The sequence below is a fragment of the Hymenobacter cavernae genome, from assembly GCF_014641455.1.
Classification (GTDB): Bacteria; Bacteroidota; Bacteroidia; order Cytophagales; family Hymenobacteraceae; genus Hymenobacter; species Hymenobacter cavernae.
The window spans coordinates 1-40,567 of record NZ_BMHT01000013.1; the positions used below are offsets into that span (position 1 = coordinate 1).

Consider the following 40,567-nt stretch of genomic DNA (forward strand, 5'->3'; position numbering starts at 1 on the left):
CTTCCGAAAACACGGCACTGGCGCCGCCCACCTGGTACTCGTTTGGGTGGTCCTTCGGCACGCGCAGGGCTCCGTCGAGTTGAAAGTTGGTGGCGCGCATGTGCGGGTAAGGCCAGAAAAAGGAGGAGGAAATCACCGACACCACTTTGAAGGTAGGATCCTGCTTGCAGGTTAGCTCCGCCGTGAAGGAACAGTGCACGTCCCCCGACACGAAGACCACCTTGCGTACGGCCTGTTGCTTGATGAAGTCCAGCAGTTGCGTGCGCTCGCGCAGGAAGCCGCCCCACTTGTCGCTTTGTTCCTCGCTGGCCTGCAAGTCGGGGAACACGGGCACGGAGGTCACAATCAGCTTGATGCGACCTGCCGCCGCGTCCTGAACCAGCCACTGTTGCAGGGCCTCCATCTGCACGCGCGTAATCAGGCTCCGCTTACTAGGATCCTCGTGCCAGACGCGCTCGGTCCGCACGTCCATGACAAAGCAATCGACGCAGCCGTCGCGGAAGGAGTACCAGAACCGATCCGGGGTCCCGGTAATATAGCCCTGCGCATCCAGGGCGAATACCGGGCTGTGGCTGACTTGGTAGATCTGGTAGGCGTGAATAGCTTTGGAGTAGAGCAGAATACGATCCCGCTGCGTGGCTTTCTGGGGCCAGTTGTCTTCGATCTCGTGATCGTCGAGAATCATGTAGGTGGGCACTTGCTGCATGAGCTGCCGCAGGTAGGGCTGGCCAAAGGCCTCCTGGTAACGACCTAAGAACTGCGCCATGGTCTTATCGGGCTGAAAGAAGCTCAGGTCATCGGCGTAGATCTGATCCCCCATCATCAGCAAGGCATCCACGCCCTCTTTCTGCGCCAGAATGCTGCGGAAGACTTTATCGCCGCGTTCATCGAAGACGTCTAGATCGTGGCCCAGCAACCGCAGCTTGAGCAAGTAGCGACAGGAGCCAACCACCAACGTGCGCTCCTGACCAGCGTCCGGCACGCCGGTGCGAAAAGTCATTTCCGCTACGGCGCCCCAGTCCAGTGCCGCGGGGTCGGTGGGGAGCTGGTTCAATTCCGCGTCGGCATCCGCTTCCACCCAGCCGGTGCGGTAGTGATAAATGGTGTTTGCTTCTAACCCGGTAAAGGCCAGCACGCCGGTCATGTCAAAGTGCGGCTCTAGTTTTTGGTACTGCTGCGTGCCCCACCCCGTCACGGGATGTTGGAGTTGAGCCACTGCGAAATAGCGCTTTTCAGCGGAGAGCCGCTCCCCGCGTACCCAAATTCGAACTTGCTCAGGCGTGGTGTAGCCTAGGATGGGGCCGAGGGTAGGAGCTTGAATAGACAGCATGGCGCAGGACGAAGCAGGAGAGAGGCCACCACCAACGTACCAGTGAATGACCGTACCGGCAGAAAGGGCGAAATAGCAGAAACGGATTGCACCTGAAAGAAGCAGGCTGCAGGGCCGTGACGCATCCGTGCTGCCACTGATTTTAGCCTCTTGTCGTTGCCAAGTCGCCGACCCCAAGGACGAGAAGAGCCACCGGCTTCTAAGGAGGCTGTTTACCCCAGACTCAGCCTAGGGGGGCCACGCTGCTGCCGCTAGTGCGACTAAGCCTTTGTGACGCTGCAGAAGCACACTAGCCGTTACTGATCTGGCTTGTGGGCCTGTGTATTATTACTTGACCGGGCGTTTAAGAAATGATACAAACTCGACCGTAACTTAACCTAGCCTTCTGAATAGGCTGGGGTACTTTATCATGAGCCGCCGTTTACGTAATGATACATGGGTATTTCCGCTACTGCCGATTCGATCACTTAGGTAGAAGCACTACATTACGGCGTGGTTGTACCGAGCCGGCCACATCGCTTTATTTATTCTTATGACGCGTATTTTCTCTCCCTTATTGCTGAGCCTCGCGTTACTCACCACCGCCTGCTCAAAAGACCACCACCCGGAGCCCGAACCTACCCTGGAAGGTCAATGGGAACTACAAAGCACTTATCTCCGCATCTATGGGGCCGATGGCAAGCTCCTCTCACCGGGGAGCAATGTGATCCAGTCCGCCCCAAAGGAGACCCTGCGCTTTACCAATTCGGATGTTACGTTCTCGACAAGTCTACTTGCCCGCGAACTGCCCATCCCTACGCAGCACTCTACCCACCCGTACACGCGCCAAGACAGTACCCTTGGCGTTACCCTGCCCGGCTTCAGCAGCTATCTCATTTCCCCGCTGACCATCGTAGAACTGACCAGTACCACCCTCGAAGTCCAGCAGCGCCTAACGCAACCACAACCAGGCAGCCCGGAAGGTGCCGTGCTCGGCGGGCGGTACACGCGGCTATGACAACGCTGCTACACCTGCTTCTCCAGTAGGTATAGCCGCCGTTTCGCTACTACTATGCTATACATCAGCTTGATTTGTTGAGCGGCTATGCCTAGAACAACGTGCCGGCTCAACAGCTGCCACACGACCGATAAGCGCCAGCTTGGTACGGCCTACGTGGGGTAATCAGATAATGGGGCAGTAAGGAAGAAAGGTATCAAAAATGAACACAAAAAACCGCATCTTTAGCCTATATCCATCGCCTATGAAAGTGTCAAAAACCGTTGAGTAGATATAGATCCAGCTCACGGTTAATGAAGCTTATTACTGTACATACATTGAGAGATGACTCAAGTGCTCTACATTCTTTGAATGTATCAGCCTCGGCTGTCATTTACTGATCTAGATAGTTATTTTGAAACGGATCAGTTGTGTCGAATGAGTGACCGAATAATGCAAAATTAAAAAGGAAGCCTCATCAACTAGGTATTCGCTCATATATCATGCATTTAGGAAGAGCTCAGGATGCTGGATGGGGCTCGCTGATGCAAACTGACACAATAATCTTGGTGCATTGCTCAATGCATATAGAACAAAGAGCACTAATAGCTTAACGAAGCAAAAACTTAAGAAAGCTACTGTCTTAGAATAAGTTATGACAGATAGTATTGTGGAGCTATACCAATAGCCACTATAGTGTGAAAGGACGTACGCAACGAGCACATCTCTTTTCTCTACTTTCGCATACATACCATACCTGAAGTATATCGCTCCTTTGAGACTGTAGAAGCTTCATATAAGACAGATCGTATCACAACTGCAAAGTAAAAATGAATTACAAAAGCATTAGTGAAGAAAACTTCGCCGAATATGTTGATTTAATGTCAATAGTTCTAGTGACTGTTACTCAGATAGAAAAGGAGTGCCTTCATGAACGATTAACTCCCTTACATGGCTTGGAGAATATTTTGGTTGTGCAAAAGCAGTTCTATACCTACTACTTAGGTATGTTAGGGAAGTATGCTGTCTGCCACGTTGAGTCGAGAATGGGAAGTAGTGGAGCAGGTGCTTCTACAATGACAGTACAGCAAGCAATTGAATTTGTGAAGCCAACTTTCATTATGATGGTTGGTATTGCTTTCGGCGTAAATAATAAAGAACAGCGAATTGGAGATGTGTTAGTTTCCGAATTAATTATTCAATACGAAAATATAAAAGTTAAGCGTGGGAAGATTCAATGCCGAGGTTACAAGCAAATGTCAAGCGTTTTATTGTTAAATAGATTCGTAAATCCTATAGGATGGGAGTTTGCTCTGACGCCTACGCGACGTTCAAGGGTGTTATCTGGAAATATGCTATCAGGAGAGAAATTGATAGATGACGTAAAGTATCGAAACCAACTTGTGCGCCTATTTGAGCCAGTTGTTGGTGGCGAGATGGAGGGTACTGGACTTGCATCTGTTGCTCATGCATACAGCAAGAATTGGCTTGTTATTAAAGGTATATGTGATTTTGCTGATGGCAACAAGGGGATTAATAAAGTCAAAAAGCAGTATTTGGCAGCAAGGGCAGCTGTAGATTTATGCTGTAATGTTTTTAATGACAACTTTACATTTAAAGACTTGGGTGTTTTTCCTCTTGAAACTCTAAAAGAAGAAGACAATGTGTTTTGCAAGATAGATCAAACTGTATTTAGAGATGCTACTTTTAACGCTTATTCAGTTACTAAAGAAGCGTACTATTTAAATAGAGAAATTGATGTTATGTACTCAAATTATATTGCCGCTAAAGCGAATATATGGTCGTTCGGAAAGAGTGGTATGGGTAAAACATGTATGACCTTTAGGAATCTAATTCAGGCTGGTAAGAGAATATTCGTAATTGACTTCTCAAGCATTGAGGCTAGCAACATGTTATCTTTTTTTGAATATATGCAAGCGAGATTACTTGATTTTGTTGATCATAAAGATACCACATGGCTTAGTCCAGTCAGTATAATGCAGGCCATGGATAATATTTGTGAAATTGCTAATAGATATTTAAATGATTCATACATAGTTATGGAAGAAATGCCTGTTGATGATGATAACGATAACGTATTTAAGCATGTATTCTCATTGATAGTCAAAAATTCTATTCAATATCCTGACTCGGCCGTTAATTTTGCTTTTACTTCTATAGGAGATCCTAAGAAAAGAGTTCTTTCAATGGCGGAAAAAATTGGTGAAAAAATTAATTTTTTAGAAGCAATAGAATGGACAACCAAAGAAATGAGCCTTCTTTTGCAATTGATGCTTGATATGTTAAATTGTAATATTGGACCGCATTATTCCAGTATATTAGTTGAAAAATCCTATAACAATCCAAGAAAGTTAAAGACAAACCTTCGAGATTTAATATTGTTTTCGCAATTTAAGGATCAACCATTTGAAACTTCATTGCAACAATACTTTGAAACTGACATGCGTCATGAATAATAAACTATTGAAATCATACACGATCATTCCAGATCATCTTTACGTTCGTAGAGAAGCTGACCGACTAGTTGAATTTATTATTAATGATACTGGTAGACCTGGCTATGTTTTAGTAGCTAGGCAAATGGGCAAGACTAATTTACTATTAAATGCTAAAGCGCAATTAATAGGTCCCGATGATGCTTGCGTCTATCTTGATTTTTCTAATTCATTTAGAAATGCAAGAGAATGTTTTAGATATATTATTGACTTAGCAATTGATACTAACCCTGAAAAGCTACACTTTCTGTCAGGTACAATCAAGAAAATGCGCAATGAGAATGATGAAGTAGATCATGTTGAGCATTTGTTAGAGTTAAGAACGTTATTACAAGTGATAAAGGGAAGGTTAATTGTTCTTATTGATGAAGTAGATGCAATGACCACAGTGCCCTTTTCTGATGTAGTTTTTAAGCAGATTAGGAGTGTGTATTTCTCGAGAACAAATTATCCAGTACTGCATAAATTAAATTATATTCTTTCTGGTGTTGGTGAGCCATCAAAGTTGATTAAAGACCCTAAGATATCACCTTTTAATATTGGGCAAGAAATATTTCTTGGCGACTTTAGCTATAGTGAATATTTAGAATTTCTAAAAAAATCAAAGTTAAATATAAGTAATGATGCTGCTGAAAGAATATATTATTGGGCGAATGGTAATCCTCGTATGACGTATGAGATATGCTCTTCTGTTGAAGACATCTTGATGATAGAGTCAGCAATAGAGGTTGAGGTTATAGATAGATTAATTCATATGATGTATCTAACAACTTTCGACAGAGTACCTCTAGATAATATACGCAGTATGATTCAAGGAGATCAAGAGATGGCAAGAGCTGTTATTAGTCTAAAGAAAAGGGATTTACAATCAATTACAATAGCACAAAGGCGACAGTTATACTTATTAGGGGTGGTTGGTGCAAATTTTGAGAATGAAAAAATTGTTATTAAGAACAGAATTATAGAACATGCTTTATCTGATGAATGGTTGGCTGAGATAGTTGATGACGAAACTAATTTAAATGACCAAGTAACCGCTGCTCTTATAAAGAAAGATTACGATACAGTAATAAGCCTTTTGGAGAAGAATATAGATAAATATGATGGGGTTAATTTTATTGTGTTACAGCAGGCCATAATAAATGCTTTTTTTAATAAAGGTAAGTATTTAAGCATAGTTGAGCATTTTGAGAATAAAGATATTGAAGTCAATATCGGTAATTTAGATAGTGCTTTATCAATAAGATTAGAATCCTTGTTTTTATATGCTTCCGCACTTGATACGTTAAAAATGTATAGCAAAGCATTTGATGTGCTTTTTAAGATACACTCTTATGGTTTTAAAAATGTTTATTATTATAAGTCTTTACTGGCAATAGCCCAGTTGAGTAGCCAAACTAATGTATTATCTGAAATAGATATAAGTAATTATACTTCGGTTGAATTAGATCAATTGGGTATATATAAAATGGTTATCGATGAAGTAGCCACCTCTGAATACGACATTTCGCGAGAGGATATTAATAGTGTCTTATTTGGCGCACATTTGAATTTAGGAATGTATTTTAAAGAGCGTAACGAGCACCAACTTGCTCTAAATAACTTCACTGAAGCATTCAGCAGATCTTCAACCTATATTCAGCCATTTGTTCTTTTTCAAATGGCGGCTACTACGGAGTCTCAAAACGATAGAAACAATTTGTATATAGAGACTATTGATGCTATTACTAATAATAAAATTGTATTTCGTGATTGTTTAGATGGTGATATATTTCGTTTTAGCTATTTAGATGTATTGAATTTAGTGAATTACTGTTTGGTATTTAGCAAGGAATATGCTTTTATATTGATAAAATATTTTTATAATGAAGAAATTAAAATGTTGAGGTCGAGAAATGCAATATTATTTAAGGATGAGCATTTAGATCAATTAAAAGCAAGAGAAGAGTTATTTGTTATTTCATTTAATGAATTCGCTGGATCTTTAAATAAAGAGCAGTTAAAATTAGGTTATAATATTTTTAAAGAGTCTAAGTTAATAAATATTATTCATGGGAGATCATTTATTGAAGCGGCTTTAAAATATGATTTTTTGCCAGAACTAGATACTCTTGATTTCTCTTACTTTTCGCAGTTAGCCTTAGCTATGGCGCAAGAAAAGGGTGATCTGGCTCTTTCTCAAGATATCATCAAATATCTCAGAAATAATTATTTCAATTTACCAGGCAAGCCTGTCGCTGAGATCGCTCTTATAGATTTCTATGAAATGGAAATAATGAAGCGAGGGGATAATATTTATGAAAGATTCGAAAAGTCAAAAGCTATATTATCTACCCTTAAAGGGTACCAAGCAAACGAAGACAGTTCTGTATTAATTGACAATAAAACCCTAGATATTATCCGTGATATAGCATTTAAAACTTACACTGAACTTTTGAAGAATTTTAATAGTGATATTGATACCAATCTTGGCGGCAGAAATAAAAAAGTTACAGTTCAGTATAAAAATGGAGCTATAATGAATGATAAATTAAAAAGATTTGAAAAGGATATTGCCAAGGGGTTATGTAAAATAATTCAAATATAATAGCACGGTTTGCAAAATACATATTCTATTACTTGTTACATACTAGCAGCGAACATTACTAGTATGTGATAAACATTTGAATACCTTATAGAAGGGCTTAGGAATTAACTATTATATAGTACAGCAGTATATGAATTTGTTTCACCTATAGAGTAGCTATATAGCTTATGCACGACATACCCGAAAGAGCAGCTCATAAAAGCAGACTTCGGGTAAGTTGAAGCTACGAAGTTACGTACTAAGAACGCTCGTTCTTCCGCTGCAACAGCGATGCTACCTAGACAAAGGCGTAGAACCTACGGTACTCTTGACCAGTAGCTATCCGGGTCTATATAAAAAGAAAAAGTCCCGTCCATAAACGGGACTTTTGGTGAGTAGTTTAAGGGGTTGGGCTTAGCGCACGACGAAGCCTTTGGCCAACTGAGGTGGTCTAGGAATAATGGACAGAAGAAGGACGTATCTTTCTTCTGCTATGACCGCAAAAAAGAACGGGGCGCTGCCCGACAAACGGCGTAAGTACGATGCCGCTTTCAAGGCCGAGGCCCTGCGCCTAGCCACTGAGAGCCGCTCGACCCAAGCAGCCGCTCGCGAGTTGGGTATCAATCCCAAGTTGCTTTATCGCTGGCAGCAAGAGCAACTCGTAGCCGAGGTGGGCAGTGTAGAAGTGGCCCGTGACCCGGAGGTGCGAGCCCTGCGGGCAGCCAATAAACGGCTGGCGCAAGAACTGGACATTTTAAAAAAAGCCTTGGTCATCTTTGGCCAGCCGACCCCGTGAGCGTCTACCAGTACATTGCCCAACACCAGGCGCACGTGTCCGTACGGCAACTCTGTTCCGTGTTGCGGGTAACCACCAGTGCCTACTACGCTTGGCGCGCCAAGACACACCGATTGACTCCTGTGCCAGCGTGGCAAGTAGCCGTGCGGCAGCTCTTTGCCCGGCATGCACGACGTTATGGTACCCGCCGGCTACGGGCCGAGTTGGCGGCCCAGGGGTACCCGGGAATCGGTCGCCGACGTATCCAGCGGGTCCTCGCGGCTCACGGCTTGCGGGCCCAGCAACCCCGCTCGTTTGTGCCCCGTACCACCCACTCGGACTCAGCTGTGCGGGCCGCGCCCAACCGCCTGTTGGAGCAGCCATCGCCCACAGCCCCCAACCAGATGTGGGTGGGTGATATCACGTATCTGCCTAAACAGGGTGACGGCTGGCTTTACTTAGCCACCTGGCTGGACCGCTATTCCCGCAAGGTAGTGGGCTGGGATGTGCGCGACACTATGCCGGAAGGCTTAGTCAGCGAGGCGCTACGGCGCGCACTGGCCGTGCGTCAGCCTGCCGCCGGCTTGGTCGTGCACTCGGACCAAGGTAGCCAGTACGCGGCCACCCGCTTCAAGCACTTGCTGACCTGTCACGGAGCCGTGCAGAGCATGAGTCGGCGGGGCAACTGCTACGACAATGCGCACGCCGAATCCTTTTGGAGTCGGCTGAAAACCGAACTGCTCGATGGCGGTAGCTTCAGTTGCCTGGCAGAAGCGCGGCTAGAAATTAACCATTACATCGCCTACTACAATGCCGAGCGGCGGCATTCCGCTCTTGGCTACTTAGCACCTAACTACTTCGAAACCCAACTAAAAACAACGTCTCAACTCTGTCTGGCTTAGCTGGACCACCTCAATCTTGACTCTCGCTGGTAAACGATGCTTTTCAAGTTGAGCAACACACTAGCCAAACAGCCCGGACATTTTCTAAATGGTCCCAGTAAAGTGTCCAACGAACTCACCTTCTTTATGCACCTCTAGCGTTGTAAGACAAACAGAGTAAACCAGCCAAGCCGAAGACCTTGTTTATTTAACGACATCTCTTTGCCACTTCTACTGCGCTTATAGTGGGTGTATAAATCGAAAAGACTAACTTTGTGATCCGCAAATCGCGGATTGCGGATCATGGAAAGCTATGCGGAAGTTCAACGGATTGCGGCCACAGGACATTGTCCTGCTCTTAAAGCTAGCTGCGCATGGGACGCGACACCATTGGCAAGGCAAGGAATTGGCCAACTCGTTGGACTTAAGCACGTCGGAGATATCTGACTCGCTCGCCCGCTGTCGCTATAGTCGCTTATTGACGGTTGACCCGCAACGCTTAGCGGTGCATCGTCAAGCCCTGCGCGAACTACTCGTGCACGGTCTACCTTACATCTTCGCTGTGCATCCTGGCTCCCTGGCTCGTGGGCTAGTCACGGGGGCAAGCGCTCCGCCTCTGAGCGATACCTTCGGCAGCGAACCGGCCTACGTGTGGCCTGATGCCACAGGCGAAACCTGGGGAATCAGCATCGAACCCTTGTATGCTGGCGTGCCCGCTGCTGCCCGGCGCGATGAGCGGCTACACGAACTGTTAGCCCTCGTAGATGCTCTACGGCTAGGCCGTCCGCGTGAGCGAGCCATCGCGAGCAAGTTACTCAACGAGTATCTCCCGACTGCCGCTTCTCACCATGCAGAATAAGTCGCGTAATCTACCTCGTTTGATGGCGGTGGCGCACGCGCTGGGGCCCCTGCGTGACCGGGTGGTTTTTGTGGGTGGGGCGACCGTGAATCTATATAGCATGGCTGCCACTGCCACCCCGGAGCCGCGCACAACGGACGATGTGGATTGCATTGTCGAAGTTGCGCCGCGAAGCGCTTTCTATCAATTAGAGGAAGAACTGCGTGAGCTAGGATTTAGCCATGCTATGGAGGCGAACTACATCGGCCGTTGGAAATCGCCAACGGGCCTCACAGTAGATATGATCCCAACTAGCCCCGAGATTTTGGGCTTCAGCAATCCCTGGTATCCCGCTGGCTTTGCCCTCGCTGAGCCGTACGTGCTGCCAGATGCCACGAGTATTCGCATCTTGAGTCCACCCTACTTTTTAGCCACGAAGCTGGTCGCTCTGCGCGATCGTGGCTGGCCGGATTTGTGGACCAGCCAGGACTTGGAAGATATCGTCCATGTGCTGGATAACCGTCCGGCTCTCCCAATAGAAGTGAGCGCCGCAGACCCCGAGTTGCGCACGTATGTGAGCCAGCAGGTAGTGGCGTTGCTAAGCCGCCCCGAACTATTAGACGTATTAGAAGGGGTATTACCACCTGGCTCGGGGTATGAACGCAAATATGAAATAGAGCGTCGCTTGCGACAACTGCTTGCCAGCTAATCTGACAGCAGGCTCGTAAACCGTGTACAGGCTGACAAGCGTGTTGGGGTTCTTCTTCCAAACGGATACTGTTGGCGAAAACATGCTGTTCCACATTTTTTGATGCTCTCCAGTGATAGATGCTCATGCGTTCTTTTCATGGTTCTTAATTGATAGAACACAGAGCAACAATTACTGCCTTTTCTGCTGACTAGAACGATTCAACGCTTGTGGTTGTGTTTTGCTCACCTGACCTCCCGAAATGCTTTCTCCTGAACAAGGAGAAGACTCCTCATAGCATTTGCCAGCTCCCATACCTACTAGTTGTTGGTAAGAGCCACAGTTACCATCTGCTATTAGCCGGTAGGTGAAGCACATCCATTCGTCGGCAGGATTTGCATTATCGCTCTGATTCCACTCACAAAGGATAGTGCCAGCGGGTAAACAGGATTTGCACGCATCGGGCGCATTGTTAGCGTAGGTCTGTGCGTTTGCTGTAATATCCGCTTGAGCTTGCGCATTCGCATCCTCAAGCGACGTACCGGAAGTATATTTCCCGGCCGGAACTACATACGTTACGAGCTGTGGCTGGCTACCCCCAGGGCAATTATCGGGAGCTAGGGTTTTACGCATTTCCTGGTTGAGGTACGCCGCACGTCGACCATAATTGTACTGGTATTGCTTGACCAGCTTCATGGGCGTGGAAGTGTCGCCGGGACGGTCGAGTGCTTCCTTGTAGACCGTGGTTACCTTCCCAGCAGCATCGTACTCATAGTGCGTGTACAGGTTATCATTGTCCAACACGAAGGTTGGCTGCCGGGTAGCCAGATCGTACACGTACGTGGTCATCGGGCCGTCCACTGGTTGGAACCTAAAGTCATCAAAGTACACTTCCCCGGCGCCGGCATTACGGCAGCCGACGGTGAGTTGCTTGCCCGTGGCCGAAGTGGGCACGTCAAAGTAGACGTTCAATAAATACCACGCGCCCGCCTTCTTGGTTGAAGTCGCCTTAATAGAGGTTTCCGCCACTTGGATGCCATCCAAGGAAGCATATAACCGCCCATTGCCGACGCCTACGTCATTGCCATAGACCCAGGCACTCAGACGATACTTACGATTAGTGCCGACTTCCTGCGCATTGCCGACCACTGCTTTGTAAGTGAAGCCCAGTTGATGCGCCGTGAGCTTGCTGCTGTACTCCCCTGTGTGAGCCTGCGTATGATCCTGGCGACCACCATCCCGTACTTCACCCCCAAAGTGTAGCAGGCTGCCACTGCGTAAAGGAAACTGGTCTTCCGCTCCCGAATACGCGATCTCAGTATAGCGGGCATTAGCGGCCGAAGCGAGTACCTGTGTTTGCTGGTAGCCCAGCTTCTGAGTTGTAAACAGCCCGTTTACATCCTTCGTCTCCAGTGGCTTGGAGTAGTGATCATAGCGCGTGACTTCGCCTACCTGCAGCCAACCCGAATTCTGACTGGTGAGGGGTCGTGTCCAATCAATATCTACGAAGCCAGCGTAGGTGCCGTCGGCGTTCAGCTGCGGCGTATTCCACACGTAGCTGGCGTGCTGGCGCCAGACGGCGGGCGTAACCTCGGTCTCCTGCTCGTAGCGGTCTGTGGTTTCATTGTAGCGACGATAAGTATCCCAAGCACCTTTCCAAGTCTGAATACCGGCCGAAACAACCGAGAGTTGCCCGCTGGGGGCTCGTTTATAGACGTAGGAGGCGGCCGTTTGGGTCAGCATGTTGGGATACGCTGCATTATCACCGCGTGCCCCCATGCTGGCGTACGGTGCGAGCGTATACGCGGGAATGGTCTTGGTTTGGTAGGTATCGCCTAACGAGTTGGTATTGGTCGTTTCCAGCACCTGTCCCGTGTAGAAGTCATAGCGCTCATTGCTATTGACAGACTGCACCCCATTCGCTACAGTTGTCGTGGATCGTAGTACAGTGGGCAAATACTCTTTCGTAGAACGATTAAGCCGATATAAATAGCTTATATAAGGCTCTCCACTGACTAACTCCGCTGTTAGCGTCCCTTCCGTAAACTTGCCTTGTCCAGCAAGGCCATCGGTGTTCGTGAGAGTAGAGGCATAATTGAAGGTCGTAGCGAACTCCAATTCGCCACGTCGATTGTACTTGCGTACGGCTTGCGGTTGGCCGATTTTCCCTAGGTCAACCTTGGTGTGATTGCCAATATGCGTGATGCGGCGCAGGGTCATAAACAGGGGAGTATTCATATCACCGAAGTCTCCACCTTTGCTGTCGGTGCTTTCCAACACCATCCGCGATTCGGGGGTGTAGAAGTTGTATTCCTCGCGTTGATCATAATCCAGATCCTGTCCGTTGCGGAACGTGCCCCGCAGCACCGTAACCTTGCCGTACAAGACTGGCGTGCTGGGATAATCATACCACTGGTAAAATGGATGATCCACTTGCTTGACGTAGTCCGGCTCCTTGGAAATGACGCCCGTACTGACCGCTGAATTCAACAGGCGGTTGTAGCGGTAGCGAACCTGATACCGATGATCCTGCTCATCCACAGTCGTGATAGCCGCGACGCGAATGTCGCCCCCGTTCTTGTTTTTCGGGATTCGGATGGTGGTGACAAAGCCGCCGTAGCCGAGGTAGTTGCCTTGGTAGGTATGCTGCGAGGTATTGGCCGGGATGCAATGAGAGATGTCGGGATTCGGCGCTGGCGGTAGCTCCGTTAAGGTGAGCGAATTGGGTGTAACCTCTTTTAAAACATCATTGTGCTCATAGATTAAGTCACAGTTGCCCTCCGTTGTGGAACTCATATTCGTCGTGTTGTCCCAGTCTTGCAGCTCGTATCTACTAAAGACTGAGCCTTGCGTATGCACCACGTCACTGGGCTTGAACAGGGTGGTCAGGTCTACGGAACCATCTCCATCCAGCACACCAGTGGGACGTTCCTGTCCTTCGGCGAGCCCCCGATCATGCAGAACATAGCTTGTATAGGTGCCATTGTCGTACTCCGACACTGCACTATACTGATCCCGCTCGTAGGTAATCTGCGTGCGACCACCTAAAGGATTCAGGATCTCCGTTAGTGACCAGGCTGCTCCGTCTTCACTGGCAGTGGCATAATCCGCAGGTATACTATGGCCGGTATCGGTCCCAGTGCGGTTGTACATGCCGAAGCCATCCCACTTATCGCGACCATAGGTAGGGTTCGAGCCATAGGTGAACTGAAAGTCCGGCATGAGCTTCGTGTTCTGTGGCCCGTAAATAGCCACGCCTTCCAGCGTCAGCTTGCCCGTTCGATTACTAGGCGCGCCGTAATCCGGCATGTCGGGCAGCGTGGTGAGACTAGCGAAAGCGTTGGGGGTACCCGGACACAAGCGGTAACTATAGTTGAAGATGACGCGCTTCAGGGCATGTTGGGCAAGATAGTCCCGAACTTGTGTATTCGTCATTAGATCATGCTGGTCCAGTACACTTGCGTACGAGTCCTTATTGCGCAGTTCATTGGCATCAAACGTAGTGGCATTCTGCTGGGGGTTGAGCAGGAAACCAACAGGTTCATTCTCCGCTCCCGTCGCGCCGAGTGCCGTCTTCAACGCATTTAAATCTTCGTTGGTGAGCAGTGCGATCTCATCCAGACGCAAGGAAGAAGAAGGAGCCTGCTCATCAATACCCAGGTGAGTTTCGCCGCCTGCAGCCGTGAAATGGCCGCGCCCATCCTGGCGGGCGCTTTTCACGAACAAAGCGGTGTGCGTACGCGTGTGGATGGAGTTCAGGTAGTACGTTTCCTTGTAGCCCTCGGAGTAACTCCCGTTGGTTCCATCCGGGGTTAGGCTCTCGCCCAAATATGGTTGGCGCCACTTGTACTGGGAGGCGAACTTGCCGTAGTTGAATGCTACCCAGCCGCCCCAGTCACTATCGTCTACTACCCCGTTGTGGTTGCGGTCAATGTAATCGGCCGAGGTGATGGCCGTCAGCAACCAGGCCGTGGCATAAGCAAAGCCGCTGGTGGGGCCGCCCATCGTTTGGGTCGATTGGGCCGCATCATTGCGGTTGACCTTCTTTTGAATGGAGTGACCATACTGCGTGTAGTGATAGACAGGCAGCGAGTAGTGGTACGTGGTCCCATCTTCGGCCGTGACGACGAAGGCGCCGATGCCTTTTTTAGGGAGTGTTTTTCGAAACGGGTTATTGGAGGTAACCGTTTTATAGATGGGTTGCTGGTAGCAGTCCGTCCGGTAGGGAGTAGGGCACACGAGCCGGTAGCCAGTGATTTCCTGGGTTGTGCTCGCTTTGGGGTGCGCAAACTCCAGCAGCGTACCATTGCCCTCAGTGGAGTTCTCATACATTTTGAGAATCTCCTCGTTGGAGTACCACTGGATATGTTTACCCTGCACGAGCCGTCGATCTCGCCGCCGTGGGTCCTGCATCGGGTTCGTAGCTGGGTTTGTATCGGGACGGTTGTAGAGTCCTTTGCGGGCGGCACCTGTGCGCGGCGCGGTGTTGTTGTCCAACTCCATCAGGCGCGGGTCGCGGATGATCAAGGCCCCTTTCAGCGAGTTGTCACCCGTCGCATTGGCATCATGGTCAATGCCATCCCAATTAGCAGTCGAGACCGGGGGGATGTAGTCGTGATAATCGTAGCCATTGGAGAGGCTGTTTTCGTAACGAAACGGGACTTTGTAGTCGTCCAGGAACGAAACTAAGTTGTATTTCTCGTGGGTGTCGGTCATCTTCTTGGGAAAAGAGATGGTCCCCACTTCCAGACGCTGCGGGCGGATCGAGCCCGAAACGCCTTCGCCCATCACCGAGAAGTCGTCGTGGGCAATGCTGGTCGGGCGACTACCGGTAACGATGTAGCTGTTCTCCCCTTGGGCGGCATACTGGTACACGTCGGCCCCGACTTCCTGCTCGTAGGAGCCTCCGTCGTACGAGCGCTGGTAGAGGAACGGGCGGGCTTTGTACTGCGAACCGTAGAGCACGTCCCGGTAAATGGGGGGACCAATCTTGTAGCCATTATTATCATCATTGAGGTTCTGCTCTTTGCTCATTTCCTGAAAGTTGAGCGAGCCGTACATGCGTTCTTGCTTGTTGTCGTTGTAGAACACCCAATAGTTGGTGCTCAGAAAGTGTCGCCGCGTACGAACAGCCGGCCGGTTGTAGCCGCCGCTGATGCCACCTTTCTTGCCGAGCATCATGGCCCCGCCAACGGCTAAGCCGACGCCAGCAGTTGTCGCGGCCTGAATGCCGACCTGCGTGCCAATAGACTGCGTCGCCTGACCCGCAATACCCACCGTGGCGCCCGCGCCAACAGTGGCAATGGTCATAGCTGCATTAAACATGCGGACCGGATCTACGCTCACTCCTTGGCCACGTGCGTATTTGACTCCTACTAAATCCCCGGAGCTCACCTGGCCCCCGGCCCAGCCCACGCTGGCTAGCCCCAGCAAATCGGCCGTGCCGCTGTGGCCCGTCTCCGAGTCCCACCCGAGGTCGAGCAAGCCGGGTACGCCTCCCGACCAGCCTTTGGCAACATCCTTCGTAAAGGTTGACGAATAGGGATCGTTGGCGGCGTCATCGGGGTAGCCGTTCAGACCGCGGGCGATGGCGCCCGCGTTGAGTGACCAGCCTAGCCCTACCCAGGAGGCTTCCTGCTCGGGGCGGATGCCGGCGCGGTAAGTCAGCGGCAGCGAGAAGCTGCGCTCCGGGCCAGGGATGTCCAAGGCGGGAATGTTGTAGGTTAGATCACCCGTTGTCAGGCTGACCATGTCCGTGGAGCCCGGGGATTCGTAGCTGGTAATTTCCGGTTGGCCCGGACCCATCATCGCTACGCTCAGGCTAGGCGTAATGATAGAAGTAATCGTTTCGACCAGGCACAAGCAAGCCATAGCCCGTACCAACGGACGATTGCGAAATAGCATAAAACGAAGGGTAACAGTAGCGCGATAGAAGCGAGGAAAGAACTAGAAGCGGAGCGTAGGCAGATCGGCTAGGTCGGAAGCGGTAAAGGGAAAACGCAACGTACCCACGTTAAACTGGTCACCGCGAAAGGTGATGTGAAAGCCATGAGACAAGTCAAGTTGATGGGTATCGAAGATGAGTAGCACGGTGGAGTGCCCCGTAGTGCCGTACTGGCGCGGGTAGATGCTGGCCAGCGCCGGAATCGAATCAAGAGTAGGGGTAACGAGGAATACATCGGCGGCAATACCGGTGTTTAGGTAGGCTAAGGCGTTGGTATAAGCCGTTGAATTGGTGATAAATTGGTTCTCGATTTCGGCTCCATCCTGAGCTAGCGAGAGAGAACAATAGGTTTTCCCTTGGTAGTGGCGACGCAGAGAGTCTACTAATTCAGCCGCAGGAACAGCCCGAGAGATTGCCAAGTCTTGTGCTACGAGCAGGTCCGTGGGGCGGTAGGCACAGGTAATAACCGCACCGTTAGCTTCCACTTCGTGCGTTAAGCCATGCGCCGCATCTTGTAGGTACGCGTGGTACGCGACAGATTCCAACGGAGCGGAACAGCTAAGCAATCCTAGCGCAAGCAAGCAACTCCTTACGAAGTAGCTCGCTTTTGACAAATCAAAAGAACAGGCCATGATTAAGGATGGGTAGGATGTTGCCGGTCGTACTGCTGGTTCAAGCCTGTTAATACTTCCTCGGTGATATCCTTGCCTTCCGCCGCATACACGATGTTGCCCTGCTCGGTAGCCCCTAGGATGAAGTCATAGCCTTTTTCCTTGCCGTACTGCTTGAGGTAGGCATTAATCTCATCCAACGTCTCTTTATCCAAACGTTGCTGCTCGGCCACTGCTTTTTGCTGAATGGCCTCTCGGTACTGTTGTAGCTGCTGCTCTTTGGCTCGCTTGGTGAGTTCAGCCGTTATGGCTTTTGTTTCGGCTGCTAACGAATCCAAATTTTGCTGCCAAATCCTTAGTTGGTTAATATAAGTTTGCTGTTTGGCTATAGCACCATGATAGCCTTCTAATAGCTTTGTTGGATTAACATATCCAGTTAAATGATTAGAACAAGACAAAAATAAAAAGCCAAAGGAAAACAAGAGAATACGAAGAGAAAAAGCGCCTTTTGCCACAATACTTTTTTTAATAATTTGTGTAATATGCTTATTCTTTATGCTTAGTAAAAGAAAATATATTTCTACATTTAAGAATGTATTAACTAATATAATAAATCAACTTGTTTATATACATATAAATTTAATGTATCTCATAAGAACTTATCACTAGCCTCTATTAAACAAAATAGATTAGGATTATTATCCTCAAAAATAATTTTCTCTTCATCAGTTAAGTTGATGAGAATATAATCCTCGTGTGTAATAGTTGCTACAAGCTCGATGTCATCTTTAATGAAAGAAACGTCCTCTAATGGAAATCCTTTCCATTCTGCCCATTTTTTATCTAATATAAATCTCTTAGTATCTTCGTTCAAAGCTAATCTGATAACTTTGCCCGAGTTATAAATTTTGGGCGCAATGTTATAAATACCCAAAATACTTTCACGTAAATAATTAATAATGTCAGTAAATTCTTTGCCTTCGAATAAAATATTAAATAAAATTTCATTCGAATTATCTAAAGCGTACATCAATATACGGCTCCATTTATACTGCTTAAGATGCAAATCATCATTTGACATATCTTCAAGGTACAAAGACTTATTTACCATATCTGAAAGGCAATTTAGGGTTATTTGAAAGATATTTCCATTTTTTGGGATTGTGAATGATATGCAATTTATTAAAATTAGTATGAGAAGCTCTTATTGCGCCAGAAGCACCACGACCTTTGATTGCACTTATTGCATGAGTATGTGATTGTACTCTAAGCGCTGGTTTTTCTGTCATAAATCCTCCTTCAATTATTCTAAAACCTGTAGCATTCTTAGCAAAACGGCCTGCTAAATTACCTCCTTTACTCAGAAATATACTCTCCCCAAGCTTCTCAGTTCCATACCCTACCGCATAACCAACTTCTTCGGCATTCATGTTTGGCAGGTTGGTTAATGCATCTACTGCAATACCAGATAACGACTTCATTAATTGAAGTTTTTCTGAAGGTGTAGCAATTGTTATCAGAGCAGCACTGTGCAGGCCATTACCTAGTTGATTCCAGCTGTGGTCCTCCCCCCAAGGTGTTAAACCAGCTAAGAAGTGTCCAGTGTCTTTAGCGCCACTCCAAGCACCTTCATTAAACCCTACTGCATATTCTCCAGCAGCCCTCTCTAAGTTATTGAACAGTGAAACGGTCCGTGAAGCTAATTTTCTGAACGAATAGCCGGTCACATTGGCTCCCTTCGCTAACCCTGCTGATGAAATAGCATCTATAGGTCCTGGCCCCGACCATCCGCCATCAGAGTCAGTTCCTGATACGGGATTATTGCCCATACCTACAAAGGGCGAGTCAAACTGGCCTTCCGGGTCCGTGCTCAACCAACGCCCAATTCTAGCATCATACAGGCGCAATTCAAAGCTCTCATAGCCGGTTTCTTCATCTTTCTCGGCAAACTGGCCTTGGTAGCCATGCCGGTAGCGCTTGGTGCCGACTACGTAGTTGAGCCCGGTGAGCGGTGAACCGTAGGCATATTGGTGCTGCTCCTGCACAATCAATCCGCCGGTTTGCTCATAACGCACGTCATCAAAGCTCACTTGCGTGCCGGCCCGTAAACCGCTGCTGAGTTCCAGGCGACCCGCTTCTGGCGCCCGGAACCCGAGTACCACCTGCTGCCAGTCTGTGCCCGTCATCTCCTGGTCCCCTTCCGCTTTCAGGTTATCATCCTTGTCGTAGAAACGATAGTGCAGGTAAGCCGTGAGGCCGCCCGCAACTGCGGCTGCCAACGCGTTTTGTTGGTCACGAGACTTGAACAAGCCCGTAATCCCCACCCCTATTGCCACGCGGCGCAACACCTGACTGAAGCTTGTTTGCGATGTAGTAGTAGTAGTAGCTTCCCGCACGGGCTGCGTGGCCCCCAGGCTGCTGCCGGCCACGGCAAAGGCAGCCATCTGGGGAGCCGCGTTGGGCGTCGAAGCGGCGTAGCCTTTCACCATCGCCGAGAAGGTGATGGTGTCGCCTTTTTCCACCGTCAGCTGCTTGGCTGGTCCCGGAGTCATTCCCTCGACGGCAGTCACATACCTGCCTGCCCACGCGTCAGTATCGTACACTCGCGGGGAGGATAGATTCTGGAACTGTTCGTCATCGGCGCTCAGCTGCGTTTGTTCCATGGAGGCCGTATAGGTCGTCGTGGTTGGCCGGTGAAAGATCACGCGGGCATTACCGAGTTGATCATTCAGTTCGTAGCGGGCATCCAGCGTACCATCGTCCACGCGGGTGAGGGTGCCCACCCGACCCGAGCCATACAACGGCACTTCCGTGCGTTGCACAGCACTACTGGGCATCTGTTCATAGGTACTGAGTTCGTTACCGGCGAGGTCGCGTACGTAGTAGGTCGTCTTCGTCAGCGCAAAGGAGGTATTGTAGCTGGCTTTGCTAGCGCGGAAGCCCCGGTCATCGTAGGTGTAGGTCACCATAGGTTGGGTATGTCCGGCGTCACGGTACACCCCCGTGACCTTCCCCGTTACATCGTAGGTGAGATAACGCTGGCCCTGCTCGTCGCGCTGGCGGATCATCTGCCCGGTAGCATCGTACTCGTAGTCGAGCACGGCCGTACCAGATTGATTCTGCACTTGGCCAAGCTTGTTCGTACCTTCCACGTACTTGTAGGAGAAGTCATCCGTAATCCAGACGCCATCTCGGCGCGTGAGGCTCATCAGGTTACCATTCAGGTCATAGCTCAGGTTCTTCTCAGAATAAGCTTGGTTATCGGCGGGCTGGAACTGGTTTGTACCGCGCAGCAGTTTGCCGTAGTCAGAGGCTTTTAGCTGGCCTAGTTCGTCGTACGTGAAAGCGGTTAGGTGCCGGTCCGCACTAGCCGCGGTGCGCCAGGCGGCATCCCGTACGGTACCATCATAGCGCACGGGGCGGTTGCCATCCAGGATAGGCGTTATAACCGGAATACTGGTACTGTGGTAGTCCGCCGTAAAGTAGTCCAGCGACAGACTAAAGAGGTCTTTAGCAATCCCGTTGACCTTCGGACTGTCCTGACCGGGGTCATATTTCCCGGACAAATGGTTGATGTTCTTGAGCCAGCCCTGCACGGTGTAGGTGTAATCGACTCCTTGCAGGCGGTCGGCCAGTTCCACGCGTTTCAAGGAACCATGCAGGTAGTACACGTAGCGGGCCTGTAGCGTACGTTCCACCCCATCAGGGCTTGTGTAGACGCGGCTCAGGCGCCGATCCGCATCGTACTGGTAGTGGTGATAGAACGCATCCGGCTGGTCCTTTTGGTAGGCCACCTCCAGCACATTACCGGTGAAGTCGTACTGGTAGTCAACGGTCTTGGTGCCGATAGCAGGAGTTTGCTGCAGCAGCCACACGAGGCGGCCCAGTTCGTCGTAGCTGTACCAGCTCGTCGCCGCTGGCGCGGCCGTGCGACTGGTACTTGTCGTTGTCTTGGCCACCGCCCCCAGCACAAACTCCTGGGTGCGGCTGGTCGCCGTAGCAGGTAGATCATCCACCGGCAGATCATACCATACGCGGTTTACCTGACTGCATCGCGCGTCATCGAGTCCTCCACTGGCGGTGCGTTCTTCCAGCACCGCGCTTTGCAGCACGCTGTTCGTAGCGGGTGTAGTGGTGTAATGATTTTCGAAGACGAGACCTGGTCCGGATCCGTTTGCGTCCGTGCTGTACTCGCCGGACTCTACCACGCGCCCGAGCGCATCGTAGTTGGAGTAGGAGAACTTGTTTTCTTTCTGCTGCCGGGCACTCTGGGAGAAACGCAGGTTGCCGTCACGGCGGTACACGTACTCGGTTTTGCCCTCGTCCGGGTTTGCGGTCCAGAGCAGGTTACCCGCTGTATTGTACGCGTTGCGGGTGACAAACTGTAGCTCGCCCGAGCCAGTGGGCGTACCCGGAGTAGTCGCCTCTACTTGTTGTACCAACGTTACGTCATCAAAGTAGAGCCACTCACCCGTGGCGGTCTCGGCCTTGGAGTGAAAGCCAACTTCACATTGCCCATTGCTGACTGGGATATCGCGTAGCTCAATCAAGTTCCAGGCGCCCCCTTCTGCGCCGGGCGTCTGCTTGATCACATGCCGCTGTACTGAGCCACCATTGTTCTGCGCGAGCATTTCCGCTACGGTCTGCCCCCCTTTGCTTTTCACCCAGGCCCGCAGGGTATAACGACCATTCGCGAGTCCTGTAACCGTTTGATACGTATATACTTCATAGGGCTGAGGACCATAATGGGTCCCGTGTAACGTGCCTGCGGCCGCGTTGGGGAAGCTTTCGGTGTAATCCTGGTACTGATCGCCTTGGCTCTGCCAGTTGGTTAAGTCATTCTCGAAGCTGGCATTGGCGAGCAGGTTCGGATTCACCGGCTGTTGCGCGGCTTGCCGCTGGAAGCTTACGTCGTCGAAGTAGAGCGCCTGCTCGCTGCCAGCCAGCGAGTGAACGCTAATCTTACACCGGCCGGACGTCACCGGGATGTTGACCAGTTCTACCAGCACCCAAGGATCTTCGTAGGCGCCCCCATTAGCGGGGATAGGAGTGCGCATGCCGACCCCGCTCACGCCGTAGTCCTCGGCCAGCAGTTCCGTGACCAATTGCCCCCCTTGGTTTTTCGTCCACGCCCGGAAGGTGTACAAGCCGTCAGGCAAGCCGGTAATCGTCTGCGCGGTGTAGATCTCGTAGGGTTCGTTGCGGTAGTGGGTGCCGTGATAGTCGCCCTCGTGTGCGGGTGGCCAGCCCTCGGCATAGCTGGAATTAGTATGTAAGGAATTAGGCACCTCAACTGCCCAGTTAGTAGGCGTCTGCGAATTGGGTACCAGCTCCTCAAAGCTGGGATTGAGTACCCAGTTTTTCTGCAGGTCGGGTCCGTCGGTGCCTGCCGCCGTGCGGGCCAAGTTCACCCCTTTGGGGGCGATGGAGGCAATGAGCCGGCCCGCATCATCGTAGTAGGAGTAGCTGAAGTGGCCGTAGTGGGCGACGTAGCTAAACTGCTGGCTGCCGCTCACGGATTGTACCCGGTAAAAGCCCTGCTCGAGCAAAGGGGAGACCGTCGCCGTACTGCTAATGCTGGTCACCTGCGTTTCCACATTGGTGAGCAGGTTACGCACCCGTACTTCCCCGGCGCCGGTAAAGGACAGCGTCGCGCCACCCGCCGGAATATGAATGTCCTGGTAGCTGGGCAGTTCTTCTCTCGGATCGGCCGCGTTGATACTTGCCCGCAGGGTGAGGCCCGGGTACTCATTTCCGCTCAGGCACGTGGCGAGCACCTGGCCTTCCTTGTTGGCAAAGGAAATAGCTTCGCGCCCGTCGGCGTTGATGCTCACGGATTTCAGTCCCTGGTGGGCCAGAGTACCCGTACTCGTGCTGCCGGTAATAAATTGGGGACGCAGGCTCAGGTAATGGTCGAGCTCATTGAGTAGAGGTACTTCCCGGCCGCGGCTTTCGTGGCCGGAGCCCATTCCTAGCTCCTCGCCTGGGCCGGCCGCCCGCCGGGTACCACCGAGTGGCCCTTCGTAGGGTTCCGTCAGGCTGTAAGGATGGTAGGTTAAGGCGGTATAAGGTTCAAGCGTATTCTGCTCGCCGTAGTAATAGCCCAACGAGCCAAGCGTGCCTTGGTCGCCTATCGCATCAGGAGCGGTTGTGAGACCCCGGTCTTCAAAGTTCGTGGGGCCGTAATCCTCCGTGCCGTTGGTGGTAGCAAAGTGCTCCTTGTAGTTAAATGCTTGGTTGTTGATGGGCGCTACCAGCGTATTGAGCACCGGCTGCCCGCCCGAGCTGTAAATAGTCTGGCTGGCCAGCACGTGCTGGTTGGTTAAGTTCCTGACCTGTCCTTGAGTTGGCCGGCCCAGCGCGTCCATGAACTGCTTGCTCTCCCCGATGAGGTGCTCCTGCCCGTCGTAGGTGCGTTCCAGCGTCCAGTTGCGGTCTAAGTCGTCACTGGGGTCTGAAGGGGCCATTGCCACGGAGTTGATCTCCACCCGGTACGTTTTAGAATACAGGGTAAGTCCTGTGACGCGGGTGTTGGTCGCCTGGCAACGGTAGCGACCTTCTTGCAGGGCAGTAGGATCCGCTAAGGTGTACGTGGCCGTGGTCGCCTCATTGATGTTTTGCCAACTGCCTCCTTGTTGATACTGCCATTGATACTGCGTGTAGGTACCGCCGAGATTACTGGCGAGCAGGAGCGGCGTTCCGGTTGTAGCAGCTACTACTACTTCCTCGCTTGACAAGGTCTGGGGCAGGTAGGTCAAGATGGACACTACCGGTGCTCCTGGTGCGGAGAAGTTCGGCTCGAGTGCCGTAAAGTCTAGGGCGTTGTATTCAATGTAGATCCGGGCTGGTTTGTAAGCGGTTTGGCTCCAATCCGGTAGCCCGGAGAGTTTGTTGTTGTTTACGTACAGGTAGCGCAAACTCGGCATTTGACCAAAGGACTCCGGTATGCTGCCTGTCAGCTGGTTGCCAGATAAGCGGATATAAATCACCTGCCCCATTTGACTCAACTCTGGGGGGATCGTTCCCGTTAGTTGGTTCTCAAATAAGTAGAAGTACTGCATGCTGCTCATTTGCCCAAGCTTCGCCGGGATGGAGCCGCTGAGTTGATTGTTGTTTAAGGACAGGTTGGTCAGTTCATGCAAGTCTCCTAGTTCCGGTGGAATAGAGCCGCTGAGTTGATTGAATTGTACGTCAAAGGCATATAAATGCGAGAGCCCGCCTAGCTCAGCCGGAATAGGTCCCGACAGCTGATTGAAGCTAGCGACCAAGTAGTAGAGTTGTGGCAATTGCCCGAGTTCGGCTGGAAGTTCCCCTGATAGCTGATTGCTACTAAGAACCAGATGTTGCAGGATCGATAATTGACCAAAGGAACGCGGGATGTTGCCTTCTAGTTGATTGTCATGCAGGTACAAATACTGTAGGTTACTCAGTTGCCCAATACTCGCGGGCATCTCCCCCGCGAGTTGGTTGTTGTTGAGGCGCAGATCCTGCAGCCCACTCAACAAGCCTAAGCTGACAGGCAGCGAGCCGGTCAGGTGATTATAGGGTAATAGGATGGCGCGAATGTCATAGCCCTGATTCGCATTCCCGGTGACGAACACACCATGCCAGTTCGCAGCATCAGCGATGCTTTCTAAACGAAACCAGTTGGTGTGATTGGACCACCCATTTCCGTTGGTAGCCGTGTAGAACTCATGCAGCACCTGTAGCTCCGTTGCATCGGGTACTAGACCTTCACTACTTTGCGCATAGCTGGTCCAACTATACGTACTGGCAAGAATAAATAGGACAAAGCGGAGGATTCGCCACCGATGGAGAAGCATTGTTCTAGCAATAGAGGTGTAGGATACTGGCGAGGCGAGAGGTAAGCAAAGGGTATGCGCGCAAGCCAGCTACTTGGTACCAGTTGAAGTGAGCAGCAGCGGAATAAGGCACATTAGCGGGGTGTCCCAAATGCAACGAACTACTCAGAGAAGGATGAGAATGCGTTAGCAGGCATCCTCCATAGTGGTATGCCTGTGTATCGCCCGTTTATAGCGGAAAGGCTGCGTTTGCCATAAGGCAGTAACAAGAGATAATGGGTATCATAACAGGCTATCAGACGAACGAACAAGACACAAAGCATTGCTAGGTGACGTCTTAGACGCAACCGAACAAGTAATCCAGTGGCCTTGAGAAGGCCGGAACGTGCAATAGGTAGCGGCTGGTAGTAGAGCGGGAATAAAGTGGACGTATGAGACCAGCGACTCAGATCCGACATCAAAGTAACTAAATTTATTCATATATTATATATTTAATATATTTAAGTCTCTGTCTATGACCACAATATTTTTACAGAAGATTAAATTATCTTCTTTTTAGTGGGTACATACAAGAAACACCAGGGTGCATCCAACTATTTATAGCTGCTTTTTGTGGAGTAAGCAATAGTACTTCGGATCACAATCCGGTACTTCACAGCCCGCTAAATACACCTTACCGTGCTTGACTTGGGCTAAGAGCCGCTTCCCCAGCAGACTATAGATGATCGAAATCAGTTAATCCGTATACCTTGCTACACAAGCCAGGGACTTTCCCGCTTGGTACTGTAATAGCGACAGGATCCCGGAAAGGTTAGAGTCAGGTCGGTGAACGTGGCTTGTGTTACCGTAAGCCTTTGCTTCGGTAACCGATCTACTTGACTTCGAGTTGATAGTGTCCAACAGGAACAGCGAGCAAGCGAAAGCGGTCTGCCATATTCGTTGTGGCTCCATCACCACTATGCTATCGTGTTTGAGCAGGATCGTGGTACCGACAAAGCTGTGGAGTCGTGTGACTAGCCACTGCTGGCCCTTGACCTGGTGCACGTAAGGACCAGACAAGCCCCGCGAGCAGAAACCGATTTATGTAAGAAGTGAGGTAACAAGGTAGATAAGTAATAGGCGGAGATTTCCCTCACTTGCAGTAAGAGAAAGATAGTTGCTTTTTTCAAAGGTCTATGAATTAGATAAAAGCTAGAAACAGGCTAATATATCATCATACCCGGATCTTGGGATTCTTTTCTTGACACGAACTGTGTTAAAAGTCAAGGATTGAGAGCAAGTTTTGACGAAAAATCAGCTTGGTAGGGTACCCCCGATTTGATAATGGCGAAGGCTTGCTTGAGCAACTTATTACAGACCGCAATCAGGGCAACTTTGCCGTTCTTTCCTTTAGCCACTAGTCGATCATAGAGCGCCTGACACGCCGCATTTGACTTCTTAGCGGAGAAGCTGCACATGAACAGCTTGCCGCGGATCAAGCCGCCACCCATCTTGGTGATGCGCACTTTGCCGCGGATGCTGGTGCCGGAGCTGTGTTCCCGCGGCGATAAGCCGGCCATGGCGATGAGTTGGCGGTAATTGTTCAAGCGGGTAAAGCCGCCAGCAAATAAGAGCAACATACTAGCCGTCTTACGCCCAATGCCTGGAATGGAGCACAACAGCGTGATTTCCGGCCCAAACCGCTGTTCGAGCAAGAACAAGAGTTCATTCTCCACCGCCTCAACTTGTTGGGTTAGGGCTTTCAAGGTTTGTTGAAGGCGTTTCAACGCCGTCTTGCTGATGATGGGTTGTCGCTGCAAGGCCTCCAAGGCGTTACTGACCATCGTTTTCTGCTTGAGCAACTGCTCAGTAACTTGCTCCAGCTGGCGACATTCCACCAGCACCTGCTCATCGGGCTGCCAGCGGGAGACCGGTTGTTGCTGGCCGTAACGGAGCAGCCATTGGGCATCCTTGCGGTCACTTTTGCCTTTACTCAAGTGCATCTGGATAAAGCGCTTGATGACCAAAGGGTTGAGCACGGCCACTTGCCCACCTTGCTCGTGTAGGTAGTAGGCCAGCGCCAAATTGTAGGTACCGGTAGCCTCCATCACAAACAAGCACTGGGCGCCACAAGCCTTCACCAATTGCTGAAAGCCCGCTTTGCTGTTGCTGACTTCCAAGTGCTTGAATTGCTGGTCAGTGGCCTGATAACACACCGCCAACGTAGCCTTACTCACGTCGATACCAACAACGGGGAGGGAGAGTGGAGCAACCATACCAAGTAGGAGTTGAGGTGAAATCAAGAAGAAAGGAGTTCTAGGAAATCTTTTGCTATCCTAATACAGGCTCTCGGGCCTCACGGAACTGTCCAAAGTAGTCCTGGAAAAAGAAGGGGATTGTCATGTCAAACGGGCTTGCAGTAGCCCCATAATCGATGAATCTTGTTCCTTCTTTTTCCTTTCAGCAGCCCTAATGAAGGCTAGTAAGCGAACATAGAATGTTCTAACTAGTTGTCTTTCGCGGGGTTAGTCTTTCTCCCGCCCAATCATAACTCAATGGTTTTCCTCCTTTCTCTGGTTTCCATCCCAGTTGCTGTGCTTGTTGAATGATCAGGGCGGCCTCTCTGGGCTTGATGAGCTGCAGGTTCAACTGGCTGACCTGCGGAAACGCTACCCAGTAGGCGTTGACGTCCGTTTCAAAATAGACTTCAATCTTGCTACCTTGACAACCTGCTTGTTGAGCGACAAAAACATTATAGCCATCATTCGGGCTTACCAACCAAGTATATCGGATGCCCTCTAGCGTGATTGATCGAGACTTCTTCTTGGATAGTGCCATCTAAAGAGGCTTGGCTTATACGGTGTTTTTTGAAGACTATACTTCTTGCTTGATATGACATAAGGTTGCTTCGAAGACACTTCTTACTGCAATGCTAAAATGATTATTGAGCGAGAAATTGTAGTATACAAGTTCGACTTTGTACTGTATCAACAAGCAACTTATTCCTTATCGGGTGTTGTTAAGCAAATAGGATAAATCCCCCGGATCAGTGACCACCCAAGCCAAACTGGTCATGACAATGTGTTAACACCACGTAAAAGTATCAAAAACGATCGCCGTGCAGACTCCTGAAGCTAAGGAGGGAATGTGCGAGCGAAATCGGGCTTCCTTAGGTATTTAACAACACGCTCAACTAGAAAGCAGCCCGGTTATTTTGCTTCGGGTCCGTACGTACGGAATCCAACCCGAACCAACCAGCCGTCTGCCAGTTTATGTAAAAATGGTAGTAGGGTCGAATGTCATACCCGTGAATCAGAATGTGACGCGGCGTAATATTGACCATAGGCGCTATCGTCAGCTTCGTTTTTGGTTGTTGGGCGGCACGGCGGAACAAGGTATAACGGGCTTGCCATTGCTGGGCGTACTGGGGCGCCTCCAGCGTCCATTCCAACCAGGCTCGCCAACTAACCAGCGCGATCGTAGCGGTCAAGTAAAGGGCAATGAGTAAGCGTGCGGAATGCCCCAGCGGAACGGCAGGGGCCGTCATCGGTAGCGCGGCCCAACAGGCCACCGGCCAGCCTAGTAAGAGCCACCATAACAAGACATTGACCGCTCGGGTAGGAATCGTGGCCTCCCAGATAAACGCGTAGGGTAGACACCCCAGTACGACGCCGATTAGAAGAAATGCGGTACTAAGCAACAGGGGAAATGCTAGGCCGCGTGGCCGGCCCGGCAACAAACGTACGCCAAGGGGGGCTAGCAGCAACGGCAACAAAAGGACGCTATTGAGACTAAAAGACGGAAAAACCAGCCGCACAGCTTTCACGAGGCGGCGGAATGCTTGCGGCAAGCTCGTAGCCGGAGCGGAATCTACTCGCATGCGCACATAATTGCCAGGGGCACTTAGGCCCACCAAGCCAACTACGAGTAGTAGTACCCCCAGCCCGAACCAGATGCGGGCACTGATAGCTTGGCGCCGGTACAGGCTGACGGCAAAACCCACCAGGATCAGCCATCCTAGCAACACAATGTTTAGCTCCGTGGAGCCTGCCGCGGCCAGCGTGCCGATACCCGCCACGAGCAGCCAGCGGCGGCGGCTACTCGCGGCGGGGGCCCGTTGCGCTTGGTCGACTGCCAGGGGTACCACCACTAACAGCAAAGCGGGCAACTGATAAACGGCTACATCCGTGAAGTAATACACGGCAGAATATACGTCCGGCACGATCGCCAAATAGAGCAACGTGAGTCCTACTGCCAGCCAACCAGCGGTAGCGCCGGCGAGTTGGTTGGTAGTTAAACGCCGTAATCCCAGCCAGAGGATTCCTAGCTTGGAACCTAGTCCAACCAAAATCGGCAGGGCCATATTTCCCAGCCAATTATAGCTCAACGGATTCAAGCCCGTTTGCAGGAGATTACAGAAGAATCGCCCCGACCACGTAAAATAAAGCCGCTGGCAGGCACCGCCTACGCCGTACTCTCGGGCTAACTGCCCAGCCGAGTAGTCGTCAGAATAGGGCTGATTATAATAGATTAGGGCTAAAAAAGGCAGGAAGGCGAACAGGATTCCAGCTTTTACTAGTGGCCAAAGGGCGTGATTTCTACTTGCGAGCGGCATTAGAGCGTACGTTGAACGATCAAAAATACGATAAACCGATCCCGTGGTGGTCCTGCCGGGAGGACTAGTTTTTCTGGTTCTCCGCGCCATCCGATGCGTTAAACAGCCATCTTACAGGTCATGACTCAACCTTTCGTATCCCAGTGGCCCTTCTGGCGCTCTAGCGGCTGGTGGTTTGGCAGCACATTCGGGCTCTTCTACCTGTACCTGCATTATTGCGCCTCCGGGACGACGGAATTCCAGTACGATGCCCAGGCCTATTGGAACCAAGCGTACCAACTAAGCGAAGGCCATCTGCTGGGCGAGCGGGTCCACGGCAGCAGCTTGGCACTACTTTATTACCCAGCCGTCTTGATGGTACGACACGCCGGGCTTACGGACACGGAAGTAGTCCAGCTGATGGGTGCCGCAATGGCGGCTCTACTCTTTGGGGTGGTCGCACCGGCATTGTGGCAGACGGTTGTGGTCGGGTCATCCCTGAGCGGGTACCGCCGGGGTATTTTTGTGGGGTTAGGGTTCCTGTTCTGGCGCGATTACTTCCGGTTCCCCTTGTCCGATTTTCCAGGCCTACTGGCCTTGTTAGGAGCGCTTCTAACTGCTAGCCGAAGTCATCGCCGTCTGCCCGGACTGGGGTGGGTGCTAACCAGCGGTGTTCTATTGGCCTTGGCCGTGAACCTGCGGCCCATCTACTTGCTCGCCGTACCGGCCGTGGTGGGCGTAGTCCTCTGGCATAGAACGGCGGTAGTGAGTAGGCGCGCGCTCGTGATCAGCTTACTGGTACTGTTCAGCGGTTTTAGCGTGGCCAGCTTGCCGCAACTGCTGCTTAATATCGATCGGTTTCATTCGTATAGCCCGCTGGTAGACGGGGGCGGCCTACTATTATGGCAGTTGAATAAGGGCTTAGTTATTCAGAAGTATGAAACCAATGTAGGGACTGGGTATCCGGTGGCACAAGTTATTTTCCGGGATGTAGCGGGTCAGGCGCTGCTAAGCCATGACTCGCTGCTAGTTATTCCCTCGCGCCGCGCGTACCTTCTGTTTGCCATGCGACATCCGGTGGATATGATAGCCCTATACGCCCGCCACTTGTTTAACGGGTTAGATGTCCAGTACACTTCTCCCTATATCGTTCTGGTCCAACAGTCGACGGTCGGCTTAGCGCTCGTCAACTATACGCTGCAGTTTGGGTGCTTGCTTCTTTTATTTTCTAGGAGGGCCGGCAACCGGCTGACCACAACGCAGGGTCTGTGTCTGCTCGCCGTGTTGCTTCCGTGCGTGCTGGTGGCCCCTTTTGCCATGGAATGCCGCTTTTTGCTTGCGCTGCATGTATTGCTTTACGCCGTTCTCTGCTTTGGGTGGCCGGCGGGCGGGCCTTGGGTCAGCCTAGCACCACCCGTTCGGTGGCGTTTAGTAAGCGCCTATGTGCTGTATATGCTGTTGTGTTTGGCACTATCATCGGCTACCCAGGCGACGCTGGTTGGGCAGCCGAAGCTCTTTCAACCCTGAACCATCCGTCTCAAATTCAGCGGCACTTGGCGGTCCTACATTAAGCGGATAGCAGAAGGACGTACCTTGTTTCTGTGGACCAAGGCCCTCCACCTAGCTTCCGAGAGCCGTAGCACGCAAGCGGCCGGTCGTTACGCATCCCGTCCTAAGGCAGTTCTACCCCTAGCAGCAGGCCCAGGTCATGGCTGAAGTGAGATAATGGCAAGGTAGTGCGCGACCCAGCAGTGCACGAAAGCACGCCTGCTGACCTCGTCAGCCGAGTGCTGCGCCGCTCTAAAAAGAGAACACACGAACTTGATACGATTTATAATACGATAGCTCATCTACCGGCTCGTTGCTGTTCTAACCGGTACGAGCAGTAGTCCTGCAGTAACTAGGGTTGCATACAGCACAAGCCATCACATGCCGCTACCACTTTCATTATTTAACGAAGGTAACCTGCTGAAAACAGGTAGTGGTAAGTAAAGTGCTTCTTACCTAAGTTCGAGATAAAGCTTACGGAGCAGTTGCGCCAATCCTCCAATAAGGTCTGATAATTAAGCATTATTGTAGCTTATCTGGACCAAAAAAGGGCTTGTCGTACTAGCTAGAGTTGAGTTGCTTCAGGAAGGTCTCCCCCTCATAGATAGGAATTTCTAAGTTGCTGCTCTTTTTCAATAAACCGGCGGCATACGCTTCTGCCTGCTGAAGAGAACTGAAGTAGAGAAAGGGCATCTCCGTTCCAGAAAATATGGTTTGAGCATCTGAATTCAGGACGTGCCCGGTCGAGCGCTGACAGACCAGTAATTTGTAGGCTTGTAGCATGCAGGTGGAAGTACTAGACCCTATTTACATTTCATCTTCGTTCTGATAATGCGGTCGTATCAAGACCTAAAACAACGGTCTAGATCGCATAAAAAAGTACAACTTTGTATAGGGATATTTTTGCTTTTTTATACTGAATAAGCCTCTGTTATTCAGTCTTTTGGTACAAGTTAGGGAAGTTGGTTTTCAACAGATTCAATGTGCTAGCTCCTAAATTATCAAAGTGCCTGCTTTTAGTCTCAAAGTCACGCAGTAGAGGAAAAGTTAGCTTCAAGAGCTTTTCTAGCTGTGATGCATCATGGTTGAGTATCTGAAGTACTTTTTTGATCTGTGCCTCAGTAAGCTGAAGTTTGCGTAATCGGCTGATGACTCGATCTACTAAGGATGTTGGTTGCTCGCCGTGGGTTAATTGCTTAGTTATGGATGTAGGCTCAATGCTAACTGAGGTACCAAGATCTTCTTGGTCATGGTACTTAATTGTAAACTCGATACTATCTACAGCCCGACCTTTCTTGTTCTCTGTGTAAGCTATCTCAAAGTTCTTCGCGTTCAGCTCAGCAATGGACGGTTTAAGCACTTTACTACGATAATCAGCAAACTGCGTATAGGTGCCCTTACCTGTAGTGATATTGCGCAACTTTTCCACAGTTACCGTAATTGGAGAACGAAATTCCCAGCTTTTCAACAGCCAGTAGAAGCGAATAGTATTGACGTTAGATAAACTCATCAACTCAGCCACATGGCCTAAAGTGTACTCTCCAGCTAGATGCAATAAGTAAGGCATTGCAGTCTCACTAAACATACCTACTAGAATACCTTTGGTACCATCGTAGCGCATGCCTTGCACTAATGAGATGACATGACGCTCCTTCTTACGATTTACCACTGGCAGTTCTAGACGTACCGACATGAGGTTATCGATAGCGGCATTTAAAAGATCATAGTTACGGCCACCCATTGCACCTGGCTTCTCGCCCATCAGATCTTCTAGTGAAATAACAATTTGCTGCGGCTTAGTATCAATCTTGTGCAAGCAACGCAACATGAGAATAAAGATCTTAGCTTCTAATAAGGTTAAAGCAAGAGGTGCTTCGATTAGATAATTATGTTGAGCTACAACCGAACGCTTGCGACTTTTAGTTATTAGTTCCTGCACGTTCTCAGGTGTAGTTGGTTCCTGAGCGATAGATTTTGGGACACTGATAGGTTTAGGGACACTTCCTTTAGCGGCCTGAATAGCAGCATAAGCCAACTCTTGGGTGTCAAAATAACCCAGATTACGCTGCATGCCATCAACTCTTAAACGAGCTTTCCACTTGTTCCTTGACTTATCGTACGTGGTCCCTTTATACTGATTATCAGGCATTTAAATTGAAGTAACAGTACTAACGAAAGTAGTAAGAAAAGTTGATAGTATCGTTGTGATTCTATCAAGTGTCATACGTTTTCAAACGGACTTCATTCTTGTTTGAAGCTGTCCCAAAACGGACTTCATTCTTGTTTGAAGCTGTCCTTAAAGGACTTTATTCTTGTCCCAAAGGACTTTATTCTTGTCCCAAAGGACTTTATTCTTATTTCAAGCTTATAACGCATTGGTTTTCAACAAGAAATGGCGCTTTAAATATTTAAATACGATTCAATAGATGTTTTGAATAGAGTTCAGTCTTTTTAGATTTTGACTTTAGAGTTAGCACATACATACAACTGGGTTATGTTACAGGCATTAATTAGGTAACATAGAGGCAAAACAGTTTTGACTCTTGGTCGAATTTGAATTCTATCGCGCTTTGAAGGTTGGAGTCTTATTAAGATAAATCAAGCCTAGTTATAAGCAGATTATGCTTCGCAAAAAGGCGGGATCTATGTATGTACATTATTATTATATAGTCAAAAAGAGCAAATATACTTAAACCTGATTTTATTAATATTATTTCTATCGTATAGATAGGTTAGTAGGTTATTTCGTTGCTGCAACAAAAACATCCAATTACTATATTGAAATCTAGGTGCTTAGAGGGCAGGTTATAAAGGTATAGAATTCATCTATTTCATCAAGACGATCTTGATGAAATAGATATAAAAGATAATCTTGTTTATCTTGATTTAATAGATTTTCTTTATAGGATAGACAATATAGATACGATGGAAGTATTCACATTTGCGCTTCGGAAAGGAGGCACTGGTAAAACCACTTCTGTTTGGGCAGTGGGCAACTGCTTAGCACAGTCAGGATATCGCGTATTGATGGTTGATGCGGATGCACAAGCTAATCTTACGCGGTGTTTACCACCCGTTGATTATAGCCAGAACTTAACCTTGGTCGTGGATGGGAAGGCCACACTGCCCGACGTGATGAAGCCGGTAGGTAATAACCTGTGGTTGGTGGCAGCTACCGAATCGTTGGTTGTTGCCGAAAAGGTGCTAGGGGCAGACTTAGCATATCCATTGCTTCTCAAGAAAGCAATCAAAGGTTTGGCCAAGCACATCGACTATGTCTTAATTGATAGTCCACCCTCACCTAACTCACCTTTAACAATTGCTGCCTTGACTGCTTCTACTAAGGTATTTGTACCAGCACAACCAGAGGTGTTCAGCTTCGATGGTGTACAAAGCTTGCTAGAACTGACTGAGAAGATCCAGGACAGCTACAATCCCGAGTTAGCAGTAGGAGGAATTTTCCTGACTAAATACTCACCGAGCTACCGCCGGAGTCTTCACCACGCTTTTGTCAAAAAAATGCGTGAAAAGTTCGGTAACCTCGTAATGGAAACCTCTATTCGTGACAACGTAGCTATTGCCGAAGCGCAGGTGCAGCGGCAGTCCTTATATCAAGCTGCTCCGCAGAGTAATGCATTGGTTGATTATGAGGCACTAACCCGGGAAATCATAGCTAGATCATAAAGATAATCTAGCTATTCTTGACTTTCAAGAAAATCAAGATCATCTTCCTTATCAAGATAAAAATGGCGGTAAAATCGAAACCTGATCTCGACCAACTAATTCCAACGAGTTCGCCCGACGACCTCTTATTAAAACCTAAAACACCAGCAGTAATAGGGACTTCGCTTCCAGGTGCATCACCGACGGAAATAACTAAAATTAAATACTCTAGTATTCTGCCCTCGGATGTATGGAAGCAACTGCATCAGCTATCCTTTTGGGACCGCAAAGACCTAAGTGTTATTATAGAAGCCGCCTTGATAGAGTACTTCAAAGAGCACCCAGATGCACAGCGTGAATTACCAGAAGAAGAGAAGCGTCGGCGTCGGCTGCTTTAACATTCAATGTTTGTTGTCTTGATACTAGGGAATCGCGGGCCAGTTACGATCCATTTGTTGACTGACCGCCTGAGGAGAGCAGCGCCTGAGGAACGTTCTAGAAACATAGCATTCTGGGGAGCTTTCCCGCGGAAAAGCCACCTGGAACCCTGATTGCAAGGCGAAAAGCAAGCAAAAGCGTACCGAATCCGGTACAAAACCGCCGTTTTCGGCCCTTTTTGCACGCCCATTCTCACGAATCTTTCCTCAACTACAATATAATCAATAGTTTAACCTGTTTTCGTGCCGTTTTCGCAACACTACTGGGCGGTAGCCCCACGACTCGCGCAGCGCGTGGCCTGCAATTGCACCTCAAAAAGCCCGATATCTGCAATGGTTACTAGCTACCGGCTGGGTCTTCTTGGGCCCGCTGGGCCAGGCGTTGCACCTGTTTGTGGGTGAAGCCACAACCCCGCCGCGTGCGAAAGCCTAACCCCTCCAATTCTTGCGCAATCTGGTTGTAGCTATGCCCCTGCCCCAGGCGGGCCAGGATCAACGCCGTCGCCTGGCGGTTACCCTCGTGCTGGCGGGCATTGCGCTGGCGGGCGACCTGCCCTTGGGCCTGCGCGGCCACCGTCAGGTTCTGGGGAGAACCGAGCTGCTTGCCCTGCTTCTTGAGCACCTGCAGCGCGCGGCGGGTACGCTCGCTGATCATATCGCGCTCCTGCTCGGCCAGGGCCGCGAAGATGTGCACGGTAAACTTATTGGCTTGCGGCTGATCACAGGCCACGAACTCCACCCCCGATTCCATCAAGGAAGCAATGAAGGCCACATTGCGACTCAGCCGGTCGAGCTTGGCAATCACCAGCACCGCCCCGCGCGCTTTGGCCAGCTGCACCGCGGCGCGCAGCTGGGGCCGCTCCGCCGTCTTGCCACTCTCCACTTCCACGAACTCCCCCCACACGGCTTCCGCCTTGACGAAGGCCCGCACCATCTGCTGCTGGGCCGTCAGACCCAAGCCACTCTTGCCTTGTTGCAGGGTACTGACACGGTAGTAGGCTACATAGGGCATAGGCAAGTAGGGCAGGGGAGGAGAGAAGAAGGTCGAAATAGTCGAGTTCTCCTCAAAAGTAAGCTTCTTGGACATTATGTAAACGCTCCTTTACATAATGTCCAACCCCGCCAAAATCCTTGGGTTCGCGCCCTGTCCTGCGAGGAAACAGCGCTTGCTCGGTAGCCGCTGGTCCCCTCGGGGACGCCCGCCCGATTCGAGAAGAAGCGACCCGCCAAGCGGTAGGGCAATTGCCCGAAAGCACGCGGGCAATTGCCCTACCAGTCCGAAGAGGTAGTGGCTCCGGCTAAAAAATGGGTGAATTATTACCGAAAAGAGGTTAAGGAGCTGATTACCAGAAGTGATTGCCAGAAATATTATTACTTATTCCACATGGCATAGCGCGCCCATTGCCAAGGGAGCAATTGCCAGGATGGAAATTGCCGGGAATATATGCGCAGCCGGGTACCTGCGAAAACCCGCATTCCGCCGCGTGGAGGCAGTTTGTTGGCAATTGCCAAGGGAAGACGAGCAATTGCCATTCTCTTGTTGCCGCTGTGTCCACACAGCCCTACTTAAACCAGTCGCCAGTCTGGGGGAGGAGCAATCCACGGCCTAATAGAGCAGCGCGGGGAGAAATCGGGGAGCAATTGCCACTATGGAAATTGCCCAGAATATAAGCACTGCTTGATCGCCCGCAGAAGCCCTTCCAGAGGCTGTGAGGCCAGGTTTATTGGCAATTGCCTCTGCCACGTGCCACCATGAGGACACGTGAGGCTGGCGTACGTACGGAGTGGCCTATTCGTAGAAGAGCGTCTGAAAGAAAGTGGGCAACACGGCCAAATCCAGGGCCGGGGCGAGAGCCTGTTGCTGAAATTGCACGGTCACGCGCTGCGCCTCCGGCGTGGGATGTACCACCAGTAGGCGTTCCTCTTGCAACCATTGTAGATGCTGCTGGAGCGTGCGCCACGACTTCGCTGTGTTCTCCTGCAGCCACAGCTGCAAGCCATCAGGGGTATAAACGCCGTCATAGGTGTTGGAGTGGCCCAGAAAGGCGAGGCTTACTACCTCTTGAAAGCACTCTGGTGCCCCCTTGGGTGGCCAGGGATACGCAATCGCTTGGTAGGCCACCTGCATCAGCCACTCCTCGCTCATGTCGTCAGCTTCTGCCCCGGGCTCGGGCAGCAAGATGGGACGCCAGGACGGCAGACCCGTGCTCTGTTGCCACTGTAGGTGCACCCGTTGCTGCAATGCCGGCAGCAACTGCTCGGTCTCGGTGCTGGACAGGCGGTGCTGTTCAACTAAGTAAAAGCCGTCACAAGGGGCAAACACGTACGCCCGCACACGCCCAGCTTCGTTGCGCTCGACAAAGAGACAATAGTCTTCCGTCTGGTGGCAGAAGATAATCTGGTGTGCCGCCAGGAAGTCAGCAGAGAATGGCAGGGGCGTGTCAAAGGGTACCAAGGGGGAAGCAGGAGTAGCCATGGGGTAGCGAAAAGGAAAGGTTTTCAAGCAAGAGCGGTTTCGGCCACCCCAGCAGACGATCTAGGAGAAGCGCAGAACAGCAAAGAAGAGCAAAATCGGAAGGGGTACTGCCAGCAGCCGGTCCCTATCCTTTGTGGCTCAAGGTACAGGTTATTTTGCTAATGTGGACATATAAGTCCACATGCGAAGCCGGCACAGGCCAGAGCTTGCGGAGGTGAAGAAAGCCGCCATTCGTCAAGCCTTTGGCACGCATCTGCGCCTGCTCCGTGAGCAACGAGGCTGGAGTCAACAAGCGCTGGCCGATGTAGCGGATGTGGCGAAAAAGACGATTTACCGCCTGGAGACGGCTCAAACCTCGCCCACGTTGGAGGTGCTGGCCTGCTTGGCGGAAGGGTTGGAAATACCCTTGCGGGACCTCGTGGATTTCTCCGCAACGGAGTCGCGTGCTTGAGGCATATGCTGTAGGGCGCTGTCTCTGTTCTGTGAGCGAAAACAGCGCAGATAGTCGCCTTGGGTTCTCTGAACCACTTTCTTAGTGGGAGAAGTAACGGAGGAGTCTGGCTAATGTGTTAAGATTGAGTTAAATAGCGTAATAATCGGACTTCTTACGGCTGAGCTGGGTAGGCGAATGCGTAGTTTCGCCTACCCAGCTCATCAGGCTTGTTCCAGGTGACTGGATTGTCGCTTTTTTCACTCCCTTATCAGCCAGCTCTATGAATAAAATCACGGTAACCGACGGTACGGAAATCTACTACAAGGACTGGGGCACCGGCCAGCCGCTGGTCTTCCATCATGGGTGGCCCCTCTCCAGCGACGACTGGGATGCCCAACTGCTGTTCTTCCTCAACAAAGGCTACCGGGTGATTGCCGCTGACCGCCGCGGGCATGGGCGCTCCTCGCAACCCGCCACCGGGCACGACATGGACACCTACGTAGCGGATATCATCGAACTGGCCGACCACCTCGACCTAAAGGATGCCGTGCACATCGGCCACTCAACTGGTGGAGGCGTGGCCATTCGCTACGCCGCTCGTGCTGCCCACGGCCGCGTCGCTAAGGTGGTGCTCATCAGCGCCGTCCCCCCTTTGATGCTCCAAACCCCGGCCAATCCCGACGGCGTGCCGATAGCGGTCTTTGATGAGATCCGCGAAGGCACGGCGACCAACCGCGCCCAGTACTATCAGGATTTTACCCTGCCTTTCTACGGCTACAACCGTGAGGGTGCTCAGATCAAGCAAGGCATCCGCGACAACTGGTGGCGGCAGGGCATGAGCGGGGGAGCCAATGCGCACTACTTCGGCATTGCTGCCTTCTCGGAAACGGATTTCACCGACGACCTGAAAAGTGTGGAGCTGCCGGTGCTGGTGCTGCATGGCGAGGACGACCAGATTGTGCCCTTTCACCTGAGCGGAGCCAAGTCCATCCAGCTCCTGCAGCAGGGCCAGCTGATTTCCTATCCTGGCTTTCCGCACGGCATGCCCGCCACCGAAGCCGCTACTATCAATGCCGACCTACTAGCCTTTATTCAGGCCTAGTACCGGGCGTATCTTCTCTAGAACAAGCCAAGCAGCGCTGCTTGGCTTGTTCGATGGACTACCGTCTGCCCTGCGCGACTGCCGCGCAACGCGTGCCGTCACCCACATCGCCCTTAGCAAGTGGTAGAGGCGAGCGCCAACGCGAAAGGAAGAAAACAAAGTAACAGCCCAGTCTCACTCCCAAGTACCCGTACGCCGTGGGAGGGTCTTTTTTCCACTATTTTGGCCTTCTTCCGTCTCACAAGTTGAGGGCAGTACCTCAACTTGCCCTGTCTTCTGCTGGAAACGCACTTTAATCACTGCTGTTCATACCAGTCGAGAATGTAGTCGGCGACCTGCTCCCACCCCGGTTCCCCACAGAGGAAATGACTTTTGCCTTCGAAGATCTTGACCGTCACCGGACTCTTCTCATCGGTATAGCGGCTGGCAATCTTCCGGGTCAGCGGGGCGGGGAAAATATGATCGCTACCGCCCCCAATAAACAACAAGGGAACATGCGGGCGCTGGAAGTCGATCTTGGAAAAAGGATGCAGCACTAATTGGCGACTGACCTTGTAGCTTTCCGGTACGGCCAAGGCCGCAAAGGCTTTCTCTTTCTCGGCCGCCGGCAGAGTATTGAAAAAGGCATAGTTGTACCAGTTGCGACTACCCATAAAATACTTCTTCCACGAGAAAAAGCCAAAAGCGGGCAACACCGTTTTTAGGGTCTGAAAAGGCGGGAACACATTCTTCGGTGGGGCGCCATCAATACTGACACCCGCTGCGGCCTTTCCCATCTCTACCAATTTCAGCGTGGCCATTCCGGCCATCGAGTGGCCAATCAGTAAGGGCTTCTCAGGTAAGGTGGTTAAGAAGCGAGCAAGGGTCTGGACAATATCGATAAACCCGGTTTTAACCAGGTCCGGATGCACGCTTGCTCGCAGCGCGGCCGGGTCGCCCTCGTGGCCCGGGTTGGCCGGCGCGTGCACAGTATAGCCCTTCTGTTCATAGTAGCTTTTCCAGTTGGTCCAACTGGTGTTGTTCACAAAGTTGCCATGCAGCAGAACGATGGTTTTCGAGCGGGCCATAACGAGCTAGGTTTAGAAAGGGAGAACGGTCGATTCCTCTTCAGTAGTTGCGCAACCCGGTGCGCAATGGCCGCGCGGTATACGCCCTACCCGGCTACGCCCGCCACTAAGAGCCGGGTTGCCCGGCAGTCGGGGCGAACGAATGCGTGGCTGGGAGCCGGCTTAAGGGCTTTCCTTTCCGGTCGAAGTAGCTGACGCTAATGCCGTCCGGGCGACAGGTCAGCCGGCCAAAGTTGTCTTCCGAAAACACGGCACTGGCGCCGCCCACCTGGTACTCGTTTGGGTGGTCCTTCGGCACGCGCAGGGCTCCGTCGAGTTGAAAGTTGGTGGCGCGCATGTGC

At 50.8% G+C, this 40,567-nt stretch carries 27 protein-coding genes; 12 read left to right on the plus strand and 15 right to left on the minus strand.

Going from position 1 to position 40,567, the window contains the following annotated elements; all coding sequences use genetic code 11:
- A partial coding sequence (locus tag IEX74_RS22260; RefSeq protein WP_188816301.1) for an alkaline phosphatase D family protein occupies nucleotides 1-1,330 on the minus strand: 1,330 nt, incomplete at its 3' end.
- A gap of 703 nt (nucleotides 1,331-2,033) precedes the next feature.
- On the opposite strand from IEX74_RS22260, the gene IEX74_RS22265 reads away from it, so the two are divergent.
- From IEX74_RS22265 to IEX74_RS22295, 7 genes are all read left to right on the plus strand, one after another.
- Entirely contained in the window at nucleotides 2,034-2,327 is a 294-nt protein-coding gene (locus tag IEX74_RS22265; protein WP_188816302.1) for a hypothetical protein, read from the plus strand.
- Between the two features lie 809 nt (nucleotides 2,328-3,136).
- The gene (locus IEX74_RS22270) at nucleotides 3,137-4,783 is read left to right on the plus strand and encodes a 5'-methylthioadenosine/S-adenosylhomocysteine nucleosidase family protein (RefSeq protein WP_188816303.1); all 1,647 of its coding nucleotides are present in this window, start codon (nucleotides 3,137-3,139) and stop codon (nucleotides 4,781-4,783) included.
- Nucleotides 4,776-7,409 (plus strand): AAA-like domain-containing protein, encoded by a 2,634-nt coding sequence (locus tag IEX74_RS22275; protein ID WP_188816304.1) that lies wholly within the window; start codon nucleotides 4,776-4,778, stop codon nucleotides 7,407-7,409. Before IEX74_RS22270 ends, IEX74_RS22275 begins: the two co-directional genes overlap by 8 nt.
- A gap of 472 nt (nucleotides 7,410-7,881) precedes the next feature.
- Entirely contained in the window at nucleotides 7,882-8,184 is a 303-nt protein-coding gene (locus IEX74_RS22280; protein ID WP_188816305.1) for a transposase, read from the plus strand.
- Nucleotides 8,181-9,065: an IS3 family transposase gene (locus IEX74_RS22285; RefSeq protein ID WP_188816306.1), complete on the plus strand. Its 885-nt coding sequence runs from the start codon at nucleotides 8,181-8,183 to the stop codon at nucleotides 9,063-9,065. The genes IEX74_RS22280 and IEX74_RS22285 overlap by 4 nt, the downstream gene beginning before the upstream one ends.
- Nucleotides 9,066-9,357: 292 nt before the next feature.
- Nucleotides 9,358-9,903, plus strand: coding sequence for a hypothetical protein (locus IEX74_RS22290; RefSeq protein ID WP_188816307.1), 546 nt, complete (start codon nucleotides 9,358-9,360; stop codon nucleotides 9,901-9,903).
- A 22-nt stretch (nucleotides 9,904-9,925) separates the two neighbouring features.
- A complete protein-coding gene (locus IEX74_RS22295; RefSeq protein ID WP_229755425.1) occupies nucleotides 9,926-10,591 on the plus strand; it encodes a nucleotidyl transferase AbiEii/AbiGii toxin family protein in 666 nt (221 codons plus the stop codon).
- Between the two features lie 171 nt (nucleotides 10,592-10,762).
- Here the strand turns inward: IEX74_RS22295 and IEX74_RS22300 are convergent, their stop codons facing one another.
- The 8 genes from IEX74_RS22300 to IEX74_RS22335 all read right to left on the minus strand — a co-directional run bounded on the left by IEX74_RS22300 (nucleotide 10,763) and on the right by IEX74_RS22335 (nucleotide 29,269).
- Complete coding sequence (locus IEX74_RS22300; protein WP_188816309.1) at nucleotides 10,763-16,474, minus strand: DUF5977 domain-containing protein; 5,712 nt, start codon at nucleotides 16,472-16,474, stop codon at nucleotides 10,763-10,765.
- 42 nt (nucleotides 16,475-16,516) lie between these two features.
- Entirely contained in the window at nucleotides 16,517-17,059 is a 543-nt protein-coding gene (locus IEX74_RS22305; RefSeq protein WP_188816310.1) for a hypothetical protein, read from the minus strand.
- Nucleotides 17,060-17,148: 89 nt separating this feature from the next.
- On the minus strand, nucleotides 17,149-17,640 hold the full coding sequence (locus IEX74_RS22310) for an OmpH/Skp family outer membrane protein (protein ID WP_188816311.1): 492 nt from the start codon (nucleotides 17,638-17,640) through the stop codon (nucleotides 17,149-17,151).
- Nucleotides 17,641-17,774: 134 nt separating this feature from the next.
- Entirely contained in the window at nucleotides 17,775-18,206 is a 432-nt protein-coding gene (locus IEX74_RS22315) for a hypothetical protein (protein ID WP_188816312.1), read from the minus strand.
- A 19-nt stretch (nucleotides 18,207-18,225) separates the two neighbouring features.
- Complete coding sequence (locus IEX74_RS22320) at nucleotides 18,226-24,948, minus strand: RHS repeat-associated core domain-containing protein (protein WP_188816313.1); 6,723 nt, start codon at nucleotides 24,946-24,948, stop codon at nucleotides 18,226-18,228.
- A 1,241-nt stretch (nucleotides 24,949-26,189) separates the two neighbouring features.
- Complete coding sequence (locus IEX74_RS22325) at nucleotides 26,190-27,182, minus strand: IS110 family RNA-guided transposase (RefSeq protein WP_188816314.1); 993 nt, start codon at nucleotides 27,180-27,182, stop codon at nucleotides 26,190-26,192.
- Between the two features lie 226 nt (nucleotides 27,183-27,408).
- Entirely contained in the window at nucleotides 27,409-27,744 is a 336-nt protein-coding gene (locus tag IEX74_RS22330) for a hypothetical protein (protein WP_188816315.1), read from the minus strand.
- Between the two features lie 355 nt (nucleotides 27,745-28,099).
- Entirely contained in the window at nucleotides 28,100-29,269 is a 1,170-nt protein-coding gene (locus IEX74_RS22335; RefSeq protein ID WP_188816316.1) for a DUF6056 family protein, read from the minus strand.
- Between the two features lie 372 nt (nucleotides 29,270-29,641).
- On the opposite strand from IEX74_RS22335, the gene IEX74_RS22340 reads away from it, so the two are divergent.
- Nucleotides 29,642-31,027 carry a hypothetical protein gene (locus tag IEX74_RS22340; RefSeq protein ID WP_188816317.1) on the plus strand — a complete coding sequence of 462 codons (1,386 nt, stop codon included), beginning with the start codon at nucleotides 29,642-29,644 and terminating at the stop codon, nucleotides 31,025-31,027.
- Between the two features lie 582 nt (nucleotides 31,028-31,609).
- Here the strand turns inward: IEX74_RS22340 and IEX74_RS22345 are convergent.
- The gene (locus tag IEX74_RS22345; RefSeq protein WP_188816318.1) at nucleotides 31,610-31,831 is read right to left on the minus strand and encodes a hypothetical protein; all 222 of its coding nucleotides are present in this window, start codon (nucleotides 31,829-31,831) and stop codon (nucleotides 31,610-31,612) included.
- A gap of 148 nt (nucleotides 31,832-31,979) precedes the next feature.
- Nucleotides 31,980-33,197: a RepB family plasmid replication initiator protein gene (locus tag IEX74_RS22350; protein WP_188816319.1), complete on the minus strand. Its 1,218-nt coding sequence runs from the start codon at nucleotides 33,195-33,197 to the stop codon at nucleotides 31,980-31,982.
- A 776-nt stretch (nucleotides 33,198-33,973) separates the two neighbouring features.
- Here IEX74_RS22350 and IEX74_RS22355 point away from each other — a divergent pair.
- Together IEX74_RS22355 and IEX74_RS22360 are read left to right on the plus strand one after the other, a co-directional pair.
- The gene (locus tag IEX74_RS22355; RefSeq protein ID WP_188816320.1) at nucleotides 33,974-34,732 is read left to right on the plus strand and encodes a ParA family protein; all 759 of its coding nucleotides are present in this window, start codon (nucleotides 33,974-33,976) and stop codon (nucleotides 34,730-34,732) included.
- 17 nt (nucleotides 34,733-34,749) lie between these two features.
- Nucleotides 34,750-35,109: a hypothetical protein gene (locus tag IEX74_RS22360; RefSeq protein WP_188816321.1), complete on the plus strand. Its 360-nt coding sequence runs from the start codon at nucleotides 34,750-34,752 to the stop codon at nucleotides 35,107-35,109.
- Nucleotides 35,110-35,488: 379 nt separating this feature from the next.
- Here the strand turns inward: IEX74_RS22360 and IEX74_RS22365 are convergent, their stop codons facing one another.
- Nucleotides 35,489-36,235, minus strand: a complete 747-nt coding sequence (locus IEX74_RS22365) for a recombinase family protein (protein ID WP_229755423.1) — start codon at nucleotides 36,233-36,235, stop codon at nucleotides 35,489-35,491.
- Between the two features lie 702 nt (nucleotides 36,236-36,937).
- Complete coding sequence (locus IEX74_RS22370) at nucleotides 36,938-37,624, minus strand: hypothetical protein (protein ID WP_188816322.1); 687 nt, start codon at nucleotides 37,622-37,624, stop codon at nucleotides 36,938-36,940.
- Nucleotides 37,625-37,838: 214 nt separating this feature from the next.
- Between IEX74_RS22370 and IEX74_RS22375 the strand changes: the two genes are divergently transcribed.
- On the plus strand, nucleotides 37,839-38,075 hold the full coding sequence (locus IEX74_RS22375; protein WP_188816323.1) for a helix-turn-helix domain-containing protein: 237 nt from the start codon (nucleotides 37,839-37,841) through the stop codon (nucleotides 38,073-38,075).
- 262 nt (nucleotides 38,076-38,337) lie between these two features.
- Nucleotides 38,338-39,159, plus strand: a complete 822-nt coding sequence (locus IEX74_RS22380; RefSeq protein ID WP_188816324.1) for an alpha/beta fold hydrolase — start codon at nucleotides 38,338-38,340, stop codon at nucleotides 39,157-39,159.
- A gap of 296 nt (nucleotides 39,160-39,455) precedes the next feature.
- Here the strand turns inward: IEX74_RS22380 and IEX74_RS22385 are convergent, their stop codons facing one another.
- Nucleotides 39,456-40,226: an alpha/beta hydrolase gene (locus IEX74_RS22385; protein WP_188816325.1), complete on the minus strand. Its 771-nt coding sequence runs from the start codon at nucleotides 40,224-40,226 to the stop codon at nucleotides 39,456-39,458.
- Nucleotides 40,227-40,332: 106 nt separating this feature from the next.
- Nucleotides 40,333-40,567: hypothetical protein (locus IEX74_RS22390; protein ID WP_229755424.1), on the minus strand; the 235-nt coding region annotated here is incomplete at its 5' end.

Excerpts from the sequence above, each read along its gene's own strand:
- IEX74_RS22270 (WP_188816303.1), top strand. The coding sequence starts at position 3,137 with ATGAATTACAAAAGCATTAGTGAAGAAAACTTCGCCGAATATGTTGAT.
- IEX74_RS22275 (WP_188816304.1), top strand. The coding sequence starts at position 4,776 with ATGAATAATAAACTATTGAAATCATACACGATCATTCCAGATCATCTT.
- IEX74_RS22280 (WP_188816305.1), top strand. The coding sequence starts at position 7,882 with ATGACCGCAAAAAAGAACGGGGCGCTGCCCGACAAACGGCGTAAGTAC.
- IEX74_RS22290 (WP_188816307.1), top strand. The coding sequence starts at position 9,358 with ATGCGGAAGTTCAACGGATTGCGGCCACAGGACATTGTCCTGCTCTTA.
- IEX74_RS22295 (WP_229755425.1), top strand. The coding sequence starts at position 9,926 with ATGGCGGTGGCGCACGCGCTGGGGCCCCTGCGTGACCGGGTGGTTTTT.
- IEX74_RS22300 (WP_188816309.1), bottom strand. The coding sequence starts at position 16,474 with ATGCTATTTCGCAATCGTCCGTTGGTACGGGCTATGGCTTGCTTGTGC.
- IEX74_RS22315 (WP_188816312.1), bottom strand. The coding sequence starts at position 18,206 with ATGTCAAATGATGATTTGCATCTTAAGCAGTATAAATGGAGCCGTATA.
- IEX74_RS22320 (WP_188816313.1), bottom strand. The coding sequence starts at position 24,948 with ATGCTTCTCCATCGGTGGCGAATCCTCCGCTTTGTCCTATTTATTCTT.
- IEX74_RS22325 (WP_188816314.1), bottom strand. The coding sequence starts at position 27,182 with ATGGTTGCTCCACTCTCCCTCCCCGTTGTTGGTATCGACGTGAGTAAG.
- IEX74_RS22330 (WP_188816315.1), bottom strand. The coding sequence starts at position 27,744 with ATGGCACTATCCAAGAAGAAGTCTCGATCAATCACGCTAGAGGGCATC.
- IEX74_RS22335 (WP_188816316.1), bottom strand. The coding sequence starts at position 29,269 with ATGGCCCTGCCGATTTTGGTTGGACTAGGTTCCAAGCTAGGAATCCTC.
- IEX74_RS22340 (WP_188816317.1), top strand. The coding sequence starts at position 29,642 with ATGACTCAACCTTTCGTATCCCAGTGGCCCTTCTGGCGCTCTAGCGGC.
- IEX74_RS22345 (WP_188816318.1), bottom strand. The coding sequence starts at position 31,831 with ATGCTACAAGCCTACAAATTACTGGTCTGTCAGCGCTCGACCGGGCAC.
- IEX74_RS22350 (WP_188816319.1), bottom strand. The coding sequence starts at position 33,197 with ATGCCTGATAATCAGTATAAAGGGACCACGTACGATAAGTCAAGGAAC.
- IEX74_RS22355 (WP_188816320.1), top strand. The coding sequence starts at position 33,974 with ATGGAAGTATTCACATTTGCGCTTCGGAAAGGAGGCACTGGTAAAACC.
- IEX74_RS22365 (WP_229755423.1), bottom strand. The coding sequence starts at position 36,235 with ATGTCCAAGAAGCTTACTTTTGAGGAGAACTCGACTATTTCGACCTTC.
- IEX74_RS22370 (WP_188816322.1), bottom strand. The coding sequence starts at position 37,624 with ATGGCTACTCCTGCTTCCCCCTTGGTACCCTTTGACACGCCCCTGCCA.
- IEX74_RS22380 (WP_188816324.1), top strand. The coding sequence starts at position 38,338 with ATGAATAAAATCACGGTAACCGACGGTACGGAAATCTACTACAAGGAC.
- IEX74_RS22385 (WP_188816325.1), bottom strand. The coding sequence starts at position 40,226 with ATGGCCCGCTCGAAAACCATCGTTCTGCTGCATGGCAACTTTGTGAAC.